42 protein-coding genes and 1 tRNA gene (2 of these 43 running past the window's edge) are annotated in these 57,671 nt (G+C 67.9%); 9 read left to right on the forward strand and 34 right to left on the reverse strand.

The window, feature by feature from the left end; translation table 11 throughout:
- A protein-coding gene (locus AM586_RS05685; RefSeq protein WP_047825981.1) for a heavy metal sensor histidine kinase crosses the window boundary here: on the reverse strand, positions 1-353 show its start. 1,033 nt of this gene lie to the left of the window's left edge; only the first 353 of its 1,386 coding nucleotides appear in the window; it begins with the start codon at positions 351-353; its stop codon lies off the left edge, out of view.
- Complete coding sequence (locus AM586_RS05690; protein ID WP_047825980.1) at positions 353-1,024, reverse strand: heavy metal response regulator transcription factor; 672 nt, start codon at positions 1,022-1,024, stop codon at positions 353-355. Before AM586_RS05690 ends, AM586_RS05685 begins: the two co-directional genes overlap by 1 nt.
- A 95-nt stretch (positions 1,025-1,119) precedes the next feature.
- Between AM586_RS05690 and uraH the strand changes: the two genes are divergently transcribed.
- Positions 1,120-1,533 (forward strand): hydroxyisourate hydrolase, encoded by a 414-nt coding sequence (uraH, locus tag AM586_RS05695; protein WP_047825979.1) that lies wholly within the window; start codon positions 1,120-1,122, stop codon positions 1,531-1,533.
- Here uraH and AM586_RS05700 read toward each other — a convergent pair.
- The 6 genes from AM586_RS05700 to ccoN are packed head-to-tail and all read right to left on the reverse strand — an operon-like array spanning position 1,518 to position 6,614.
- On the reverse strand, positions 1,518-2,036 hold the full coding sequence (locus AM586_RS05700; protein ID WP_047825978.1) for a FixH family protein: 519 nt from the start codon (positions 2,034-2,036) through the stop codon (positions 1,518-1,520). The genes uraH and AM586_RS05700 overlap by 16 nt on opposite strands.
- 17 nt (positions 2,037-2,053) lie before the next feature.
- Positions 2,054-3,412: a cytochrome c oxidase accessory protein CcoG gene (gene ccoG, locus AM586_RS05705; RefSeq protein WP_060566959.1), complete on the reverse strand. Its 1,359-nt coding sequence runs from the start codon at positions 3,410-3,412 to the stop codon at positions 2,054-2,056.
- Positions 3,409-4,332: a cytochrome-c oxidase, cbb3-type subunit III gene (gene ccoP, locus AM586_RS05710; RefSeq protein ID WP_052233707.1), complete on the reverse strand. Its 924-nt coding sequence runs from the start codon at positions 4,330-4,332 to the stop codon at positions 3,409-3,411. Before ccoP ends, ccoG begins: the two co-directional genes overlap by 4 nt.
- The gene (locus tag AM586_RS05715; protein ID WP_052233706.1) at positions 4,325-4,513 is read right to left on the reverse strand and encodes a CcoQ/FixQ family Cbb3-type cytochrome c oxidase assembly chaperone; all 189 of its coding nucleotides are present in this window, start codon (positions 4,511-4,513) and stop codon (positions 4,325-4,327) included. Before AM586_RS05715 ends, ccoP begins: the two co-directional genes overlap by 8 nt.
- Positions 4,514-4,526: 13 nt before the next feature.
- Positions 4,527-5,141, reverse strand: a complete 615-nt coding sequence (ccoO, locus tag AM586_RS05720) for a cytochrome-c oxidase, cbb3-type subunit II (protein WP_052233705.1) — start codon at positions 5,139-5,141, stop codon at positions 4,527-4,529.
- An 18-nt stretch (positions 5,142-5,159) separates the two neighbouring features.
- Positions 5,160-6,614, reverse strand: coding sequence for a cytochrome-c oxidase, cbb3-type subunit I (gene ccoN, locus AM586_RS05725; RefSeq protein WP_060566961.1), 1,455 nt, complete (start codon positions 6,612-6,614; stop codon positions 5,160-5,162).
- 271 nt (positions 6,615-6,885) lie between these two features.
- Between ccoN and AM586_RS05730 the strand changes: the two genes are divergently transcribed.
- Positions 6,886-7,284, forward strand: coding sequence for a TraR/DksA family transcriptional regulator (locus AM586_RS05730; RefSeq protein ID WP_052233703.1), 399 nt, complete (start codon positions 6,886-6,888; stop codon positions 7,282-7,284).
- A 174-nt stretch (positions 7,285-7,458) separates the two neighbouring features.
- Here AM586_RS05730 and ccoS read toward each other — a convergent pair whose 3' ends face one another.
- From ccoS to AM586_RS05755, 5 genes are all read right to left on the reverse strand, one after another.
- Positions 7,459-7,599, reverse strand: a complete 141-nt coding sequence (gene ccoS / locus AM586_RS05735; protein WP_052233702.1) for a cbb3-type cytochrome oxidase assembly protein CcoS — start codon at positions 7,597-7,599, stop codon at positions 7,459-7,461.
- Positions 7,599-10,031, reverse strand: coding sequence for a heavy metal translocating P-type ATPase (locus tag AM586_RS05740; RefSeq protein WP_052233701.1), 2,433 nt, complete (start codon positions 10,029-10,031; stop codon positions 7,599-7,601). The genes ccoS and AM586_RS05740 overlap by 1 nt, the downstream gene beginning before the upstream one ends.
- Positions 10,028-10,792, reverse strand: coding sequence for a sulfite exporter TauE/SafE family protein (locus tag AM586_RS05745; protein WP_052233700.1), 765 nt, complete (start codon positions 10,790-10,792; stop codon positions 10,028-10,030). Before AM586_RS05745 ends, AM586_RS05740 begins: the two co-directional genes overlap by 4 nt.
- Positions 10,793-10,799: 7 nt before the next feature.
- Positions 10,800-12,221: an oxygen-independent coproporphyrinogen III oxidase gene (hemN, locus tag AM586_RS05750; protein ID WP_052233699.1), complete on the reverse strand. Its 1,422-nt coding sequence runs from the start codon at positions 12,219-12,221 to the stop codon at positions 10,800-10,802.
- 279 nt (positions 12,222-12,500) lie between these two features.
- Positions 12,501-14,042, reverse strand: a complete 1,542-nt coding sequence (locus AM586_RS05755; protein WP_052233698.1) for a PAS domain-containing methyl-accepting chemotaxis protein — start codon at positions 14,040-14,042, stop codon at positions 12,501-12,503.
- A gap of 213 nt (positions 14,043-14,255) precedes the next feature.
- Here AM586_RS05755 and AM586_RS05760 point away from each other — a divergent pair, with 213 nt between their 5' ends.
- Genes AM586_RS05760 through AM586_RS05770 form a run of 3 tightly spaced genes read left to right on the forward strand, consistent with a single transcriptional unit; the run spans position 14,256 to position 20,249 of the window.
- Complete coding sequence (locus AM586_RS05760) at positions 14,256-18,281, forward strand: Pls/PosA family non-ribosomal peptide synthetase (RefSeq protein ID WP_052233697.1); 4,026 nt, start codon at positions 14,256-14,258, stop codon at positions 18,279-18,281.
- A gap of 2 nt (positions 18,282-18,283) precedes the next feature.
- Complete coding sequence (locus AM586_RS05765; protein WP_052233696.1) at positions 18,284-18,940, forward strand: 4'-phosphopantetheinyl transferase superfamily protein; 657 nt, start codon at positions 18,284-18,286, stop codon at positions 18,938-18,940.
- Positions 18,941-18,980: 40 nt separating this feature from the next.
- Complete coding sequence (locus AM586_RS05770) at positions 18,981-20,249, forward strand: metal-dependent hydrolase (protein ID WP_052233695.1); 1,269 nt, start codon at positions 18,981-18,983, stop codon at positions 20,247-20,249.
- A 12-nt stretch (positions 20,250-20,261) separates the two neighbouring features.
- On the opposite strand, the gene AM586_RS05775 is transcribed toward AM586_RS05770, so the two are convergent.
- The 13 genes from AM586_RS05775 to AM586_RS05835 form a co-directional block, all read right to left on the reverse strand.
- Entirely contained in the window at positions 20,262-21,281 is a 1,020-nt protein-coding gene (locus AM586_RS05775) for a LacI family DNA-binding transcriptional regulator (protein WP_052233694.1), read from the reverse strand.
- A gap of 70 nt (positions 21,282-21,351) precedes the next feature.
- On the reverse strand, positions 21,352-22,806 hold the full coding sequence (locus tag AM586_RS05780) for a glycoside hydrolase family 30 beta sandwich domain-containing protein (protein ID WP_197416424.1): 1,455 nt from the start codon (positions 22,804-22,806) through the stop codon (positions 21,352-21,354).
- Between the two features lie 16 nt (positions 22,807-22,822).
- Positions 22,823-25,552, reverse strand: coding sequence for a TonB-dependent receptor (locus AM586_RS05785; protein ID WP_082439674.1), 2,730 nt, complete (start codon positions 25,550-25,552; stop codon positions 22,823-22,825).
- Positions 25,553-25,789: 237 nt separating this feature from the next.
- Positions 25,790-27,235 (reverse strand): glycoside hydrolase family 30 beta sandwich domain-containing protein, encoded by a 1,446-nt coding sequence (locus AM586_RS05790; protein WP_109370436.1) that lies wholly within the window; start codon positions 27,233-27,235, stop codon positions 25,790-25,792.
- A 120-nt stretch (positions 27,236-27,355) separates the two neighbouring features.
- Positions 27,356-28,669 (reverse strand): M20/M25/M40 family metallo-hydrolase, encoded by a 1,314-nt coding sequence (locus AM586_RS05795; protein WP_082439675.1) that lies wholly within the window; start codon positions 28,667-28,669, stop codon positions 27,356-27,358.
- 113 nt (positions 28,670-28,782) lie between these two features.
- A tRNA-Cys gene (locus AM586_RS05800) sits at positions 28,783-28,853 on the reverse strand.
- A gap of 44 nt (positions 28,854-28,897) precedes the next feature.
- Positions 28,898-29,152, reverse strand: a complete 255-nt coding sequence (locus AM586_RS05805) for a hypothetical protein (protein WP_052233693.1) — start codon at positions 29,150-29,152, stop codon at positions 28,898-28,900.
- Between the two features lie 101 nt (positions 29,153-29,253).
- Entirely contained in the window at positions 29,254-31,749 is a 2,496-nt protein-coding gene (locus AM586_RS05810; protein ID WP_082439676.1) for a PAS domain S-box protein, read from the reverse strand.
- A 144-nt stretch (positions 31,750-31,893) separates the two neighbouring features.
- Positions 31,894-33,792, reverse strand: a complete 1,899-nt coding sequence (locus AM586_RS05815) for a CocE/NonD family hydrolase (protein WP_197416423.1) — start codon at positions 33,790-33,792, stop codon at positions 31,894-31,896.
- A complete protein-coding gene (locus AM586_RS05820) occupies positions 33,789-39,965 on the reverse strand; it encodes an AAA family ATPase (RefSeq protein ID WP_082439677.1) in 6,177 nt (2,058 codons plus the stop codon). Before AM586_RS05820 ends, AM586_RS05815 begins: the two co-directional genes overlap by 4 nt.
- 36 nt (positions 39,966-40,001) lie before the next feature.
- The gene (locus AM586_RS05825) at positions 40,002-41,444 is read right to left on the reverse strand and encodes an efflux transporter outer membrane subunit (RefSeq protein ID WP_229411136.1); all 1,443 of its coding nucleotides are present in this window, start codon (positions 41,442-41,444) and stop codon (positions 40,002-40,004) included.
- Between the two features lie 10 nt (positions 41,445-41,454).
- Complete coding sequence (locus AM586_RS05830; protein ID WP_082439678.1) at positions 41,455-42,693, reverse strand: efflux RND transporter periplasmic adaptor subunit; 1,239 nt, start codon at positions 42,691-42,693, stop codon at positions 41,455-41,457.
- Positions 42,694-42,789: 96 nt separating this feature from the next.
- On the reverse strand, positions 42,790-44,895 hold the full coding sequence (locus AM586_RS05835) for a bifunctional diguanylate cyclase/phosphodiesterase (protein ID WP_082439679.1): 2,106 nt from the start codon (positions 44,893-44,895) through the stop codon (positions 42,790-42,792).
- A gap of 171 nt (positions 44,896-45,066) precedes the next feature.
- On the opposite strand from AM586_RS05835, the gene sbcB reads away from it, so the two are divergent.
- Positions 45,067-46,665 (forward strand): exodeoxyribonuclease I, encoded by a 1,599-nt coding sequence (sbcB, locus tag AM586_RS05840; protein ID WP_082439680.1) that lies wholly within the window; start codon positions 45,067-45,069, stop codon positions 46,663-46,665.
- Here the strand turns inward: sbcB and AM586_RS05845 are convergent.
- Positions 46,646-47,716, reverse strand: coding sequence for a hypothetical protein (locus tag AM586_RS05845; RefSeq protein WP_052233686.1), 1,071 nt, complete (start codon positions 47,714-47,716; stop codon positions 46,646-46,648). The genes sbcB and AM586_RS05845 overlap by 20 nt on opposite strands.
- 331 nt (positions 47,717-48,047) lie before the next feature.
- Between AM586_RS05845 and AM586_RS05850 the strand changes: the two genes are divergently transcribed.
- Positions 48,048-49,298, forward strand: coding sequence for a DUF2254 domain-containing protein (locus AM586_RS05850; protein WP_052233685.1), 1,251 nt, complete (start codon positions 48,048-48,050; stop codon positions 49,296-49,298).
- Positions 49,299-49,353: 55 nt separating this feature from the next.
- Here the strand turns inward: AM586_RS05850 and AM586_RS05855 are convergent, their stop codons facing one another.
- Genes AM586_RS05855 through AM586_RS05875 form a run of 5 tightly spaced genes read right to left on the reverse strand, consistent with a single transcriptional unit; the run spans position 49,354 to position 54,267 of the window.
- Positions 49,354-50,073, reverse strand: coding sequence for an isoprenylcysteine carboxylmethyltransferase family protein (locus tag AM586_RS05855; RefSeq protein ID WP_052233684.1), 720 nt, complete (start codon positions 50,071-50,073; stop codon positions 49,354-49,356).
- Positions 50,074-50,103: 30 nt separating this feature from the next.
- Positions 50,104-50,814 (reverse strand): methyltransferase domain-containing protein, encoded by a 711-nt coding sequence (locus AM586_RS05860; protein WP_052233683.1) that lies wholly within the window; start codon positions 50,812-50,814, stop codon positions 50,104-50,106.
- Positions 50,815-50,859: 45 nt separating this feature from the next.
- The gene (locus AM586_RS05865) at positions 50,860-52,389 is read right to left on the reverse strand and encodes an MFS transporter (protein WP_052233682.1); all 1,530 of its coding nucleotides are present in this window, start codon (positions 52,387-52,389) and stop codon (positions 50,860-50,862) included.
- A gap of 7 nt (positions 52,390-52,396) precedes the next feature.
- Complete coding sequence (locus tag AM586_RS05870) at positions 52,397-53,599, reverse strand: efflux RND transporter periplasmic adaptor subunit (protein WP_052233681.1); 1,203 nt, start codon at positions 53,597-53,599, stop codon at positions 52,397-52,399.
- Positions 53,600-53,622: 23 nt separating this feature from the next.
- A complete protein-coding gene (locus AM586_RS05875; RefSeq protein WP_052233680.1) occupies positions 53,623-54,267 on the reverse strand; it encodes a trimeric intracellular cation channel family protein in 645 nt (214 codons plus the stop codon).
- A gap of 141 nt (positions 54,268-54,408) precedes the next feature.
- On the opposite strand from AM586_RS05875, the gene AM586_RS05880 reads away from it, so the two are divergent.
- Complete coding sequence (locus AM586_RS05880) at positions 54,409-55,308, forward strand: LysR family transcriptional regulator (RefSeq protein ID WP_052233679.1); 900 nt, start codon at positions 54,409-54,411, stop codon at positions 55,306-55,308.
- An 18-nt stretch (positions 55,309-55,326) separates the two neighbouring features.
- Positions 55,327-55,725 (forward strand): hypothetical protein, encoded by a 399-nt coding sequence (locus AM586_RS05885; protein ID WP_052233678.1) that lies wholly within the window; start codon positions 55,327-55,329, stop codon positions 55,723-55,725.
- Between the two features lie 70 nt (positions 55,726-55,795).
- Here AM586_RS05885 and AM586_RS05890 read toward each other — a convergent pair whose 3' ends face one another.
- Both AM586_RS05890 and AM586_RS05895 read right to left on the reverse strand, forming a co-directional pair.
- Positions 55,796-56,506 (reverse strand): GntR family transcriptional regulator, encoded by a 711-nt coding sequence (locus AM586_RS05890; RefSeq protein ID WP_052233677.1) that lies wholly within the window; start codon positions 56,504-56,506, stop codon positions 55,796-55,798.
- A protein-coding gene (locus tag AM586_RS05895; RefSeq protein ID WP_052233676.1) for a sigma-54-dependent Fis family transcriptional regulator crosses the window boundary here: on the reverse strand, positions 56,493-57,671 show its 3' portion. It continues 522 nt past the right edge of the window; only the last 1,179 of its 1,701 coding nucleotides appear in the window; its start codon lies beyond the right edge, outside the window; its stop codon occupies positions 56,493-56,495. The genes AM586_RS05890 and AM586_RS05895 overlap by 14 nt, the downstream gene beginning before the upstream one ends.

Below are 57,671 nucleotides of genomic sequence, written 5' to 3' on the forward strand. Positions count from 1 at the left end.
GTGCGCAGGGCGATCCTGCCGTCGCCGTGCGGCAGGCGCGGCGCCGGCACCCCAACCGGGTCGATCGCGATCCGTACCTGGCCGGCGTCGTCGACGATCCACAGCAGGCTGTCCCGGTTGCCCATCATGTTCTCGTACAGGCGCGGGCGGCGGCGCAGCGCCTCGAGATCGGCGCTGTCCTCGAGCAGGACGCGCATGCGGTCGACCCGTCCCGCCAGCGCCTGGTCGTCGCGCCATGCGATCTCGCGCTCCAGCGATGCGTACAGGAAGGCGCCGATCGCGCCCAGCAGCAGGGCGCTGCTGAGCGCGAACATCAGGGCCAGGCGCTGGCTGAGCGCCCGCGGCCACCCCATCAGGCCTGCGCCTCGAGCACGTAGCCTACCCCGCGCACGGCGTGGATCAGCTTGCGCGGATACGGATCGTCGATCTTGGCGCGCAGGCGGCGCACGGCGACATCGACGACGTTGGTATCGCTGTCGAAGTTCATCTGCCAGACCTGGGATGCGATATAGGTGCGCGACAGCACCTCGCCCTGGCGGCTGAGCAGCAGGTGCAGCAGCGCGAATTCCTTGTTGGTCAGGTCCACGCGTTCGCCCTGGCGGATCGCGCGGCGGCGCAGCAGGTCGAGCTCGAGGTCGGCCGCCTGCAGGCGCTCGGCCTCGCGCCCGGTCCGGCGCCGCAGCAGCGTCCTGACCCGCGCCAGGAATTCGGCATACGAGAAGGGCTTGACCAGGTAGTCGTCGGCGCCGAGTTCCAGGCCCTTGACGCGGTCCTCGACGGCGTCGCGCGCGGTCAGGAACATCACCGGGGTGGCCGAATCGCGGCGGATCAGCCGGAGCAGCTCCCAGCCGTCGACGCCGGGCAGCATCACGTCCAGCACCACCAGCTCATAAGGGTTGCTTTCGATGAGGCGCCGCCCCTGGTCGCCGGTGACCGCCACCTGCACCAGGTAGCCGGCCTCCTGCAGTCCTTTGCGCAGGTAGCCGGCGGTCTTCTCTTCGTCTTCCACAATCAGGATCGTCATGGCCGCTAGCTTACCGCGCCGAAGGACTTTTCCGCTTACAAATCTGTAATCCAACTGTCATCCGGGCGACGGCGGCGGCCGGCTAGCATGGCGGCATGAAAACATTGATCCAACTGCTGGCCGCCGCCGCGCTGGCCGGCGCCGCCCCCGCCCCGCATGCCGCAACACCGAATCCGCTGAGCGTGCACGTCCTGAACCTGCAGGACGGCCTGCCCTCGCCCGGCGTCGAAGTGGTGCTCGAAAAACAGGAAGACGGCCGCTGGACGCTGCTGAACAGCGCCGTCACCAACGAACAGGGCCGCATCCCCGCCCTTTTCCCGGATGGCCGCGCCTGGTCGGCCGGCACCTACAAGGTCACCTTCAGGACCGGCAAGTGGTTCGCCGAGCGCAAGGCCGACAGCTTCTTCCCCGAGATCCCGGTCATCTTCAAGGCCGACGGCAGGCAGCCGCATTACCATATCCCGCTGCTGCTCAGTCCTTACGGATTTTCGACCTACCGCGGCAACTGATCGGCTTCGATCGCCAGTTCCCCTTGCCGCGGCCAGCTCCAGCCCTTCGCCAGGCGCCAGTCGCGCCGGTCGCCTTCGGCAAGCAGCTGCCAGTGGGTGTGCTCCAGCACCGGCAACGGAATCGAGAAGGCGCCGTCCGCATCCGGCCGCACCAGCAGCGCCAGGTCCCGTTCGGGCAGGGTCGGGTGCGCGAGGCGGATCGTGAACGGGCCGGCGAAGGGCTTGCCGGCGCTCTCGATCCGGCCGCTCAGCCGGCCGCCTTCGTAGCGCAGCTGCAGGGCCAGGCGCATGGCGCTGGCGACGCGGTCGCGGCGCAGGTCCTGGTTGATCGCCTTGCCCTGCTTGTAGTAGTCGTCGACCACCATGGCGTCCGGGTGGCCGAGCGCCAGCCAGGTGACGAAGCCGCCGCCGACCAGCACCGTGGCCGGGCCCAGCATCAGGAGCCAGGGCCAGCGGTGGGTGTACCAGGGCGCCGCCGGCGCCGTGTTCGAAGTGAGGTGCATGTTGCTTGCTCCTTGGCTTATTTCGGGACGATGAACACGGCCTTCTCGCTCACGCGCAGCGAGGGCTCGTCGAGGGCGCTCACGGTGAAGCGGATCGGGTGCGAACCGCCCGGCGCCTGGCCCGGTTTGACGCGCACCCGCACCGGCACCGCGCGCGAGGACGCGCCCGCCAGTTCGACCGTGTCCTCGTCGGCGATGGCGCTGGTGGGGATGCCGGCTACCTCGATGCGGTAGATGTGGGCCCGCTCGGCCGTATTCATCACCTGCAGGCGGTAGACGTTCTCGATCATGCCGTCCTCGACCTCGCGCCCCATGGCGCCGCGGTCGCGGATCACGTCGAGCTTGAGCGGGGTGCGCAGGGCCAGCGAGGTGGACAGCGCGCCGGCGATGGCCAGGAACACCAGGCCGTAGCCGATCACGCGCGGGCGCAGGATGCGCCGCTTGATCTGCGCCGCGTTCCAGCGCCCGGCCAGGGCGTTCTCGGTGGCGTAGCGGATCAGGCCGCGCGGCTTGTCCACCTTGTCCATCACGCTGTCGCAGGCGTCGATGCAGGCGGCGCAGCCGATGCACTCGTACTGCAGGCCCTTGCGGATATCGATGCCGGTCGGGCAGACCTGCACGCACATGCTGCAGTCGATGCAGTCGCGCTCGCCGCGCGCCGCGTCGTAGCTGACGATCAGTGTGTCGCGGTCGAACATCGCGCTCTGGAAGCGCGCGTAGGGGCACATGTACTTGCAGACCTGCTCGCGCATCCAGCCGGCGTTCCCATACGTCGCGAAACCGTAGAACAGCACCCAGAACAGCTCCCAGGGCCCGAGCGCGAAGCCCAGCGCCTCGTGGGCCAACTGGCGCACCGGCGTGAAGTAGCCGACGAAGCTGAAGCCGGTCCACAGCGCGACCAGTCCCCAGGCCAGGTGCTTGGCGCCGCGCTTGCCGAACTTTGCCGGCGTCCATGGCTGGCGGTCGAGGCGGATGCGCGCGCTGCGGTTGCCTTCGATGCGGCGTTCGATCCACAGGAAGATCTCGGTGTAGACCGTCTGCGGGCAGGCATAGCCGCACCAGACGCGGCCGGCCACCGTCGTCACCAGGAACAGGCCGTAGGCGCAGACGATGAGCAATGCCGCCAGGTAGATGAAGTCCTGCGGCCACAGGGTCAGGCCGAACAGGTGGAACTGGCGCGCGCCCAGGTCGAACAGCACCGCCTGGCGTCCGTGCACCTGAAGCCAGGGCAGTCCGTAGAACAGCACCTGGGTCAGCCAGACGCAGGCCCAGCGCATCGAGGCGTAGCGGCCCTTCACCTCGCGCGGGTGGATCTCCTCGCGCGCGGCGTACATCTTGATGACCGCTTCCTTGACCTCGGGTTGGGGCGCATTCATTTCAGCTCGTCCTCGTGCGACAGGCTCCAGACATAGGCCGCCAGCACCTGCACCTTGCCCTCGCCCAGGAACTCGCCCCAGGCCGGCATGGTGTTGTTGCGGCCCTTGCGGATGGTTTCCATCACGGTCTCGGCACTGCCGCCGTACAGCCAGACCTTGTCGGTCAGGTTCGGCGCGCCCAGCGCCGGGTTGCCGTGCGCGTCGGCGCCATGGCAGGCGGCGCAGGCGCCGAACTTCGGCTTGCCGAAGGCGACCTTGACGGGGTCGGCGGTCAGGCCCGACAGGCTGCGCACGTAGTGGGCGACGTTCTCGATGTCCTTGTCGGAACCGAGGGCCGCGCCCATCGGCGGCATCTGGCCATTGCGGCCCTTCATGATGGTTTCCTTGATCGTCGAGGGTTCGCCGCCGTACAGCCAGTCGCTGTCGGTCAGGTTCGGGTAGCCCTTGTTGCCGCGCGCATCCGAGCCGTGGCACTGCGCGCAGTAGTTCAGGAACAGGCGCTCGCCGATCGCGTGCGCCTGCGGGTCGCGCGCGACCACCTTGATATCCTGCGTCAGGTATTTGTCGAACAGCGGACCGTAGTCGGCGTTCGCCTGCTTCACCTCCGCCTTGTAGGCGCCGGCCGACTGCCACCCCAGCTTGCCGGCATAGCTGCCCAGGCCCGGGTACAGCACCAGGTAGGCGATCGCGAACACGATGGTCAGGTAGAACAAACCCATCCACCAGCGCGGCATCGGAGTGTTCAGTTCGGTCAGGTCCTCGTCCCAGACGTGGCCGGTGGTCTTTTCGGGCTGGCCGTCCACGCCGATCCTGACCTTGTGCATCGACTGCGACCACAGCAGGATCGCGCAGCCGGCGATGCCCAGCACCGTGATCAGGACGATGTACCAGTTCCAGAAACCGCTGGTGAAGTCAGACATGATCTTCTCCCGGGCCGTTGTCCGCATCCGCGGCGTCGTCGGCGAAGGGCAGCCCGGCCGCCGGTGCGAAGTCCTGCTCCTTGCGCAGCACATAGGTCCAGGCCAGGATGCCGGCGAAGGTGGCGAAGCTGATCACGGTCATGATGCGGCTGGCGTGATCGAAAAGGTATTGGAGTTCCATATCGGTTCCTTGCTCAGTTCCGTGTCTTGATCTGGGTGCCCAGCCCCTGGAGGTAGGCGACCAGCGCGTCCTGCTCGGTCCTGTTGTCGAGTTCCGCGGGGCCGTCCTTCACCTCCTGGTCGGAGTACGGCACGCCCAGGCGCTGCATCGCGCGCATCTTCGGCACGATCGATTGGGGGTCGAGTTTGGTTTTCGCCAGCCAGGGGTAGCCCGGCATGTTGGATTCGGGGACCACGTCGCGCGGGTTGTCCAGGTGGGTGCGGTGCCACTCGTCCGAGTAGCGGCCGCCCACCCGCGCCAGGTCCGGGCCGGTGCGCTTCGAGCCCCACTGGAACGGATGGTCGTAGACGAATTCGCCGGCCACCGAGTAGTGGCCATAGCGTTCGGTCTCGGCGCGGAAGGGACGGATCATCTGCGAATGGCAGTTGTAGCAGCCCTCGCGGATGTAGATGTCGCGCCCGGCCAGGCGCAGCGGCGAATAGGGTTTCAGGCCGGCGACCGGTTCGGTGGTCGACTTCTGGAAGAACAGCGGCACGATCTCGACCAGGCCGCCGAAGGAGATCACGACCAGCACCAGGCCGATCAGCAGCCAGGGGTTCTTCTCGATCCACTCGTGGGTGAATTTCATGATGGTTTCCTGTTTTCTTTATGCGTGTTCGGGGTTGGCCGAGGCGGCCGGCGCGTGCGGCTGCAGCGCGGGGATGCGCGCGTCCACGTTGACGGTGCCGCGCATCGTCAGCCAGGTGTTGTACGCCATGGTCAGCATGCCGGTCAGGTACATCAGGCCGCCGCCGAAGCGGATCACGTAGTAGGGATAGGTGGCCTTGACGCCTTCGACGAAGGTATAGGTCAGGGTGCCGTCCGGGTTCACGGCGCGCCACATCAGGCCCTGCATCACGCCGGCGATCCACATCGCGGCGATGTACAGCACGATGCCGATGGTGCCGAGCCAGAAGTGGGCCTCGATCAGCGCCACGCTGGCCATCTGCTTCTTGCCGGCCAGGCGCGGGATCAGGTAGTACAGCGAGCCCATGGTGATGAATCCGACCCAGCCCAGCGCGCCGCCATGGACGTGGGCGATGCCCCAGTCGGTGTAGTGGGACAGCGAGTTGATGGTCTTGATCGACATCATCGGGCCCTCGAAGGTGGCCATGCCGTAGAAGGACAGCGAGACGATCATGAACTTCAGGATCGGGTCCGAGCGCAGCTTGTGCCAGGCGCCCGACAGGGTCATCATCCCGTTGATCATGCCGCCCCAGGACGGCGCCAGCAGGATCAGCGAGAACACCATGCCCAGCGACTGGGTCCAGTCGGGCAGCGCGGTGTAGTGCAGGTGGTGCGGTCCGGCCCACATGTAGGTGAAGATCAGGGCCCAGAAGTGCACGATCGACAGGCGATACGAATACACCGGGCGCTCGGCCTGCTTGGGGATGAAGTAGTAGACCATGCCCAGGTAGCCGGCGGTGAGGATGAAGCCGACCGCGTTATGGCCGTACCACCACTGGATCATCGCATCCTGGACGCCGGCGTACATCGAGTAGGATTTCCACAGCGAGGCCGGCATCGACATGCCGTTGACGATGTGCAGGACCGCGACCGCGATGATGTAGCCGCCGAAGAACCAGTTGGCGACATAGATGTGCTGCACGCGGCGCTTGACGATGGTGCCGAAGAACACGACCGCATAGGCCACCCAGACGATGGCGATCAGGACCGCGATCGGCCATTCCAGCTCGGCGTATTCCTTGCCGCGCGTGAAGCCCATCGGCAGCGTGATCGCGGCCGCGACCAGCACCGCCTGCCAGCCCCAGAAGGTAAAGGCGGCGAGCCGGTCCGAGAACAGGCGGACCTGGCAGGTGCGCTGCACCACGTAGTAGGAGGTGGCGAACAGGCCGCAGATGCCGAAGGCGAAGATGACCGCATTCGTGTGCAGCGGCCGCAGCCGGCCATAGGTCAACCACGGGATGTCGAAGTTCAGCGCCGGCCAGGCCAGCTGGGCCGCGATCCACACACCGGCCGCCATGCCGATCACGCCCCAGATCACGGTCGCGATGGCAAACTGGCGCACGATTTTGTAGTTGTAGTTTAGACTGGTGCCCAAGATGCACTCCCTAGAAGAAAAGAAAGGACGACATCAGGAGCGTAAGTTTCTGAACGCGGAAAATCCTTGATGTGAATCAAAATGTTCAGAACGGGTTGAGGTAGGAAACAAAAGCGTCCAGCAAAAGCCTCAGGGCAAGGCGCATCGTCGAAGACAGTACGCTTAGTACGGCGAGACGAATGCAACGCCGCCATTGGGCTTTTGCTAGACGCGCGTGTTGCTGAAAGCGGACGAACGACGACCGACGAATCAACGATTGATAGGACTTCCCATGCCGCCCATCTCATCCGAACTGCACGAACAAATCGGCTCCCGCCTGCGCAAGGACCGCGAGGACATGCTCGCCACCGTCCGCGCACGCACCGCCGGCGATACCGACGACCGCCCGGCGATTTCGCCGATGGCCCACATGGGCTCGAACGACGACGCCCCGGCCGGCGAAATGCTGAGCCACAACGAAGAACACCTGGCCGAACACGAAGCCAATCTCCTGCACGAGATCGACGCCGCCATCGGCCGGCTCGAATCGGGCGGCTATGGCATCTGCGTGTCCTGCGGCCGCGACATCCCGGAAGCGCGCCTTCTGGCGACGCCGACGGTGCAGACCTGCGTCGCCTGCCAGGAGCTGATCGAGAAGGAACAGCGGACGGGTCGCGGGCCGACGATGTAACGGAGGAGGTCTCGCATCGCTCCAGGGGTCAGAGTCCGGCGCTCCAGGGGTCAGAGTCCGGTGTTGGTTTCAAAGGGACTCTGACCCCGGTGTTCCGCCGCACAGCATGGTCTCGCATCGCCACTAAGCACCGGGGTCAGAGTCCTTTTAAAAAGCAAAACCGGACTCTGACCCCTAGTCGTCATCACTCAGTATCCTCAACGCCGGCCCATCCAGGTCCTCGAACTGCCCGCTCTCCGCGGCGCCGAAGAAGATCCAGACCGCGAACGCCACCAGGATCAGGCTCAGCGGAATCAAGAGATACAAGGCTTCCATCACCCTTCCCTTCTCAGTCTCAAGGCGTTCAGCACCACCAGCGCCGAGCTGCCCGCCATGCCCAGGCCGGACAGCCAGGGGTTCAGCAGGCCGCCGACCGCCAGCGGGATCGCCACCAGGTTGTAGAGCATCGCCCAGCCCAGGTTCTGGCGGATGATGCGCATGCAGGCGTTTGCCGTGCGCAGCGCCTCGCCCAGCGGGGCCAGGCTGCCCTGCTCCATGCCTTCGCCGCAGCCCGCCAGCACGCAGTCGGCATGCAGCTGCGCGAGCTGGGCGCCGTGGCCCATCGCGAAGGAGACGTCGGCGCCGCCCAGCACGGCGGCGTCGTTGATGCCGTCGCCGACCATCGCCACCACCGCGCCTCCCGCCTGCAGGGCGCGCACCGCATCCAGCTTGTCCTGCGGGAGCTGGCGGCCGCGCGCGTCGCGGATGCCGAGTTCCGCGGCCACCGCACGCACCGCTTCCTCGTCGTCGCCGGACAGCAGCAGCACGGTCTTCCCCATCTGCTGCAGCGTTCGCACCAGGGCAGACGCTTCGGGTCGCAGGGCGTCGGCCAGGTCGAAGCGCGCCAGCCAGCGTCCGCGGCTGCCCAGCCAGACCGCGGTGGCGCCCTTGCCCGGCGGGGCCGCCGGCGCCGCCGCGCCGCCGGCCAGTCCGGCGACGAAGGCGGCGCTGCCCAGGCGGTAGCGCCGGCCGCCCACCTCGCCCTCGACGCCCTGCCCGACCAGGTTCTCTATCCTGTACGCCGCCGGCGCCGGCGCCCCGGTGGCGGCGAGCGCTTCGCGCAGGGCCTGCGCCAGCGGATGCGCGCTGTTCGCTTCCAGCGCCGCCGCGATGCGCAGGCAATCCACGCCATCCGCCGCGCACAGCGGGATCGTGGCGCGCAGCACCGGCCGGCCGCGACTCAGGGTGCCGGTCTTGTCGAACACGACGTGGGTGGCGCGCGCCAGGGTCTCCAGCACGTGCGGCTTCACGGCCAGCACGCCGTGGCGCAGCAGGCGCTCCGTGGCGGCGGCCAGTGCGGTCGGCGTCGCCAGCGACAGCGCGCAGGGGCAGGACACGACCAGCACCGCAATCGCCGCCGGCCAGGCGCGCGCCGGATCGACCGCCTGCCAGAACGCGAACACCGCCACCGTCAAGGCCAGCAGCGCCAGCACGAACCAGGCGCCGACGCGGTCGGCCCAGAGCGCCAACGCGGGTTTGTCCTGGCCGGCGCGCTCGCTCAGGCGCACCAGCATCGCCAGGGTACTGTCGGCGGCGCTGCTGCCGATGCGCACCGTTACCGCCTGCGTCACGTTGACGGCGCCACCGGGCAGCGCATCGCCGGGCCCCATGGCGCGGGTGCGGCTCTCGCCGGTGAGCAGGGCCAGGTCGACCTCGGTGTCGCCCTCGACGATCGCGCCGTCCGCCGCCACCGTCTGTCCCGGCGGCACCAGGATCACGTCGCCGGGCCGCAGCGCAGTCGCTGCGACGGTCTCCAGGTCGCGCGTGGCCGGCCAGTCCGGCAGCCGCAGGGCGGTGGCCGGGGCCGCGCGCCGCAGGCGCTCCATCGCGCGCGCCGCCTTGCGGCGGGCATCGAGTTCGAGCCAGCGGCTGCCCAGCAGCAGGAACACGAACATGGTGATCGAATCGAACCAGACCTCGCCTTGTCCCCGCACCAGGGAGAGCGCACTGCCGGCGAAGGCCGCGAGGATGCCCAGCGCCACCGGCACGTCCATGCCGGGCAGGCCGCGCCGCAGATCCTGCCAGGCGCCCCGCAGAAACGGCCAGGCGCAGTAGCTGACCGCCGGCAGGGTCAGGAAGAAGGAGGCCCAGCCCATCAGGGCCTTCATGTCGGCATCCATGGTCCCATCGGTGGCCATGTAGACCGGGAAGGCGTACATCATCACCTGCATCATCGAGAGCCCGGCCACGAACAGGCGCCGCAGCAGCGCCTTGCGGGCGCGCTCGAGCTGGGCGGCATGGCGGGTGGCGTCGTAGGGATAGGCGGTGTAGCCGATGGCGCGCAGGGCCTTGAGGATGTCGCTGGGGCGGCACGCGTTCACGTCCCAGCGCACCTGCAGGCGCTCGGTGGCGACGTTCAGCACGGCCGACCGCACCCCCGGCAGCGCCGCCACGCGCCGCTCGATCAGCCAGACGCAGGCGGCGCAGCGCAAGCCTTCGACGGTGAACACGGCGTCGCCATCCAGCCCCGCTTCGTCGTACAGAAGAAGCGCCGGGTCATCGCCGGCCTCGTCGATGCGCGCCGCGAATCCGGTGCGGCTGGCGTAATAGCCGTCCAGGCCGGCGGTGGCGATGGCCTCGGCCGCCGCCATGCAGCCGGGGCAGCACAGGATGCGCTCCTCGCCGTTGACAAGGGCGCGCCAGCGCGCGCCCTCGACGGCCGGCTGGCCGCAGTGGTAGCAGGCGGCGAAGTCCGCCACCGCATTCATGCCGCCGCTCCCGGCGTCACGCAGATGGTCTCGAGCCAGCTGTGCGGCAGTCCGCCGGCCGCACGCACCAGGCCGAGCAGGCCGAAACCCAGCACCAGCGCGCCGCAGGCCAGGCGCACGCCGCGCACGCGCAGGCCGGCGCGCAGGCGCGCGCCCAGCAGCCCGAGGCCGAGCAGCATCGGCAGCGTGCCGAGCCCGAAGGCCAGCATCGTCAGCGCGCCGCCCGCGGCGGAGCCCGACAGCATCGCCGTCACCAGCACGCTGTACACCATCCCGCACGGCAGCCAGCCCCACAGGGCGCCGGCGGCCAGCATGCGTCCCGGCCCGAAGCGGACGCCCTGCCCGGGCTGCAGGCGGCGCAGCATGGGCTGGACCCGGCGCCACAGCAGCTGGCCGCCCTGCTCCAGCCGCGCCAGGCCGCGCCAGGCATCCATCAGGTAGAGGCCGAGCATGGCCAGCATCAGGTTGGCCATCCAGTAGCCGCCCGCCTGCAGGGCCGGCAGCCGCGCCAGCGAGACGGCGCCCGCACCGATCCCGCCCGCCAGCGCCCCGGCCAGCATATAGCTGCCGATGCGCCCGAGGTTATACGCCAGCGTGTTCGCCAGCGCCGGACGCACGGCAGCCCCCACCGTCACCATCACGGGCACCGGACGCCCCGGCGCCAGCGACAGCGCGCCGACGATCCCGCCGCACATGCCGGCGCAGTGCACGCTGCCGAGCAGGCCGACCACGAACACGGGAAGCAGGCCGATGCCGGTCATGCCCGCCTCACACCGTCTTCGAATAGCGCGGGCCGGCGCTGGGCTTGGCGAGATAGCGGTCGAACACCATGCACACATTGCGGATCAGCAGGCGCCCCTTCGCGCTGACGCCGATCCAGTCGCCGTCCATGCTCACCAGGCCATCCTCTTCCATCGCCCGCAGCTGCGCCAGTTCGGCCGCGAAGTACTGGCGGAACACGACCGGAAACGCCTGCTCGATGGCGGAGACCGACAGCTCGAACTGGCACATCAGCTTCTGGATGATGGTGCGGCGCAGGACGTCGTCCATGCCCAGGCGCGCCCCGCGCGACACCGGCAGTTCGTTGCGGTCGAGCGCGTCGTAGTAGGCGTCCAGGGTCTTGACGTTCTGGCTGTAGGTGGCGCCGACCGCGCCGATCGCCGACACGCCGCAGGACACCAGGTCGGTGTCCGCATGGGTCGAATAGCCCTGGAAGTTGCGGTGCAGGCGGCCCTGGCGCTGGGCGACGGCGAGATCGTCGTCCGGCCTGGCGAAATGGTCCATGCCGATGTAGACGTAGCCGGCGCCGGTGAGGCGTTCGATGCACAGCTGGAGCATCTGCAGCTTGGTTTCGCTGTCGGGCATGTCGGCCTCGAGGATGCGGCGCTGCGGCTTGAACAGGTGCGGCAGGTGGGCATAGTGGTAGACGGCGATGCGGTCCGGGCTGGCCGCCACCACCTTGTCCAGCGTCTCGGCCATGGTCGCCGGGGTCTGCTTCGGCAGGCCGTAGATCAGGTCGATGCTGACCGAGCGGAAGCCCGCCTCGCGCGCGGCGGCGATGACGGCGCGCGTCTCTTCCTCGGGCTGGATGCGGTTGACGGCCTTCTGCACCTCGGCATCGAAGTCCTGCACGCCAAGGCTGATGCGGTTGAAGCCCTGGGCGCGCAGGCTGTGCACACGCTCGACGGACACGGTGCGCGGATCCACCTCGATCGAATACTCGCCGGCCTCGTCGGGCGCGAAAAAGAAGCAGCGCCGCAGGTGCGCCATCAGCTCGCCCATCTGTGCATCCGACAGGTAGGTCGGAGTGCCGCCGCCGAAGTGCAGCTGCGCGACCTCGTTCATGCCGATGAACAGGCCGGCCTGTATGCCGATTTCGCGCTTCAGGTAGGCCAGGTAGGTCGCGGCCTTCTCGCGGTTCTTCGTGACGATCTTGTTGCAGGCGCAGTAGTAGCAGACCGTGTCGCAGAAAGGAATGTGCAGGTACAGCGACAGCGGGCGCAGATTGCCGCGGGTGCGGCGGTCGGCCACCGCGTGCAGGTAGTCGCGGTAGCCGAAGGCGTCCGAGAAGCGGTCGGCGGTCGGGTAGGAGGTGTAGCGCGGGCCGGACTTGCTCAGGCGGGAGATCAGATCGGCGTCGAAGTCGACCGTCGGTTGAAAGGCCATCGGGATGGCCTGGGCTGCTTGCATGATGAAGACTCCTTGACTCTATGCAAGGAGTCTATTGATCCGGGTCAGTAAAATCCTTGATTTGCATCAAAAATGGCCGAAGGGGTCATCGCTGGGGTCATTGCTGGGGTCATCGCTGGGGTCATCGCTGGGGTCAGAGTCCGGTGTTGCTTTTCAAAGGACTCTGACCCCGAAGTTCGCGGCGCTTGCAGGGCTGAGAATTGGCGTTGCCACTGACCACCGGGGTCAGAGTCCCTCGAAAATCAACACCGGACTCTGACCCCTCTATCTGCCCCCCTCCTAGACTTTGAAAACCGACAGCGCCTGCGACAGATGGCTGGCCTGTTCCGCCACGTTGCTCGATGCCGCCGCCGCCTCCTCGACCAGGGCCGCGTTCTGGCGCGTGATGCCGTCCAGCGCGCGCATGGCGGCGTCGGCCTGGGCGATGCCCTCGTGCTGCTCGCGCGAGGCGTCGGTGATGCCGTGCATGATGCGCGCGGCTTCCTGCACCGAGGCCACCACTTCGCGCATGGTCTGGCCGGCGGCGCCGACCAGCGCCGTGCCCTGCCCGACCTGCTCGACCGAATCCTCGATCAGGCCCTTGATCTCCTTGGCGGCGGAGGCCGAGCGCTGGGCCAGCGAGCGCACCTCGCCCGCCACCACCGCGAAGCCGCGGCCCTGCTCGCCCGCCCGCGCCGCTTCCACCGCCGCGTTCAGCGCCAGGATATTCGTCTGGAAGGCGATGCCGTCGATCAGGCCGATGATGTCGACGATGCGGGTGGCCGAACCGCTGATCTGGCCCATCGTCGCGCCGACCTGCTGGACGGCGATGCCGCCGCGGTCGGCCACGCTGGAGGCGGCGCCGACCAGGCCGTCGGCGCGCACTGCGCTGTCGGTGTTGTGGCCGGCCGCCGTCGCGACCTGGGCCAGGCTGGCCGCGGTCTGCTCCAGGCTCGCGGCCTGGGATTCGGTGCGGCGCGCCAGGTCCTGGTTGCCGGCGGCGATGCCGCGCGTGGCCGCCTCGATCGAGGCGACGTTGGCGCGCACGTCGCCGACGATGGCGGTCAGGTTGACGTTCAGCTGGCGCAGCGCCAGCAGCAGGCGGCCGACCTCGTCGTCGCGGCCCGGCGGCGGCAGGCGCGACAGGTCGCCGCCGGCCAGCGCATATACCGCGTCCTCGGCCTGCCGCAGCGGACCGACGATGGAGCGCTGCAGCTCCGCCCAGGCCAGCAGCGTCAGGCCGGCGCCGGCGCCCGCCGCCACGCGCCACCACGCGCCGTCCACGGCCGCGCACAGCCCCGCCAGCAGGGCCGATTGGGCGCCCAGCATCAGGCCCAGGCGGCGGCCCAGCGGCAGCTTGCGCAGCGCCAGCAGGGGCGCGCGCCAGCCGGTCCGGACGGCGGCGCCGCGGCGGATCGCGAGCCCGGCGGCCTTTCCTTCGCGGATACGCCGGTACAGGTCTTCGGCCTCGCGCACCTGTTCGCGCGCAGGCTTGGTGCGCACCGACATGTAGCCGATCGTGGCGCCGTTCTCCTTGATCGGCACCACGTTCGCGACCACCCAGTAGAAGTCGCCGTTCTTGCGGCGGTTCTTGACCATGCCGGTCCACGGCAGGCCGGCCTTGAGGGTCTGCCAGAGGTCGGCGAAGGCCTCGGCCGGCATGTCCGGATGGCGCACGACGTTGTGGGCCTTGCCGATCAGCTCGTCGAGGGCGAAGCCGCTGACTTCGACGAAGGTCGGGTTGACGTAGGTGATGCGTCCCTTGGTATCGGTTTTGGAAACGATGGACTGGCCATCCTGGAAGATGTATTCGATGCCGGTGACGAGCAGATTGGTACGCACTGCGGAACCCCTTAGATTTCTACAAAGCAACATTTGTTAATGGATTGTATGAATTCGGGGTGGCAATAGTCCTTGATGCAGATCAAAAATCGAGGTGATTCGATTACGGAAGAGAAAAAAATCGGACGTACCGCTGCGTTCCCTCAAAATGATGTACGCTGCGCCCATGTGCTCGCTCTTGTATGCCCGTTTGTTTGCCCTCATCTGCCGTCGATGAATGACATTTCCTCTTTGACACGGCATCCCGATGTCCTTTACGGTCCGCACCAGCCGGAGCTGCTGCGCGACGAAATCCTGGCCGACCTGCTGGAAGCGAGCGCCCGCCGCACGCCCGACCGGACAGCCCTGGTCGCCGGCCAGCGCCGGCTCAGCTACCGCGAACTGGACGAACTGGCCAGCCTGGCCTGCTCGCGCCTGATCGAGGCCGGCATCGGGCCCGGCGACATCGTCGGCCTGTGGATGCCGCGCGGGATCGAACTGCTGCTGATGCAGGCCGCCATCGCCAAGGCCGGCGCGGCCTGGCTGCCGGTCGACGAAGACACGCCGGTCGAACGCCTGCTGGTCTGCATGGAAGATGCCGGTTCGCCGGCCCTGGTCAGCAGCGAACGCATGGGCGAGCGCCTGGCTTCGGTCGACCGCCCGATCCTGCGCGCGGAAAGCCTGCTGGCGCCGGCGCCGTCCGGCTACGACCTGAAGCGCCGCGGCAAAGTGCCGGGCAGCGCGCCCGCCTACGTCATCTACACCTCGGGGTCGACCGGCAAGCCGAAGGGCATCCTGATCGACCAGCGCAGCATCTGCCACTTCCTGCGCAGCGAGAACGAGGTGCTGGGCGTGCGGGCCGACGACACCGTCTACCAGGGCTTCTCGGTCGCCTTCGACATGTCCTTCGAGGAGATCTGGATCTCCTACCTGGTGGGCGCCACGCTCTGGCTGGGGCCCAAGGAAACGGCCGGCGATCCGGAAGCCCTGCCGCGCCTGCTGCAGGAAAACGGGGTCACGGTGCTGCACGCGGTGCCGACCCTGCTGGCCCTGTTTGCCGAAGACGTGCCCGGCCTGCGCATCATCAACCTGGGCGGCGAGATGTGCCCGGAAACCGTGGTCGAGCGCTTCTCCAAGCCCGGCCGCCAGATGTTCAACACCTATGGCCCGACCGAAGCGACGGTCTCGGCCAGCCTGGCGCGCCTGGAGCCCGGCAAGCTGATCACGATCGGTCGTCCGCTGCCGAACTACGGTTTATTGGTGATCTCCACCGAGACCGAAAAAGGCCTGCAGATCCTGCCGCGCGGCGACACGGGAGAGCTGTGCATCATCGGTCCGGGCCTGTCGAGCGGCTACCTCGGCCGCCCCGACCTGAGCGCCGAAAAATTCCAGCCCAACCCCTGGGCCGCCGGCGTCGAAGACGCGCGCCTGTACCGTACCGGCGACCTGGCGCGCATCGAGCCGGACGGCCAGGTGGTCTGCCTGGGCCGCACCGACGACCAGGTCAAGATCCGCGGCTTTCGCGTCGAACTGGGCGAGATCGAAGCCGTGCTGGCGCAGCAGGACGGCATCGGCACCACCGCGGTCCTGCTGCGCAAGGACGACGGCATCGATCGCCTGGTGGCCTACCTGGTGCCGGCCCTCGGGGCCAGCGCCGAGCAGCTGGCCGCGTCGACGCTTCGCAAAGCCCTGGCCGGGCGCCTGCCTCCCTATATGGTGCCGAGCCGCTTCGAGGTGCTGGGCGTGATGCCGCGCCTGACCTCGGGCAAGATCGACCGCAAGGCCCTGAAGGCGATGGCGCTGAGCGCCCCGCTGCCCAGCGAGGCCTTGGACTCCGACATCGCCGAGACCCCGGCCGAGGAAGCCCTGTTCGCCGCCCTGGCCCAGCTGTTCCCGGGCCAGCCGGTCCGCCGCGAACTCGACTTTTTCAGCGACCTCGGTGGCCACTCCTTCTTCGCCGCGCGCCTGGCCACGGCCCTGCGCGCCGACCCGCGCTTCGCTCACATGACGGTGCGCGACATCTACCAGCACCGCCAGATCGGCGCGATCGCCTCCAGCCTCGACCAGGCGGCCGGCACCGCCCACGTCGAGCAGGACTGGACGCCGCCGCCGGCCGCGCGGCGCTGGCTGTGCGGCCTGGGCCAGCTGGCCGCGGTGCCGGTGCTGGTCACCCTGCGCATGGCGCAATGGCTGGCGCCCTTCTTCACCTACCACTTCATGACCGGCGACCCGGGCGACTCGATCCCGCGCGCGGTCGCGGCCTCGATCGGCGTGTTCCTGCTCGCCACCGTGATGGAATTCGCGTTCGCGGCCGCCGGCAAGTGGCTGGTCGCGGGGCGGCTCCGGCCCGGCAGCTATCCGCTGTGGGGCATCACCTATTACCGCTGGTGGCTGGCCGACCGCCTGGTCGAGGCGGCGCCGACCTACCTGCTGGCCGGCTCGTCGCTGTACGGCTGGTGGCTGCGCCTGCTCGGCGCCAGGGTCGGCAAGGACGTCGTCATCGGCTCGATGACGCTGCGTACGCCGGACCTCTTCAGCCTCGGCGACAATGTCAGCATCGGCAACGGCGTCAACTTCGAGAACGCGCGTGTCGAGCGCGGCCGCCTGATCCTCGGCCACATCGCCCTCGACGACGACGCCTGCGTCTCTTCCTACGCGATCCTGGAGGGGAATACCCGGGTCGGCCGGCGCGGCCACCTGGAAGGCCAGTCGGCGCTGGCGGATGGCGCCGAGGTGCCCGACGGCCGCGTGTGGGCCGGCTCGCCCGCGCGCGACACCGGCGCCTTCGATCCCTCGACCCTGCCGCCGCGGCCCAGGGCGTCGCGCGCGCGCCTGGCCGGCGAAGCCCTGTTCTTCGTGTTCGGCATCCTGCTGGTGGCGACGCTGTTCTTCATGCCGGTCTTCCCGAGCTTCGTGCTGATCGACTGGTTCGACGAACGCGGCACCCTGGCCTGGATGCAGGCCAACACCATCCACGGCCAGTTGATCCGCTACTTCGTGCTGGCGCTGCCGGCCAGCGCGGTGCTGATCTTCCTGACGATGCTGGTGTCGGCGGCGATCCGCTGGGGCTTCCTGCCGCGCATGCAGCCGGGGCGCTCGGCGGTGCACTCCAACACCTATTGCAAGAAGTGGCTGGTCAGCCACATCCAGGAATCCAGCCTGAACGTCCTGCACGGCATCTACGCGACCGTGTTCGCGCCTTTCTGGTACCGCCTGCTGGGCGCCAAGGTCGGCCGCGACGCCGAGATCTCGACCGCGCTGGGCGTGGTGCCCGACATGCTGACCCTGGGCGACGAGACCTTCATCGCCGACGCCGTGATGCTGGGCGACGAGCAGATCGACGGCGGCTGGATGACGATGGAGCCGACCGTGGTGTCGAACCGCTCCTTCGTCGGCAACGGCAGCTACATCCCGGACGGTACGGTGCTGCCGGAAGGCGTGCTGGTGGGCGTGCACACGCATGCGCCGGCCAACGAGCGCATGACCGGCGGCGACACCTGGCTCGGCTCGCCGCCGATCCACCTGCCGGCGCGCGAACAGGCCAGCGGCTATCCGGAACACCTGACCTACCGCCCGTCGCTGGCGCGGCGCCTGGGCCGCACCCTGGTCGAAGCCTTCCGCATCGTCGCCCCGCACGCAGTCGTGATCGCGGTCGGCTACACCGTGGTGCTGGACCTGATGCCGCTCGCCGGCGCCGGCCGCTGGGGCGAAGTGATCTGGGACCTGGCCCTGGTCGGCCTGGCCTACGGCATCGGGAACTACCTGTTCGTGCTGGCCTTCAAATGGCTGCTGCTGGGCCGTTACAAGAAGCGTGCTGAACCGATGTGGACGCCCTTCGTCTGGCTGTCCGAAGGCGTGACCAATATGTACGAGGGCATCGCCGTGCCCAACTTCATGCGCTACCTGCGCGGCACGCCCTGGCTGCCGCTGGCCTTCAACCTGCTCGGCTGCCGCATCGGCAAGGGCGTGTACATGGATACCACCGACATCACCGAATTCGACTGCGTGCACATCGGCGACCACAGCGAGCTGAACGCCCTGTCCTGCCCGCAGACGCACCTGTTCGAGGACCGCGTGATGAAGATCGACCGCGTCGACATCGGCAGCAAGGTGTACGTGGGCCCGCGCAGCGCGGTGCTGTACAGCGCGAAGGTCGGCGACAACGCCCGCATCGGGCCGCTGACGCTGGTGATGAAGGGCGAGCACATCCCCGGCGCAAGCGCCTGGAGCGGCCTGCCGGCGGCGCCGCGGAGGGACTGAGCATGACGGCCGCCTCTTCCCCGCTCGACGCCGTGCCGGTCCGCTGGTGGCCGGCGGCCGGCGGCGCTGGAGACGGGGTGCCGGGCGGCGCCGGCTCTCGTCGGTTAGTTGCAAATTTCGATGCCGGCGACGACGCCGTCGTGCTCGGCGTCCAGGGCCAGGCCGAGCGCGAGCTGGCGCGCGGGGCGATCCGCGACGCCATCGCCGCCGAACTGGCCTCGCTGAGCGGCCTGGCGCCCGCGCAGGTCGCCCTGTACACCCCTGCCGGCCAGGTGCCGTGGGCCGAACTCGGCTACCCTGCCGGTCCGCGGCGCGCCTGGCTCGCCATCAGCCATGACGGCGTACTGTCGGTCGCCGCGATCTCCCTGCGCGGCCCGGTCGGCATCGACGTCTCCTGCATCGTCGACATTCCCGACTGGGAAGCGGTGGCGCGCGACTACCTCGGTCCGGACGTGACGGCGAGGCTGGCCGCGCTGGCGCCCGACGCGCGTCCGGCCGCCTTCGCGCGCGCCTGGAGCGAGCGCGAGGCGCGCCTGAAATACCTGGGCCGTGAACTGGTGGAATGGAGCCTCGAGGGCGACCGCGAACTGTCCGCCTGCCGCTGCCTGCCGCTGGCCCTGCCCGAGGGCTATGCCGGCGTGCTCGCCCTGCCGCCCTGACACGCCTCCGTCCGACTTGCAATCCGGGTAAGATTGCAGGATGGATAATCTTACCCACTCCGTCGTCGGGCTCGGGCTTGGCGCCCTGATCGACCGCAGCCTGGCCGCCGAGCCGAACCCCAACGATGGCCGCCTGCGCTCGCGCATGCTGCTGCTCATCGGCTGCCTGGCCAGCAATTTTCCGGACCTCGACCTGGTCCTCACGCCCCTGCTGCGGCCGCCGCTCGGTTATCTGCTGCACCACCGCGGCCACACGCACACCCTGCTGGCCGCGGTCGGCGAAGCCCTGCTCCTGCTGGTCCTGGTCTGGCTGCTGTGGCCGGCCGCGCGGCGCCTGTTGTGCGACAGCGCGGTGGCGCGGCGCGGCGCCGTCCTCGCCGCCGGCGTGGGCCTGCTGCTGCATATCGGCATGGACAGCCTGAACGTCTACGGCGTCCACCCCTTCTGGCCGCTCGACCCCGACTGGTATTACGGCGACCTGGTCTTCATCGTCGAGCCGGTGTTCTGGATCGGCTTCGGCGTGCCGCTGGCGGCCCTGGTGCGCAGCCGTCCGCTGCGCTGGCTGTGGCTGGCCGTGATCGCCGGGGTGCCGCTCGGCGCGACCCTGCTCGGTTTCCTGCACTGGGGTTCGCTGGCCGGACTACTGGTGCTGGGGCTGCTGCTGGCCTGGCTCCAGCGCAGCATGGATACACTGCGCGGCGCGCAGCACGGTGAATCCCGTTCCGCGCGCGGACGCAACGCGCTGGCGGCCGGCCTGGCCGCTTCGCTGGCCCTGGTCGGCGTGCAGGCCCTGGCCCTGCAGCAGGCCCGCACCGTCGTCAAGGCCGAGCTGGCCCGCATCGATGCGGGCGAACGCCTGCTCGACACGGCGCTGTCGGCCTATCCCGCGAATCCCCTGTGCTGGTCCTTCGTGACCGTGGCCCGCAGCGGCGAGGCCGGCACGGGCAGCGTCCACCTGCGGCGCGGCCTGCTGAGCCTGGCGCCCGCCATCCTGCCGGTCTCGCACTGCCCTGCCCGCATTGCCGGCCCGGCGCTCGAAGATGCGCCGCCGCAGATCGCCTGGCAGCTCGAAGACCGCCAGCCGCTGGCCACGCTGCGCCGGCTCGCCGCCGACTGCCATGTGAACGCCTGGCTGCGCTTCGCGCGCGCGCCCTCGCTGGCCGACGGCGTCGCTACCGACCTGCGCTGGGGCGAGCCGGGCAGCCTCAACTTTTCGAGCATGGCGCTGGACCGGCTGGGCGGGCAGCCCTGCCCGCATCCGGTGCCGGGCTGGGGCTATCCGCGCGCCGATCTGTTATTCGGCCGCTGAGCGACCCGACGTTCAAAAGCGGCTCGACGGCGGCCTTGCCAGCGAAGCCCGCAGGCTGACGCTGACCGGAAACGTGCGCGTCAGCGGACGCCTGTGGCCGTAGCAGAGGTTCAGGAGCGCGGCCACGCCGCTGCGGGTCATCTCGCGCCAGGGTATGTGAACCGAGGTCAGGCGCGGCGCCGAGTAGGCCGCGCTCGGCACGTCGTCGTAGCCGATCACGGACACGTCCTGCGGCACGCGCAGGCCAGCCTCATGAAAGCAGGCCAGCGCGCCCAGCGCCATCTCGTCGTTGGCGCAGAACACGGCGGAAAACGGCTGCTTCGACGCCAGCAGCTCTTGCGCAGCCGACCAGCCGCCGCCCGACGAAAAGTCGCGCTCCGCCATCCACAGCTTGCCGGTGTCGATACCGGCCGCCGCCAGCTCGTGCATGAAGCCCTCGATACGTTCGACGTTGTCGGCCACATCGGCGGGCCCGGAGACGATGGCGATCTCGCGGTGCTGGTGATCGAGCAGCGCGCGCGCCGCCAGGCGGCCGCCGAGGCGGTGGTCGACCGTGAAGCATTGTTCGGGGATGCTGCCGAAACTGTGGTTCAGCAGCACCAGGCGCTCGCGCTGCGGGCCCAGCGCCGCCAGGTCTTCTTCGAGCAGGGGGCTGGTCAGGACGATCACGCCGTCGCAGCCGCGCTCCAGCAGGAAGCCGACGCCGTCGATGGCCTGCCGGCGCGCCTCCTGCCGCGCGACGCCGAAGGCCACCATCATGTGCAGGCCGGCTCCGCGCAGCTCGCTGTCGACGATCTGCAGCATGGCGGTGTAGAAGGTGCCGGACATCAGCGGGATATACACCCCGATCATGCGGCTGCTGCCGTACAGGAGCGAGCGCGCAGCGTGCGAGGGCTGGTAGCCCAGCGCGGCCACGGCCTGGCGCACCCGTTCCAGCTTGGCCTGCGATACCGAACCCTGGCCACGCACCACGCGCGACGCGGTGCTCAGTCCCACGCCGGCGAGGCGAGCCACATCCTTGATAGTCGACACTGACGGTTTCCTCCCGGGCCCAAGCATACTGCAAGCCGGGCCCGGGTGCAGCAGCTTTTCAGGCGCCCTGTCAACGAACGGCGGTCTGGATCGCGTGGGCCGGGATGTCGACCGCGACGTCGAGACCGTCGACGACCAGGCGGTAGCGCTGCGCCTTGTCGCTCGGGTTCATGACGACCACCGCCAGGCTGCCGTCGGCGTTGCGGAAGGCGGTCGCGTCCAGCGTGCTGCGGCTGGTGGCGACGCTGACGCGGCGCGCCTTCGGCCTGATCCAGCGGCTGAAGTGAGCCATGTAGGCGTAGGCCGGCGTGTACACCAGCTGGCCGTCGTCGCTCGCGTGCAGCAGCGCGAAGCAGTAGTTGCCGACGTGGTTGGGACCGCCGCGGCTGTCGAGCAGCATGTTCCAGTCGACCCAGCCCGCCGAGCCGGCGTTCAGGTCGGCCAGGATCTCGCTGCCGTAACGCTCGCCGTTGGCCCAGGACTGCAGCTGCGCCGGGTCGAAGTGTTCGATCGACGATTCGGTCAGCAGCAGGGGCACGTCGGGATAGGCTTCACGCACGGCGGCCACGTTGCGGTGCATCGGCAAGCCCTTGGTCCAGGTTTCGTACCAGTGGTAGCCGACGCCCCAGACATACGGGCGCGCCTTCGGATCCGACAGGATGTGGCTGGCGCGCTGCGGCAGCAGGTCACGGTTGTGGTCCCAGACGATGACCTTCTTGTCGCCCAGGCCGGCGGCCTTCAGGGCCGGGCCGAGGTGGTCGCCGAGGAAGCGGGTCTCGTCTTCGGCAGTGTAGATCATCGATTCCCAGGTTTGCGTGGCCATCGGCTCGTTCTGGATCGACAGGCCCCACAACGGAATGCCGGCCTTCTCGTACGCCTTCACGAACCTGACGATGTACTGGGCCCAGGTGTCGCGGTACTCGGGCAGCAGCGAACCGCCCTTCAGCATGCTGCCGTTGGTCTTCATCCAGCCCGGCGCGCTCCACGGCGAAGCGAACACGCGCATGCCGGTGCCATATCTGGCGCCGGCCGCCAGCGCCTGGCGCAGCAGCGGCACGCGGTACTGCATGTCGTGCTCGATGCTGAACGACGCCAGCGAGCGGTCGCCCTCCTTCACGTAGGTGTAGCTGGCGCTGCTGAAGTCCGAGCTGTGGATGGTGGTGCGCAGCACGCTGTAGCCCAGTCCCTGTTTCGGATCGAAGTAGGCGCTCAGGAAGGCCTGCTGCTGGGCCGGGGTCAGCTTCGCATAGGTCTCGGCGGCGGCGTCGGTGATGGCGCCGCCGAAGCCGAACACTTCCTGGAAGCGGTGGCGGGTATCCACGAACACCGCGGTCTCCGTCTCCAGCGGCTGGCCGGCGGGGCGCGCGGCGCCCAGCGTCTGCGGGGCGAAGCGTTCGCCCGCTCCCTGGGCCGTGGTATAGACCTGCCAGTGCGGCGCGGCCGGCGCGGCCAGCGCCGCGCTGCCGCCCGCCGCGCTCATCAGGGCGGTGCACAGCAGGCGCACCGCTTGTCGTCTCTTCATCATCTTTCTTCCTTCGCTGTTACAGCTTGTAGTTCAGACCGAACAGGATCTGGCGTCCATAGGTCGTGTAGCGCTCGGGCGCGTAGGCGCCGCTGGAGAACGGGCTGCCCTGCATGGTCTGGTAGGGCGTGTTCTTCAGGTTGTTCGCCTGGACCAGCAGGCCAAGGTTCTTGAAGGGGCCTTCCTGGAACTCGTAGCCGATCTGGACGTCGATCTGGCGTTCGGCGCGGATCTCGCTGAAGGCGCGCTGGGCGAACAGGCCGGTGACCTCGCCGCGGAAGGCCGAGCGGTAACGTTCGCTGATGCGGGCCGAGAAGCCGTTCTTCTCGTAGAACGCGGTCAGGTTGGCCACCACGCCGGACAGGCCGGGCAGTTTTTCCGTGGTGCCCGGGCCGTTCGGGTGGATCGAGCTCTCGGTGCCGGAGGCGCTGGCCTGGATGCCGAAGCCGTCGAGGCGGTTCCACAGCATGTTCAGCTGCATCGACGCGGTCAGCTCGACGCCGCGCACGAAGCCGCCCTGGCCGTTGGCCGGCTGGTTGATGGTGCCGACGCTTTGCAGCGGGACCACCGCGCTCGAATTCGGGAAGCCGGTGTAGTCGAACTCGCGCTGCTGGTTGTAGATGTAGCTCTTCAGGTCCTTGAAGAAGTAGGCCGCCGACACATAGCTGCCCTTGCTGATGTAGTGCTCCAGCGAGAGGTCGTAGGAGTTGGCGCGCCACGGTTCCAGCTTGACGTTGCCGCCGCTGCCGTTCCACATGCGGGTGGTGGCGTCGACGCCGGCCGCGACACCGGCGCGCATGTCCGACATGCGCGGGCGCGCCACGGTCTTGGCGGCGCCGAAGCGCAGGTAGGTATCGCCCAGGTAGTTGCCGAGGTCGAAGTTCAGGTTCAGGCTGGGCAGGACGTCATGGTAGGAGGCGCCGCCGTGGATGTCGGTGACCACGCCGTCGTTGACCGCCTTGCCGTCGGCCTGCTGGTTCACGTGCACGTACTGGACGCCGGCGTTGCCGCGCACCGGTACCTTGCCGAGCTCGGCGTCGATGCCGAAGCGAAGGTAGCCGATCGACTGCTTCTCGCTGACCGACCAGTCCTGCTGCGCGACGTCGGTGTCGATCGGCATCTTGTCGTAGTAACGGTTGATGGCCGCGATCGGGTCGAAGCTCAGCACGCCCGGAATGCCGGCCCAGGCCAGCGAGGTGGTCGGCTGGATGATGTCCGAACCGACGGTGGTCATCGCGCGGTCGTTCTTCAGGGCGTACAGCTGCGAGATGTCCTCGTGCGACTTCTCGCGCTTCGAGTAGCTCAGGCCCGCCTGGAAGTCGCGCAGGAAGCCGAAGGTCGAGTCCAGTTCGCGCTTCACGCTGAACTTGGCAGCGCCCAGGGTATCTTCGACACGCGGGTGGTGCATGGTGGCGTCGTGGCCCCAGCCGCCGACGTCGGTCAGCTTGATGATGGCCGGATTCGTGAAGTCGACGCTCGGGGTGAATTGCGGCAGGCCGGCGCCGACCGGGATCTGGAACTGGAAATTATTGTCGGTGACGCCCGAATTGGCCGGGCCCAGGCCGGCGTAGGTTTCCGACGTGGTTTCCTTGCGCTTGGCCGAGGAATAGGACAGGTCGCCGTCGGCCGACCAGCGGTTGGCCAGCTTCACCCTGGTGTTCCAGCCGGCCGCGAACAGCGTGTCCTTGCGGGTGTTGTAGTCGTTGCGAACGATCGGCTCGAGATTGACCAGCGCGCCGCCGGTGAGCAGGCGGGTGCCGTTGATGGTCTCGATCTGCGGGTTGTTGTAGGTGACGGCGCTCCACTGGTGCGAGTTCCACATCATGCCGCGCATGATTTCCTTCTGGTCGAACTGCGAGTAGTACAGGTCGAGGGTCGAGCGCACATCGCGGTTCGGCTTGAAGTCGATGACCGCCATCAGGCCGTCGCGCACCTGCTTGCGCGAGGTCGCCGTCACTTCCGCGCCCTTCAGGCCGACCACGTCCTCGTTCCCCGGCGGCAGGTTGTTCTGGTCGCCCCACCACCAGGACTTGTATTCCTTTTGCTGGCCCGGCGAATCCAGGTGGGCGTAGCCGATCGCGACACCCAGGGTGTTGTCCAGGAACTGGTCGAGGTAGGACACCGAGACCCGGCTGCCATTGTCCGACCAGCCGGAGTTCAGCTTGCCGTTGCCGTTATGCTCGCCGCGCACGTTGAACGCGATGGTACGGCCGCGGCGGTCCAGCGGGCGCACCGCCAGCAGGTCGATGGTGCCGGACAGGCCGGCCGCCGTCATCGCCGCATCCGGCGTCTTGTAGACGGTGACGCCGCCCAGCAGCTCGGAAGGATACTGGTCGAACTCGGCGCTGCGGTCGTTGCTGGTGCTGGCCTGCTCGCGGCCGTTCAGCAGGGTCACCCCGAAGTCGGGCGCCAGGCCGCGCAGCGAGATCACCTGGGCGCGGCCGGCCACGCGCTGGGCAGTCAGGCCCGGCAGGCGCGCGATCGATTCGGCGATCGAGACGTCCGGCAGCTTGCCGATGTCTTCCGCAGTAATCGCCTCGACGATGTTGTCCGAGTCCTTCTTGATCGCGATCGAGCTCTCGATACTGCCGCGGATGCCGGTGACGACCACCTGCGAAGCCGGGGCGCCGTCCTGCACGCGCTCCTGCGCCGCGGCGCCGGCGCCCCACAGCAAGGCCATGCAGGCGGCCGCGATCGGGGTGATGGAAAGGGGGTGGCGGGCATGCCGGCCGGTGCTTGGGTTAGCCATGTTCAGGTCTCCGGTGTCGTTATAGGGGAAGTGTGGAAACGTTGCCAAATTCATGCATTAAAAATGGAAACGCTGCCAGATCAAGAGCAAGGCGTTTCCTTCGGTGCACTTTTGTTCGTCGCATCAGCTTTCGGAAACCATTTGGAAACGTTGCCAAACGTCCGTACGTATTATCTGCTTGCGTGAAATTTAATGTCAATAGAGAACTAGCGTGTGCGCAACACTTGCAAACGCAAATTATTTCCAGGTGAAGCTGGCGACACTCGACGCCGGCAGCGTATAGCGGAAGGATTCCTTGCCCACCTTGACCACGAAGCTGCGCGCCTCGTCCTCGCCATTCGCGACCAGCAGCGCGATCGCGCCGTCCGGGTTGCGGAAGGCGACGTTGGCGAGCTTGCCGGCGGCTTCGCTGGATTTGATGCGCCGCGCGCCCGGCAGCACGAAGCGGCTGGCGTGGGCCAGCGCGTAATACTCGACGTTGCGGGTCACGGCGCCGCTCGCCGCATCGATGGTGACGACGCCGCGGCAGTCGCCGCAGCCGCCAAGATGCGGGCCGTCCTTCTCGTCCAGCGCCAGGTTCCAGAACAGCACTCCCCTCGCCCAGCCGCGCGTGGTGTCGATCAGCAGCGTCTTCGTGAAGTACTGCAGGTTGTTCGCCCAGTCCGGCGACCAGCGTCCGCCCGAACACTCGGTGAACCAGGTGTCCTTGGACGGGAATTTGTCGTGCAGGGTGGCCTGCACGCCGGACTGGCCGGCGTAGCAGTGCCAGGCGACGCCGCTGACGTATTTCGCGGCCCGCGGGTCCGCCAGCACGGTGGCCGGGGAATCCGGCTGGTCCCAGTTGTGGTCCCAGTCGAAGATGGCGGTGCCGGGATTCGCGCGCGCCAGCAACGGGCCCAGATGCTCGCCGATGAAGGCCGCGCGCGCGGCGGGATCGACCCGCATGCCAGGATAGTCGCCGGGTTCGAAGTGCGGTTCGTTCTGCACGGTCAGCGCAGTGACCGGCACGCCCTCGCGCTGCATCGCGTCGACATAGCGCTGCAGGTAGCGCGCGAAAGCGTCGAACGCCTCGGGCTTCAGGGAGCCCTTGACCAGGCTGTCGGTGGACTTCATCCAGCCCGGCGCGCTCCACGGCGAGGCCATCACCTTCAGCTGCGGGTTGATCGCCAGTGCCGCCTTCACCGTCGGCAGCACGGTGCCACGCTGTGCGTCGATCGAGAAGCGCTGCAGTTGCGGGTCGGTCTCGCCGGGCGCCATGTCGTCGAAGCTGTAATGGCTGCGCGAGAAGTCCGAGGCGCCGATCGTCAGGCGGGTGAAGGACAGGCCGATGCCCTTGCCGTCCGCCCTGCCGAACAGCTCGCGCAGCAGCGCGTCACGCTGCTGCGCCGTCATGCGCTGCTGGATCAGGTAAGCCGAGGCATCGGTGATGGCGGCGCCGAAGCCGGCCATCGCCTGGTAGCGGACGGCGGGATCGATGTCGATCACGGGCGTCCCGGCGGCCATCTTCACCATCGCGCCGTCGAAGCGGGCGCCGGCTTCGTGCGACAGCAGTTTCGCCTGGTCGCCGGTGGTGATCCAGGCCTGGACGGCGGCGTGCGGGGCCGCCATGACGGCGCAGGGGAAGCAGGCGGCCAGCAGCGCCAGCATGGCGCCGCGACGGCGCAATCGGTGGGACATCGACATCGGGTGGGTCTCCTTTGTTATGACCCGGCGGTGGCCGGGACGGAAATTGGAAACGTTGCCAATTTCCTGTGGCCACTATAGCAGCAGGAATTTACCGATGTCAAAGCAATCGCGGAGGGATTACCTGGCGTCCAGCTCCACCCCGGTCGCCGCCAGGATGATCGACAGGCAGGTCGTCATCGCCTTCACCATCGGGCCCTTCTCGACATCGATCCACTCGTCGAGCGAGTGCATGCGGCCGAACTTGTCCGGTCCCATGCGCCCGATCGTGAGGGCCGGGATGCCCAGGCTCATCGGCATGTTCGAATCGGTGGAGCTGCTCTTGGTCGCGAACTTGTAGCCGCCGGCTTCGATCGCGGCCTTGGCGCTCTGTACGAAGGGCGTGTCCACCTCGACCCGGCCGGCCGGGCGGTCGCCGGTCAGCTTGGCGTCGACCGTGATCTTGCCTTCCTTGGTCGAGCGGGCGAAGTTTTCGCCGTCGGCCGCTTCCTGGACGATCTTCAGCAGGCGGTCTTCCACGCGCTTGAGTTCCGTCACGGATTCGGAGCGCATGTCGACGTCCATCCAGCCGGACACGGGAATCGAGTTGACCGAGGTGCCGCCGCCGATCAGGCCGATGCTGTAGGTCGTCTTCGGCGAGGCCGGCACCTGGATGCGCGAGAACTCGGTCGCCGCCTGGCCCAGCGCGAACATGGGATTCACCAGGCCGAAGGCGCCGAAGCTGTGGCCGCCCGGACCGTTGAAGCTGACGTGGTAGCGCTTGGAGCCGACGCCGGCATTGGTGACGGTGGCCACGTCGGCCGACTCGACCGAGAAGAAGCTCTTGATATGGTCCTTGTACTGCCCTTTGGTGAACAGGTAGCGCACGCCGCGCAGGTTGCCCGGGCCCTCTTCGCCGACGGTGCCGACGAACAGGATGTCGTCGCGGGTCTGGATGTGGGCGGCGTTCATCGCGCGGACGAAGCCCAGCAGCACGGACAGGCTCATGGTGTCGTCGCCGATGCCCGGCGCGCGCAGCTTGTTGCCTTCGCGTTTCACCTTGACGTCGGTCCCGGCGGGGAACACGGTGTCCATGTGGGCCGAGACCACGACGAACTTGCCGTCGCCATGGGCGCCCTTGCGCACGCCGAGCACGTTGCCCTCCTCGTCCATTTTGACGTCGGCCAGGCCGGCCTCGCGGAACATCTTTTCGTAGACCCTGGCGCGCGCCGCTTCCTTCAGCGGCGGCGACGGGATTTCGGCCAGCTTGATGCCATCCTCGACGATGCGCCCGTGTTCCTTGTCGAGGGTCGCCGCGGCGGCCTTGAAGGCCGGGCTGGACACGATGCGCTCGACCTCGGCGGCGGGGTTGGAAGCCTGGGCGATGGCGCCGGGAGCGCCGAAGGCGGCACCGAGCGCGAAGGCCAGTGCGGAAAGACGTGCTGCGGACTGCATGGGAGTCTCCGAATCCTTGCTGGGGTTGCAAAAATGAAACTATGCAATCCTAGCATACGTGCATGATTCGGCAGGAAAGGAAACGGGCCCGAGCGGGCCCGTTGAAGAATTTCAGGCGAGGACAGGAATCGAACCTGTCTACGCGGCTTTGCAAGCCGCTGCATAACCTCTTTGCTACCTCGCCGAAGACCATCGTAGCGCGACCGGCGAAGCGGGCCATGCGCTAGCTCAAGCGATAAAAGGCCAGGCAAGAATCCGTTTGATGTGCAGCACCGGGCGCGCGACCAGGTAGGCGATCGCGAAGCCCAGGGGCAGCAGGCAGAGGGCATTGCCCAGCACGGCGAGCCAGACGCCGGCGACGCTGGCGAAGGCAACCAGGACCATCAGCAGGAGCTCGATGCTGAGGAAGAAAGGCGCCGCTGCGCGCCATGCCTGCAGGATGGCCGCGCCGGCTTCTTTGATGCTCTTGATACCTTGATCCATGGAATGTTCGCTAATAAAAGGAAGGCCAGAAATGCAAAATCGCCGGCGAGCGGCGATTGTTGGCGAAGCATTGTTGCTTTGAGTCTCGTATTTTAGCACGCCTAGCCGGCCGGGCTTGCGCCCAGCTCGGCCGCCACCAGGCGATCCATGTCGGCCGCCGACAGCGGTGGACTGAGCAGATAGCCCTGGCCATGGTTGACGCCGAGGCTCCTGACCACCGCCAGCTGCTCGGCCGTTTCGATGCCGTCGGCGCAGACCGTGATCCTGGCGTCGCGCGCGACCCCGACCAGCGCCGACAGGATCGCCGACTCGTTCTCGTCGTGCGACAGGCGGCGGACCAGTTCCTGGCCCGGCTTGACTATATCCAGCGGAAATTTTTGCAGGGATGACAGGGCCGCCAGCTCGGCGCCGAAATCGTCCAGGCCCAGCCGCACGCCGCGCTTGTGCATGTCGCCCAGCATGTTGGCGGAAAACTTTGGGTCCAGCAGCACGCTTTCACGCATCTCCAGGCGCAGCAGCGAGGGCGGCAGGCCGGTGTCTTCCAGTATCTTGTTCAGCAAGGTCAGGAAGCGCGGGTGCCGCACCTGCTTCGAGGACACGTTCAGCGTCAGCGGCACCACCAGTCCCGCGCGTACCCAGCCAGCCTGGGCCGTACAAGCGGTGCGCAGCGCCCATTCGCCGACCGGCAGCATCAGGTTGGCATTTTCCACTTCCTGGATGAAGCTGGCGGCGGTCAACAGCCCGCGGTCCGGGTGATGCCAGCGGATCAGCGCATCGATGCCGACGATGCGGCCGCTGTCGAGGTCGTATTGCGGCTGGTAGTGCAGGCAGAGTTCTTCCTCGCGCAAGGCGCGCTGCAGCTCGCGTTCGAAGCGCTTCGCTTCCTGGGCCGCCGTGCCGAGCGATTCGCGGTACATCTGGTAGTTCAGCCGCCCCTGGTTCTTGGCTTCATACAGGGCCAGGTCCGCCAGCTTCACCAGCTGGCCCGGCTCATGCGCATCGCTCGGATACAGGGCGATGCCGATGCTGGTGCCGCTGTAGACTTCGTGGCCATCCAGCAGGTAGGGAAGACTCATCTCGACCACGATCTTTTCGGCCAGCACTTCGGCCGCCGCGGCGTCGGCCAGGTGGGTCTGGACCACCACGAACTCGTCGCCGCCAAGGCGCGCGGCGAGGTCGGTTTCGCGGATCAGCGAGCCAAGGCGCCGCGCCACCTCCTTCAACAGCAGGTCGCCGGCGTGGTGGCCGAGGGTATCGTTGATCGACTTGAAGCGGTCCAGGTCGAGCACGTGCACCGCCACCAGGTGCTGGTCGCGCTGCGCGTACTTGAGCGCATCCTTGAGCCGCTCGTTGAAATGGGCGCGGTTGGCCAGGCCGGTCAGGGTGTCGTGGCTGGCCAGGTGGTAGGAGTACTCGACGGCGCCGCGCAAGGCTTCCTCGGCCTTCTTGCGCGCCGTGACGTCCTCGACGATCGCCAGCAGGTGCGGGCCGTCGCCGCTGCCGCGCAGCGAGACCGTGACGTTCACCCACAACTGCGAGCGGTCCTTGCGCAGGTAGCGCTGCTCCGCCACCGCCACCGCCTGCTGGCCGGTCAACAGCTTGTGGAAATTCTGGATCGCCACTTCCTGGTCGGCGGGATGGGTGATGTCCTGGTTCGACAAGGTTTCCAGCTCGGCCATGGAATAGCCGAGCATCGCCAGCAGGGTGGTATTCGCGGCGACGAAGCGGCCGTCGGCGGCGCATTCGGCGATCCCGAGCGGCGCATGCTCGAAAGTGCTGCGGAACCGCTCCTCGCTCTGGCGCAGCGCTTCCTCCGCGTGCTTGGCGTCGGTAATGTCGAGGAACAGGATGATGCCGTACAGCGGCTGGCCGGCATCGTCGCGCAGCATCTTCGCGGTCAGGCGGATCCAGCGCGTGCTGCCGTCCTTGCGCAACAGGCGCCGGTCGCGCTGGATTTCGATGGCGCCCGCCAGCAGCTGCTCGGTGAAGTGGCGGCTGCGCTCGCGCTCGCCGGGCGGCGCCAGTTCGAGATTGCTGCGGCCGATCAGTTCCTCCGGCGGATAGCCGGCGATTTCCACGAAGGCCCGGTTGACATAGATCCAGTTGCCGTCCAGGTCGATGTGGCCGATGCCGATCGGCGCATTCTCGTACAGCAGCCGGAAGCGCTGTTCGCTCTCGCGCAGCTGCGCTTCGGCATGCTTGCGGTCGCTGATGTCGTGCACGATCATGCTGGCCATCTGCTGGCCGCCGTCGTCCTGGAACAGCTTCGAGGCGAGGCGCGCGTCGAAGTGCGCACCGCCGCGCCGCACGAAGCACAGCTCGGCCGTCATCTCGCCGTTGGCCGCGCGCCGCGCGAGTGCCGGCGCCAGGTCCGGGTCCTTCGCGTCGAGCAGCTGGAAAACATTTCTAGTCAGCAATTCCTGCGCCGTATAGCCGAACAGCTGGCAGGCGGCCGTGTTGACGGACAGGATGCGTCCATCCAGGGCCGTCAGGAGCATGGCGTCGGTGCAATGCTCGAACACCGCGCGATAGCGGGCTTCGCTTGCCGTACCGCCGGGCATCCCGGCGTGATCGGAGGGGGTCTTTTCGTCTGGCATGGCGAGGCTGGTTCGAACATGCGAGCGCGCACTGGCGCGAAGTCAGGATGCCACATCGTGCCATGACTAACTTGACAACACAAGGTTCACACTGCCATTGAACCGAAATTCAGCGCCAGGCCGGCCGCCGGCCAGCCCGGACCCTCAGCGCAGCACCGGCAGCTCGATATAGCTCGCCGCTTCCGGCGCGTGGTACACGGCATTGTCCGCGACCACGCCCTCCTTCTCGCTCTCGTTCGGACCGCCCGTGTTCAGGTTGCGGACGAATTTAGGGAAGTTCGACGAAGTCACCTCGACGCGGATGCGGTGGCCCACGCCGAACTGGATCGCGGTGGCGATCGGCGTCGGGCGGATGGTCACGACCTCGCCCGGGTTCAGGGGCGCGGGCTGGTCGTAGCCATTGCGGTAGCGGGCGCGGAAGATCGTGTCGCCGACGATCCAGGCGGTGCCGTCGGGCGCGACGTCGACCAGTTTCAGCGCGAAGTCCGTGTCTTTGGCGCTCGAGGAGACCTTCAGCACCGCATCCACGAAGCCGGCCACGTCGACCGCCCTGGCGAGCGGCTCGCTGCTGTAGACCAGCACGTCGCCGCGCGCCTCGACCTGGCGCTGGTCGAAGGCGCCCGGCACCACCACGCCGCCGTTGCAGCAATCGCCGCCGCCGATCGTCTGCACCGGATTCATCGGGTCGTAGCGGTAGCGGTCCGGCGCTTCGCCGGCCGGCGGCGCATCCGCCAGCAGGCGGCCATCGCCGTTCAGGGTGTTCGCATTGCCTTTCGAGCGCAGGTAGAGCCGCATCGGCCGGGCGTTCTCCGGCGGCCACTGGGCCGCGCTCTGCCAGCGGTTCGCGCCCATCATGTAGTAGCGCACGTGCGGCGTGGCGGCCGGAAAGGCCTTGGGCGCGCCCTTCAGCCAGCGGTCGAACCAGCCGTAGACCGCGCCGTCGACGTCGAAGCTGGTGTCGCCCATGGCGCGCTCGCCGACCGTGGTATCGGGCCCGAGACGCGCGTACTGGCAGTGCGGCACCGGCGCCACCACCGCATACTGGTTCGCGCTCGCCTCCTTGTCGGTGCCGGCCGCGCGCGCCACGTTGAACAGTTCCAGGTTCGGGCCGATCGAGACGTCGTACCAGCTGTTGAACCAGAGCGCCGGCACGCCCCAGCCCATGCCTTCGTGATACAGGCCGCCCTGGCGCCAGCCCGGGTCGGCCGGGGTGCGCTTGATGAACTCTTCGAAGGTGGACGGCGGCTCGCCGAGCGAGCTCAGCATCTGGTCGACCGGCAGGTGCCTGATCTGCCGGTTCCAGTCGACCTTGGGCTTGCTCGCATCCAGGTCGTTGTAGGCCTCGATGCGGGCGCGCAGCTTTTCGTCGGTCAGCGCGGCGGACGGCAGTTCGGCGCGCAGCGGATTCTCGACGCCATACAGCCAGACGAAGAACAGGTTGCGCGGCACCCCGCCGGTGTACCAGTTGCCCTGCTCCTGGAAGCGTCCGACCTTGCCGATGCCGGCCCCGGCGGACATCGGCACCATGGCCGCATGCGCCGGGTGGTTCATGCCCGCCAGGGCCAGCTGCCATTCGGCCGAGGACGAGCAGCCGAGCGTGCCGACCTTGCCGTTCGACCAGGGCTGCTGCGCGATCCAGCTCAGGGTGTCGTAGCCGTCGGTCTGCGGGTGGCCGAGAATCTCCCATCTGCCCTGCGAAAAATAGCGTCCGCGTTCGTTCTGCACGATGAACACATAGCCGCGCTTGACCGATTCGAGCACGTAGCGCAGGGTCCCGCCGCGCAGCTTGTGTTCGTTGTACGGCGTCTTCCAGAGGATGGTCGGGAGCGGGCCTTTCGCATTCTTCGGCGTGTAGACATCGGTCGACAGCGCGACCCCATCGCGCATCGGCACCATCACGCCCAGCCGCGCCACCGCGGTACGGGCCAGCTCCTTGTCGAGCGCTTCCTGGCTGTACTTCGAATAGTCCTGCGCCAGGACCAGGGTCGAGGCATCGGATGCGATCAGGCTAATGGCAAGGCAACTGGCGATGATGCGTTTCACGTCGGCTCCTTCGATGGGATGGGTTGGAATCTGAGCAGCATTTCGAGCGACTCGGGCGTCACGGGCTTGACCAGGTGATCGTCGAAGCCGGACGCCAGGGCCCGCTCACGGTCTTCCTGTTGTCCATAGCCGGTGACGGCGACCAGGCGCAAGGCCGAGGTTTCCTGCTGCGAACGCAGGCGGCGCGCGACTTCGTAGCCGTCCATGATGGGCAGGCCGATGTCGAGGAACAGCATATCGGGCTGCATGCGCGCCGCCGCCTCGAGCGCCGCGGCGGCGCTGTAGACGGTGCTGACGCTGTGGCCGTCGAGCTCCAGCAGCATCGCCAGCGAATCCGCGGCATCGGCATTGTCGTCGACGATGAGGATGCGGCGCGGCGCCGGGCCGCGGTCCGCGGATGCGTCGTCCGGCGGCGCCTGCGGCCGCGCAACCCGCGGCAGGCGGATCGTGAACGTCGATCCCTGGCCGACGCCCCTGCTGGCCGCCCGCACCGACCCCCGGTGCATCTCGATCAGGCGCTTCACCACCGACAGGCCGATCCCGAGTCCGCCCTGCGAGCGATCGAGCGTACGCTCGCTCTGCACGAACAGGTCGAACAGGGAAGGCAGGATGTCGGCGGGGATGCCCGCGCCGTTGTCCCTTACCCTGATGCCGACTTCCTCGTCCGAATCGAAGATCTCGAGGTCGATCTCTCCGCCCCTGTCCGTGTACTTGGCGGCGTTGTGGACGACGTTCGAGATGGCCTGCACCAGCCGCGTCCTGTCGCCGTGGACATAGAGGGCGTGGGCCGGCTTCGTCACCAGCAGGCGATGCGCTTTCTCCTGGACGAAGCTCTGCACCGTCTCCACGGCCTGCTGCACCAGTTCGCCGATCTCGACCGGCGCCTCTTCGAGCGTGATGCGCCCGCGCGAAATGCGGGAGAGGTCCAGCAGATCGTCGACCAGGCGGGTCAATTGCCGGGTCTGCCGCTTGAGCAGCGCGGACAGCGCGTCCGCCCGGGCGCCGCCGGCGCCGGTGCGCGCCATGAGTTCGCTCGCATTGCTGATCGAGGCAAGCGGATTGCGCAGTTCATGCGCAAGCATCGCCAGGAAGTCGTCTTTCTGGCGGTCGGCTTCGCGCAGCGCCGCCTCGGCGCGGGCGCGCTCGGACGCGATCAGGGTCCGCGCGGCGACCTCCCGGATCAGGTCCACCTCGTCGCCGGTCCACGGATGCGGCCGGGTGTCGTGCGCGCCGATACCGGTCACGATGCCGCCGCCGTTCGTTGCAGGCACCTCGACGACTGCCGCAATGCCGAGGGCGCGCGCAGTAGCGCGCTGGTGCGCGCTCAGTCCGGGGACGGCCTGGAGGTCCGCGATCGCGACCGTCTCCCCGCGCGCCAGGCCGCCGGACACGGCGTCGCCAAAGACCGGCAGCGCGCAGGCGCCGGCAAATGCGGGCAAGGCCGGGTCCTGCGCATACGCGTGTTCGATGCGCTGCACGGTCTGGCCGTCGACATCGCGCTCCACCGTGAAATGGAAGGCGCGCGCCAGGCCGGCATGCTCGGCCAGAAGCCGCACGGCGGTCTGGCGGATCGCGTCGACGTCGGTGAGCGGACGCAGCGCATCGGTCAGCCTGAGCAGCAGCGCCTGGCGGGCTTCGGCGGCTTTCAGGCCCATTTCCGCCTTGTCGCGCGCCGCAATCTCGTCGGTCAGTTGCCGCGTCCGGCCGGCCACGCGCTCTTCCAGCTCGCCGGTCAGCTGCTGCATCCTCTTCAGGAGGCTGCTGTTTTCGAGCGAGATGACCGCCTGCGCCGCCAGCACCTTCCCGACTTCCACCAGCTCGGCCGCGAATGCGCCCGCCATGGCATTGTTTTCAAGGTAGATCAGCCCCACCAGCGAGGATTGCTTCAACAGGGGCACACACAAGACCGAGCGCACCTGCCGCCGCCGCACCACCGGATCGCGTGCGAACAGGCCGGCGGCGCCGGCATCGAGCAGCAGCAGGAATTCATTGGTCCGCTGCACGTAGCGGAGGATCGCCGACGGCACGTCGGCGCAGTCTTCCAGCGGCAGCTCGGCGAGCGACATCGGCGCGTCGCCGTCCGCCCCGATCTGCGCATGAATCTTCAGTGCGCCGTCGGCGGCAAGCGCCAGCACGCCGCGCTGGGCGCCTGCCACCTCGATCAGGACCCGCAGGATCTGCTCGAACAGGCGCTCGGGCGTGGTCTCGATCGAGATGGCCTGCGAGGCCTTGATCAGCGCCATCTGGTCGATCGAATTCGGCGCGCGCGGCGCCAGCGCGTCAAGCCGGACCGCCTGCGGGAATTCCGCTTCGATCGCACGGACCTTTGCCGTCGCGCCCCAGAGGCGATAACGATCGAGCGCCAGCTGGACATGCACGGCCGCAAACGCGGGCTCCTGCTCGCCGAGCAGGAAGCGCGCGCGCAGCTCATGGGCCAATGCCTCGTCCTGGACGAAGCGCTGGCCCTCTGCCCCGGCAATGGCGGTCCGGTAGAGCGCGGACGCGTCGGCAGTCCTTCCTTCGAGCCGGGCAATCTCCGCTCCCAGCAGGGATGCCTGGTGCGAGAAGTTCGCCGGGCAGTGGCGGGCCCAGTTGACCAGCTGGCCGTGCAGGTCGCGCAGGCGGGCAATGACCGGCGCGCGCTCCGCAGCCGGGCCAGCCGGCGCCGTGGCCGCAATCGCGAGCGCCGTGTAGAAGACATGCCCGGCCGACGTGATCATGCCGACGATGCCGGCGGCGATCCGCTTCTCGGCCTCCGCCGAGCACATGAGGGCCTGCGCATGGTCGCCCATCAGGTAGGCAAGCTGGAGCCGGGTCGACCAATAGTGGCCGGTCGCGGTCGCATGATGCGCCGCATCCGCCAGGAAGCGCGCCTCGTCGAACTCCCCGTCCTCGAAGCTGCCTGGGCTCGGGGTCGCGCCCGTCAGCGCACGCGCGATTTGCCGGTAGGGGATGGCGATCTCGACGCTGGCCCGGTTCTTCTGCGTGCTCGCGAAATCGAGGGCGACCTCGGCCTCCTCCAGCAGCTCGCTCAATGGCAGGCCGGCGGGCAGCGCGTTGATGAGGACGGAGTTGAGATTGAAGGCCGCGAAGGCGAGCTCGCCGGATTCGACGCCGGCCCGGAAGCCTTCCTTCAGCAGCGGCAGCCCATCGCGCAGCGGCGCTTTCCAGTGGTGGATCAGCACACCGTAGACCTCGACCGTCCGGCACTCCTCGGCGCGGTTGCCGAAGCGCTGCGCCAGCGCCAGCGCCAGATTGCCGAAGGCGTAGCCGACGTCGTACTGGCCGGTCAGCGCATTGTGCGTGCCGCCGTACAGCACGAAGGCGAACGCGGAGTAAAGCGACGGGCCGTGCATCAGCGTCAGGTTCACGGCGCGGCTGAGGATGAAGGGCATGACCGGCGTGCCGCTGAAATAGGCGGGCGCGCCGAGCAGGGACAGCAGGCGCATGCTCGCGCGGATGTCGGCATCCTCCACGTCGGGCTCGGCGATCACGTCCTCGACGTTCCGCCCGCCCAGGTTCTCCATGACTGCGGCGACTTCGGCCCGGACCGCTTCCTCCAGGCCGTCCAGGGGCCACGCCTGGCCGAAGACGGACAGCCCTTCCCGTCCCCAGTGCAGGGCGCGCTCCCAGTCGCTGGCGACGGTGGCCGCCAGCACCCGCAGGCCGTAGAGCTCTGCCTTGGCCAGCCGGGAGGGCGCGTGCTCCAGGGAGGTCTCGACCACCTCCTCCGCCGTGACGTGTTCGCCCGCGAGATAGGCGCTTTCGGCCAGCTCGCGATGCACCGTGAAGGCGGCGTCCGGGCGCTCGGCCCAGGCCTGTGCGCCCAGCAGACGCCTGGCGACCGACAGGTACTCGAAGGCGGCGCGATAGGCGGCCGACTCCTTGGCCTTCCTGCCTGCCGCCAGATTGAGTCCGGCCAGGGCCTCGCGCTCGGCGGCGTCGACGACGCGCGATTCCCCGAGGTTGAACTGGTCGACGATCTCGAACAGCTTGTCCTCGAGGTGGGCGCCGGACCGGTCCAGCAGGCGGCGGCCGATGGAATGGTGCAGGGCTTGCCTCTCCTCGTCATCGAGCAGGCCATACGCCGCCTGCTGGACGCGGTCGTGCGCGAACTGCAAGGCGTCAGGCGCCTGCAGCAGCAGTCCGTCCGCGATCGCCGGCCACAGCTGCCCGGCCAGGACCGCGGGGGCCAGGTCGGTCAGTTCCGAGAGCGTCGCGAGGTCGAAGCGGTGCCCGATGCAGGCGCCGATTTCGAGCAGGCGCCTGGCTTGCGGCGGCAACCGGTCGATCGCCAGCACCATCACCTCGAGCACATTGTCCGATATCGGCGCCGCCTCGATGTCGGCGTCGTTCCAGGACCAGCTCTGGGAATCCGCGTCGAAGCGGACCAGGCCCCGCGCATGCATCAGGTGCAGGAGGCGGCGGACGAAGAAGGGATTGCCGGCCGATTTGCGGATGAGGAGCTCGGCCAGGCGACCCAGCCGCGCGGCGTCGTCGCCGAAGGTGCCGGCGGCGAGCTGCGCGACGGCGTTCGCGCGCAGCGGCTCCAGGTGGATCGTGTGGCTGTCGCATCCCGCCTCGCGCAGCGCGGCGAGGGCAAGCGTCAGGGCGTGGGACGGGCCGACCTCCGCGTCGCGGTAGGCGCCGACGATCAGCATGTGGCGAGTGGCGGCGTCGCCGGCGCACTGCACGATGAGCTGCAGCGATGCCGCGTCGACCCATTGCAGGTCGTCCAGGAAAAGGACGAAGGGATGTCCGGGCCGGGCGAAGACCCGCAGGAAGCGCGCGATCAGCAGCCCGAAGCGATTCCGCGCTTCGACGGGGCCGACCTCGGGCACGTCCGGCTGCGGTCCCAGGATGCGCTCGAGCTCCGGCACGATGGCGAGCAGCAGCTGTCCGTTCGGCGCCACCGCCTGCTCGATGCGCTCGCGCCAGCCCTCGAGGGCCGTCTCGGACTCCGTCAGCAACTGCCGCACCAGGCTGCGCAGCGCTTCCGCCAGGCCCGAAAAGGGGATGCTGCGCTGCAGCTGATCGAATTTTCCCGCGGCGTAGTAGCCGTGGGCGTCGCCGACGGCGGGGACAAGGCGCTCCACCAGGGCCGACTTGCCGATGCCGGGGCCGCCGGTCACGAGCACCAGCTCGCGGCCACCCGCGGCCGCACGCGCGAGCGCGCCGCCCAGCGCCTCCAGCTCGTCCTCGCGGCCATACAGGCGGCCGGGGATCGTGAGCGCGCGCGGGATCTCGTGCACGGCGAGCGGAAAGGCCTGGATCGTCCCGCTCTGCAACCACTGCCGCCTTGCTTCGCGCAGATCCGCCGCCAGCGCCTGCGCGGTCTGGTAGCGGTCGGCCGGTTCCTTTTCGAGCAGCCGCAGCACGAGCTGCGACAGCATGGGCGGGACCTGTGGGTCGAGTTCGTGCGGCGGCCGGGCGCGGCGCGCAATCTGGGCATGGGCCAGGGCCACCGCGTCGTCTTCGGCAAACGGCGGCGCACCCGTCAGCATCGCGTAGAAAGTGGCGCCGAGGGAGTAGAGATCGGCCCGCCCGTCGACCGAGCGGCCGGTGCGGCCGGTCCGCTCCGGCGACATGTAGGCAAGCGTCCCTTCGAGCTCATTCGGACTCGGACTGTCCGGCGCCGGCAAGCTTCGGGCAAGCGCAAAATCGCACAGCGTCGCCAGCCCGGATGCCGGGTTCCAGACAATGTTCCCGGGGTGGATGTCGCAGTGGATGAGGCGCGCGTCATGCAGCCGCGAGACTCCGTCGGCCAACTGGACCGCAATATCCAGGAACAGCGCAAGGGAGAGCGGAGCCGACCGAAGGGTTCGTGCAAGATCGCTGCCGCCGAGGTCTTCCATCACGAGGCCGGTCCCGGCCCCCGTCTCGACCAGCCCGCGCACCCTGACGATACCGGGCAGCTGCAGATCGCGGAGCATCCGGGCTTCGTGTCTCAGGGAAGCGCCTGCGCCCGGGCCCGGCGCGGCGTCCACCTTGATCAGCAGGGCCGCATCGCCTCTTCCGTCACGGTACAGTGCGTGCCGCGGTCCTGCATGGATGAGTTCGAGTTTCGCCAGGTCATCGTAGCGGCCTGGCGCCGGGTCCAGGCGCTCACATTGCTCAACATCATCCATCGCGATCCTTTGTAAGGCGTCGGCTCGGCCGGCATGCCGTGGCATTACTGCAACAACCGGCTAGTATATAGTGGTTCGGAATCAGGCAGCCGAATCGGATGCCGCCGGCTTTGGCGCTGCGGCCTGGTGCCGATCGTCCTGCCACCCGCCGCCGAGCGCCTTGTACAGGGACACGGTCGCCTGCAGGCGCTTCAGCTTCAACATCCCCATATCGTTCTGCACGTCCGACAGGGCGCGCTGGGTATCGAGCACCGTCATCAAGTCCTCGGCGCCCGCCTTGTAGCGGATTTCCGCCAGCTCGTAGGCCTGGCGCGCCTGTTCGAGTTCCGTGGTCTTCAGGCGCCGCTGCTCGTCCAGGCTGCGGATCTGGCCCAGCGCGGTATCCACTTCCGACAGCGCGGAGATCACGGTCGCGCGGTACACCTGGACCAGTTCCTGTTTGCGGGCGATGGCGAGCTCGCGTTCCCGCTTCAGGCGGCCGCCATCGAAAATCGGCGCCATCAGCGAGGTACTGACATTGGCGACCAGGTTGGGGGCGTTCAGCAGCGACAGCAAGGCGCTGCTTTGCGCGCCCATCGCCCCGGTCAGGTTAATGCTGGGGAACAGGTTGGCCCGGGCGACGGCGACGTCGGCATTGGCGGCGGCCAGGCTGGCCTCGGCGCGGCGGATATCGGGCCGGCGCGACAGCAGCTCGGACGGCAGGCCCGGCGAGACCTCCGGCAGGGTGACCGTGTCCAGCCCCTGCGGGCCGACGGAGAATGCCTGCGGCGTCTTGCCGAGCAGGATGGCCAGCGCCGACTGCGCCTCGCGCTCCTGCTGCATCAGGCCCGGTATGTCCGACTTCTGCTGCGCCACGGCGGAGCGCTGGCGCGCCAGGTCGAGCGTCGAGGCGGCGCCCGCGCTCTTCTGTGCTTCCACCAGCCTCAGCACATGCTCGGCATTCGCGACATGCTCGCGCGCGACGGCAAGCCGGTCATGCAGCGACAGCACTTGCAGATAGGTCGAGACGATGCCGCTGGTGACCGTCAGGGCCACGGTCTGGCGGTCGAAGCGATTGGCTTCGAGCGACGCTTCCGCCGACGCCAAGCTCGCCTTGTTCTTGCCCCAGAAATCGACTTCGTAGGACACCTGCAGGGTACTGCCGGCGGAGGTGCTCGCGCTGCCGCTGCCGATCGGCATGGCGCGGTTGGCGTCGCTGTAGAAGTTCGCCGTGGGCAGCAGCGACACGCCGGCGATGCGGGCCCCGGCCTCGGCCTGCCTGACGCGCGCCAGTGCGCCGGCCAGCTCCAGGTTGCCGGACCGGCCTTCATCGACCAGGCGCGTCAGTTCGGGGCTGCCGAAGCGCTGCCACCAGTTCTTGTCGGGCGAGGCCTGGTGCGCCGGCGTTCCGGCCTCGGTCCAGGCGGCAGGCAGGTCGACCTTCGGCGGCGGCTCCGCGATCGGGGCATGGCTGGCGCATCCCGCCAGCGTCGCGCAAGCCAGACTGAACAGAAGAGAAGACAGTTTCAGAGCGCGCTGCATCATGGGTCCTGCCTCAAGCGCCTGCCGCCACGAGCGGCTTCGGCGCGGCATCGGACGGCGCCTTGGGCGCCGGTCCGAGCAGCACCTTGTCGCCCGCCGCCAGCCCGGACAGGACCTGCACCTGTTGCGCGGTGCGCAATCCGATTTTGATCTTGCGGGCGCTGACGTGCTGGTCGGCGTCGACCACATTGACCTTGACCAGGCCGTCCTCGTCCGGCGCGCCCAGGGCGCTTGCCGGCAGCAGCAGCGCGTCGCGCGCCTGCGCCACGACGAACTGCACCTGCGCACTCATGCCGCTCATCAGTTCGTGATCCGGATTCCTGACTTCGAACAGGACGATATAAAAGGCCTGCTTGCCCTGCTCGCCGCTGCCGTCGGCCGGGATGGGGATGACCTGGCGCAGCTTTCCCGACCAGCGTTTGCCGGGATAGCCGGGGGTCGTGAAGCTCGCCGCCATGCCCGGCCGCAAGCGCGTCACGTCGCTTTCCGCAACGCGCGCGGCCACCGTCATCTCCGACAGGTCGGCAATCCGCAGCAGCGGCGCCGCGGCTTGCGCGGCGCTCAGCATCTGCCCCGTGCGCGCGGCCAGCGACACCACGCTGCCGGACATCGGCGCCCTGACCAGCGTCTTCTGGCGCGCTTCCTCGTCGATTTTCAAGGTCGCTTCGAGTTCGTGGATCTGCGCCGTGATCGCGTCGACCCGCGCGCTTGCCGACGAGGCGTTCATCCGCGCCGATTCGAAGGCTTCCTCGCGGGTCGCGTTCTGCGCTTTCAACTGGGTCTGGCGCTTGAACTGGAGCTGGGCGAAATCGAGCTGTGCGCGCTGGTCGGCGAGATCCGCCTGCAGCCGGGCCATCTGGGCGCGGCTGCTTTCGGCCTTGGCGGGTTGCTGGGTCGGGGTGATCTCGACCAGGGGCTGGTCGGCCTTGACCGTATCGCCGATGGCGACCAGCACCTCTTTCACCTGCCCGCCGATCTGGGCATAGGTATCGGCCCATTTGTGGAGCTGGAGCTTGCCTGCGGCCTCGACCGTTTGCTGGAGGTCGCCGCGCAGCGCGGTGACGGTGTCGAGCTTGACCGGTGCGGCCGCGGGCGCGGGCGCAGGCGCCGACGGCCTGGTCGCTTGCGCCGATACGGGACCGGCGCCCAGCACCGCGCTCAGTGACAGCAGGGCTGCGGCCATGTTGCGGGAAGCGGCGCGGCGCGTGCAGCGGGCCAGGGAGGAGCTTCGGTCGTGTTGATCAGCAGCCATGAAACAAAATCACAAAAATGCCGAGTATACACACATACCGGCAAGCGGCTGACGGGTTTGTAAAACGGGCGCCACAATTTACGTCACATGCGCTTGCTAAGACGCGCCATACAGGTGCTCGAACTCGGCCATCGGCAGCGGGCGCCCCAGCAGGAAGCCCTGCATGGAGGAACAACCTCCCTGGATCAGGAAGCGGCGCTGCGCCTCGTGCTCCACGCCTTCGGCGACGATGTCGAGCCCAAGCTTGTTCGCAAGGGCGATGATGGCCTCGACGATCGGCGCCGAGTCCGGATCGACACCGACGTCGCGCACGAAGGAGCGGTCGATCTTCAGCGCTGCCAGGGGGAAATGCTTGAGATAGGCCAGCGAGGAATAACCGGTGCCGAAATCGTCCAGCGCAAAGCAGATGCCCTGCGCGCGCAGCTCAAGCATCTTGCGCGTAATCTCGTGCGGGTCTTCGGCAAACACGCTTTCGGTCAGCTCCAGGCACAGCCGCTGCGCAAAGGCGCCGGTGTCGTCGAGGATCCCGGTGACCGCCGCCGGAAACCCGGGGTCGCGCATCTGGTGCACGCTGACATTCACCGACAGCTTCAGCCGCCGCAGCGTGGCGTCGCGCTGCCAGCGCACCAGCGCACGACAGCTCTCCTCGAGTACGTGAAAGCCGAGCGGACGGATGAGACCCGACTCTTCGGCAAAGCCGATGAACTGGTCCGGTCCGAGCAAATCCTGGCCGTCGCGCTGCCAGCGAACCAGCACTTCGGCCCCGACCAGGTCCCCGCGGCGATCGAACTGCGGCTGGCAGAACAGGCGGAACTGGCCCAGGGAAAGGCCGTCGCGCATTGCCGACTCGAAGGCTGCGCGGCGGTCAGCCGCGTCCTGCATGCTGGGATCGAAGAAACGGGCATTGTTGCGTCCGTCCGCCTTGGCGCGATACATGGCAAGGTCGGCCTGCTTGAGCAGGGTGTCGATATTGATGCCATTCCCGTCGAACAAGGTGATGCCGATACTGGCCGAGCTCTTGAACACCGCCGAGCCGAGCTGGTATGGCTGGCTCAGCTCCGACAGGATCTTGGCCACCACCCGGTCGGCCTCGGCTGCCGCATCGTAGGGCGAGCTGCCCAGTCCTTCCAGCACGACGACGAACTCGTCGCCGCCGAGCCGGGCCAGCTGGTCGCTGTCGCGCACGGTAGCGCGCAAGCGATGCGCCACCTGGCGCAAGAGCATGTCGCCCATGTCGTGGCCGAGTGTATCGTTGAGCAACTTGAAGTTGTCCAGGTCGAGGTAGAGCAGCGCGCTGTAGTGGCGCGAGCGCCTGCCACGCGCCACGACGTGCCCGAGCTCTTCGATCAGGAAGCGGCGGTTGGGCAGGCCGGTCAGGTGATCGAAGTAAGCCAGTTCGTAGATGTGCCGTTCGGTGCGCTTCTGCTCCGTCAGATCGGTATTCACGCCGGAGATCCGCACGGCCTTGCCGGCATCGTCGCGCAGCACGTAACCCCTCGACAGTACCGGGACATAATGTCCGTCGCGATGGCGCAGCCGGAACTCGAGACTGTAGCCGTCGCGCGCGCTGGGCAGCAGGTCGCCAAGATACTCGGCGATCATCACCTCGTCGGCCGGATGCAACAGGCGGCGCCAGGCGCCGGAATCCTCGATGCCCTCGCCGCTGGCGTAGCCAAGCATATTCCACCAGCGCTCCGAGTAATACACCTCATTGGTGACCAGGTTCCAGTCCCAGGGAGCATCGGTCGACCCCTTGAGCACCAGCCGCAATCGTTCTTCGGACTTCTCCAGTGACTGCTGGGTATTCTTCAGCGCCGTGCAATCGGTAAAGCACACCACCACCTGCTGGACCCTGCCGGCTTCGTCGCACTCGGGGTAAGCATTGGTCAACACCCAGCGTGGCGGACCGGAACCGACGATGCCGGCGATCAGGCCGGACAGCTTTTGCCCTGTCCTCAGCACGACATTTGCAGGAAATTCCTCCGGCGGCATCGCCGAGCCGTCTTCGCGCAGCAAGGTCCAGGCGTCCGTGGTCGGGCTCATGCCTCGCAGCGGGGCTTCTCCAAGGCCGAGCAATTCATGGGCCTGGCGGTTGGCGGAGACGATCCGTCCGTCCGCATCATGGACGACCACGCCAGCCGGCAGGTGATCGTACAGGACGTGCGGATAGCGTAATACCTCGGCTGGGGAAGCGGGCAGCATGACACTCGACATTTGACGATTTTGAGTAACTGACTGTAGCACACTAGCGGCATCGCTTCGGATGGCGCAAGTCCAGCAGTGCGCACGACTCATGTGCGCCGCGCCGCCGCCGTTGCCGATATTCTTCGGACAAGATCATCGAGACGGCATGCCAAGCCCTGCAAGGCGCACATGAACAGTTTGCTGGCCTACGACTATGAGACCACCGGGACCGACCCGGTCCGCGACCGCCCCGTGCAGTTCGCATGCCTGCGCCTGGACATGGAGCTGAACGTCATCGGCCGGCCGACCGCCCTGTACTGCCAGCCTTCGCCCGATCACCTGCCCGACCCGCTGGCCTGCCTGCTGACCGGGATCACCCCCCAGCGCTGCCAGGAGATCGGACTGCCGGAGCTGCGCTTTGTCGAAGCGGTCCATCGCGAGCTCGCGGCGCCGGGGACGATCGCCTTTGGCTACAACTCCATCGCCTTCGACGACGAGTTCACGCGCTTCATGTTCTGGCGAAACCTCATCGACCCGTATGCCCGCGAATGGAAGGACGGCTGCGGCCGCTGGGACTTGCTCGGCCTGGTGCGCGCCACCTACGCGCTGCGCCCGGAAACGCTGGAGTGGCCAGGCGATGGACTGGGCGGCGTGTCGTTCGCGCTGCAGCGGATCAGCGCCGCGAACGGCCTGCCGCACGAAGCGGCGCACGACGCCTTGTCCGACGTGGTCGCCACGGTTGCGCTGGCGCGGCGCCTGCGCGAACGCCAGCCGCAGCTGTTTGCCCATTGCCTGTCGATGCTGGACAAGAACCTGGCGCTGCAGGAAATGGATGTGGCGTCGAAAAGCCCCTTCATCCACATCGGCAGCGGCAACGCGAAGGCGGCAGGCATCCGTATCATGATGCCGATTGCTTCCCACCCGACCAACCGCAACGAGCTCATCGCCTGGGACCTGTCGAAAGATCCGCGCCAGTTGCTGGACATCGATGCCGAAACCATGCGCCGACGGCTGTTCACCGAGCCGGAAGAGCGTCCCGGCGAATTCGATCCGATGCCGGTCTGCCGCATCGCCGCGAACAAATCACCGCCGGTCTTCCGGAACCTGCATGTCCTGTCGCGCGAACGGGCCGCCGAACTGGACATCGATGTCGACGCGGCGCTGGCCAACGTGCCCGTCCTGCGGGGTGTACTCGAGACCGTCGACCTCGCGCGGCTGCTGCAGGTCGTGTTTGCCCGCGATCCGGCCGGGTACGACGCGGAGCAGGCGCTCTACGCCGGCTTCATCGGCAATGTCGACAGGCGCCTGCTCGACCAGCTGCGGAGCATGGATCCGGCCACCTTCGCGACGTCCCAGCCGGGCTTCGTCGACCCCAGGCTCGACGAGCTGTTCCTGCGCTACAAGGCGCGCCATTATCCGGCCACCCTGTCGCAGCGCGAGGAGGACAAGTGGGAAGAGTACCGTTTCCGCAAGCTGATCGAAGGGGCTGCGGACAACCGCACGGTATCGACGGTGCGCGAGGCGGTAAGCCGCTGCCGGGAATCGCTGGCCGCCTCCAGCGCGCCGGCCGACCCGGACCAGTACCAGGTGCTCGACGATGTGCTGGCCTACACGAATGCCATGGCGGCCGTGATCGATCCTTTCGGGACCGTGCCGCCGGCGCCGGCGCCGGCAAGGCCGGACGCGCCCGTCGCCCCGCAGCCAGGGCCGGCGCCGGTCCAGCCCGACCTCTTCGGCGGCGCGAACGTGACGCCGGGCAAGCGCCGGGTCAGGGCGCGCCGTCCTTGAGCAGGCGTCCGACCACGTCCGCCGGGGCGATGCCTTCCTCGAAGTCGAAGCGCTGTCCGGCCGCACGGTATTCGCCGCCGGCTTTTTCCAGCAGGCGCCGGATATCGGCGAAGCGGCTCAGCGCCTGGATCGGCAGCTTCAGGCTCCGCCCTTCCGGCTGGAGCATGGCCAGTTGCTCGCGCAGTTCCTCGATGCTGCCCGGGGCCGGTGCGAACGGGGTCGGCGGCACCGCCGGCATGCCGGCTGTACCGGCTGGGCGGGCGCTGCGCAGCTGGGCGAGTTCGGGGTCGGCGGCGTAGACGGAGGCCAGCTTCGCGCCCAGTTGCCCGAGGTCGAAGCGGCCGGCGTAGCGCCCGCCGGCCAGGAGCTGGTAGCGGACCGTGAGGCGGCCATCCTCGCCGGCGTCCAGCAGGTAATGGTCGGCCAGGCGCAGGCCGGCCGAGGGGCGGTGGATGCCGATGCGGTCGATGACGCTTTTCAGCTCGTCGTTGGCCCGTACCCGCACCGCGAAGCTGCGCGCAAGCACGCGCGGATCCTGCGGATCGAAGCCCGCGGCCCCGAGTGCCTGTACGGCGATCCCCTGCCCGATGCGCAGTGTCAGCTCGTCGACGGCATGCGCCGGCAGGCCGGTCGCATAGCGCACCGCATCCGGTCCTGCCCTGAGCGGCAGGGCGATGGACGCGAACAGGTCGGCGATGCCGGTATCAAGCAGCACGGTGCGATAGCGCGGGTCCAGCGCTTCCAGGCTCACGCCATCCGGCATGCCATCCAGCAGGCAACGCTCGCGGAGGGCCTGGTACTCGGGATCGGCCTCCAGCGCCGGCGCCGGAAAATGCAGTTCCCGCTCGATGCGCCGGCCATCGACCTCGCGCACCCGCGCCGCGCGGAACTCGTCGCGGCTCGCATCGGCGGTCGGCCAACGCTTGTGGTAGGCGGCAAACACCTTGCAGACGCCGATGTAATAGGCCAGGTCATGCACCGCGCCCGGCCCGCCGAGCGGCAGTTCGAGCTGGGAAGCCGAGACCTGGGTCCGATGCGCTTTCGGTTTCATGGTAGTCGAACGATACCGGATAGTTCCGTGCTCGAACGTTAGCGCACCAACATACGGGCCGGATCGATGCGCACTGCGATTCCCAAGTGCAAAAGTGCGCGTTCATGGCGCGATGCCTTGTAAAGTCGACCATATTGAACAGGCGGATTTGCCACCAGCTATCCGGTGAACTGGTGGCTGCTGAAATCGGGCATCAAGGAAAAAATGTAAAGCTGCCGGTGATGCACGGGCATGCCACTTGTATTACAAAAGAAATCCGTCTTTGCATATACGCTACTGTACGCAAGCGAACGGACAGGAATCGGGCTCCGCCCCAGGCTGATGAACAATCATGCGAGAACGACTCCGATTCCTGCTCAGCCGGCTGCGCGAACGGCTCTGGATAAAGCCCTTGATCGCCTGCTTCCTGTCGGTTGCGGGCGTGCTGCTGGCCCATCTTGCGGACCGCATGGCGGTCGACGGGTCGGTGCCCGAGGTGACGCAATCCTCGGTCATCGAACTGCTGAAGATCATCGCGGCGAGCATGCTGGCCATCGCCACCTTCGCAGTCGCATCGATGGTGTCGGCCTATGCCTCGGCCGGACAGATCGCCACCGCTCGCGCGTTTCCGCTGATCGTCGCCGACGACGTGTCGCAGAACGCCCTGTCGACCTTCATCGGCGCGTTCATCTTCAGCGTTGTCGGCATCAGCGCCGCGATGAACGGCTATTACGGGCGGGCCGGACGATTCACCCTGTTCGTGCTGATGGTGGTGGTCCTCGTGATCGTGGTCCTGACCTTCGTGCGCTGGGTCGACCGGATCGCGCGCCTTGGCCGCATCGGCGCCATCGTCGGCAAGGTGGAACAGGCAACGGCATCGGCGCTGGCGCGGCGGCAGCGCCAGCCGTGGCTCGGCGGCGTGGCCGCCAGGCTCCCCGCCGCCGGCATCGCGGTGCATGGCAAGGAAATCGGCTATGTGCAGCACGTCGACATGGCGCGCCTGCAGCGCCTCGCGGCCGAACACGCCGCGCGCGTCAGCGTCGCGGTGCTGCCCGGCGCCTACGTGAGTCCGGCGCGGCCGCTGTGCTACCTGGAGCGCGAGGACAGCCGAGATGCCTTCGGCGCGAACGACGCGTTCGCAAAGGCGTTCACGATTGGCCACCAGCGCCAGTTCGACGACGACCCGCGGTTCGGCATGCTGGTGCTGGCGGAAATCGCCGGGCGCGCCCTATCGCCCGGCATCAACGACCCGGGCACCGCGATCGGCGTGCTGGGCTCGCTCCAGCGGCTGTTCGCCGGCCTCGCGCGCGAGGACGCGCCGGAACCGCCGACTTGCGAACGCGTGGCCGTTCCCACCCTGGCGCTGGACGACCTGTTCGACGATGCCCTGAATGCCATCGCCCGGGACGGTGCAGGCACCGTCGAGGTGGCGATGCGGCTGCAGCGTCATCTTGGCGAACTGGGCCGGGAGCACCCTGCGCTGCGCGCCAACGCGCGCCGCCATGCCGACCTGGCCCTGGCGCGCGCTGAACGGGCGCTGGATTTTCCTCACGATATCGAGCAGGTCCGCGAACGCCACGCCGGCTACTGGCGCCGGTGCTGACCGGCGGCGCTCCGGGAACCGGACGGGCGGCAGGCCGGGGCCGGTCCTGCCGCGTCTACGCCTGCACGACCCCGGTCTTCTTCAAGGATCGCACGAAGACATACGAGGCCAGCCAGGTGGCGAATCCGACTGCCAGCACCCCGCTCGACGGCTGGGACTCCTGCCCGAGAATCACATATTCGCTCCACAGCTTCAGCACCGCCAGGGACAGGACCAGCACGAACACCGTGTTGTATTCCTTGACCAGCACCCTCCTCCAGTTGAAGCGCATGTTCCCCATGGTGTCCCGCCAGCCTTGCAGCCGCGGCCACCATCGGTTGACTTGCCGGCAATAGCGCTCGTATTCCGTTCCGAACTTCCTGCCCAGGAAAGCCTCTTCGGCCGTGACGATGCAACTGTAGGCAAACAGTACCAATGGCAGCACGCCCAGGTAGAACGCGGAGGAATGGAAGATCAGTGCGAAGCCGACCGCCATCAGGATATTCCCGACGTAAAGCGGATTGCGGCTGTGCGCAAAGACGCCACCCTGCACGAGTTTGCTGGCATAGACCTGTCGGTTCTTCCCGCCGCGTTCGATGTAGTCGTAGCCGATGGTGACGATCCGCAGCAGTTGGCCGAGCATCGCGCACAGGACCCCCGCCACGTCGAACAGGATATTCCAGGCGGCGCTGCCGAAGGGGTAAGCAGGCCGTCCCAGATACAGGGCGGCGAGGAACAGGGAGGGGCCAAGCGCGTTCCGGTATTTGAACAGGAAGTCGCCGATATTCTTTTTCATGTGTAACACCAAGTGAGCGCGTGATCGGATTTACTTGACGGCCAGGAAGCCCTCGAAGCAGACGTATTTTTGTACCGTCATGATGTCGGCGAAACCGGCGCGCCGCAGCATGTCGATGTTGCCCTGGGTCGAGAACGGTTCCATGACGCCCTTGATGCTCCTGGATTTATTGATGATTTCCGCTTCGTTGAATCCCTTGTCCAGCTTGTACTCGATATACACCTGGTTCGCGTAGTCCTGGAAACGGCCGTCGGGCGCGCGTACTTTTTCGAACATGAAGAATGCGCCGCCCCAGTTCAGCGCCCGGTAGATCTTGTCGATGAGTTCCTGCCTGGCGCGCGGCGGCATGAACTGTATCGTGTAGTTGGAAATGATCATGTCGGACTGCTCGAGCTCGAGGTCCAGCACGTTCGCATGCACGAAGGAAATACGCTGGTCGAAGGCCGTCGCACTCCTCGCCTTCTCGACCATGTCATGCACGTTGTCGATGCCGACCAGCTTCAATTCCTTCTTGTGCAGGTGGTGCTGGGCAAGCCTGGCGAGCATCTGCCCCGTCGAGCAGCCAATGTCGTGGACGACACTGTCGGCCTTGAGGAAGAAGTCGCTGTAGTGGCAGACCAGCCGGTGTCCGCTTTCATACAAAGGAATGGAGCGCTGGATATGCGAGTCGAAATCCTCGCTGATATGTTCGAACGACCATCCGGCATTGTGCTGGTTGATATTCTTGTCGACAGCTGCCATTTTATGAGTCCTCATGAGTGTGAATGTGATGCGCCGGCCCGCCGCTTATTTCAGGACACGCTGCGCAAGCATGACGATCGCGCCGGCCACCCCGATCCAGCCGAGCATCCGGAAATAGTCGAGGCCCGCCAGCAGCGTCGCCTGCTGCGCCAGCGCCTGCGCCAGGCTGGCCGCGGCCATCGCCGTCGGCTGCGCGGCGCCGTGCCTGGCCAGCGACTCGGCCAGCGCCTGAACGGCCTGGGCATACGCCGGGTCGCCGGCGACGAAGCGGCCGTTGAGCGCTGCGTAATGCATCGCGCTGCGCCCCTGCAGTCCCGCCGTCGCCGCCGCGATGCCCAGGCTGGCCCCGAACTGCGCCAGCATGTTCTTCACCTGCTGGGCATGCGAGAACACCGTCTCGTGATGCTGGACTTCGCGGAAGGTATGCATGGCCGTCGTCGCCAGCACCAGCATCACGAATACGCCATAGCAGGCCAGCGCCGGCATGAAGTCGGTCCACAGATCGGCCTGCGGGCTCAGGCTGCCGACGCGCCAGCCGAACACGGCCAGCGCCAGGAAACCGGCCAGGTAATACTTCTTCGCCGCGGGACGCCGCGGCAGGATCGCCTGCATCAGCGCCCAGGTCAGCACCGTGGCCGCCAGGCCGGCGGCCTGCACCGGGCCGATGGCTTCCCAGGCAAAGCCCAGCCCGCGCTGCAGGATGGCCGGCAGCATGTAGTTGGTGGCGCCCATCAGCGTGTAGCACAGGGTGAACAGGCTGACCCCGCTCCAGTAGCGGGCATTGCGCAGCTCGCGCAGGTGCAGCAGCGGCCGCTCGCCCCGGTGCATGGCATGCACGAAGCAGCCCAGCGCCAGCGCGCCGAGCGAGCCCGCCGCGACGAGCATCGTCAGGTCGCTGTAAAAATCGTAGTACGAGCGCTGGAAGGCATACAGCATGAAGAAGCTGCCTGTCACCAGCGCCATCAGCAGCACCGGATGCGACTGGGTGCGCAGTTCGTGCGGCGGCACCCCGGCAGGCAGGCACACCAGGGCGAGCACGGCAATCAGGAGCGCGAGGACGACCAGGATCGCGAAAATCCACTGCCAGCCGCCGTTCGACACCGCCGCCGATGCCAGGAACGCGCCGCCGGCGCTGCCTGCCGCCAGCGCGGTGGCGAAGAAACGGATGCCGGTGAAACGCGCCGGGCTGGGCGGGAACAGGTTGACCAGCACCCTGGACGATGTCATGAAGGTGCCGCCGCCGAGCGCCATCACGAGGCGGCCGGCCGTGAACTGCCCGGTCGTTGCGCTCGACGCGCAGATGGCCGCCCCGCCGATGAAGACGAACAGGGAGCACAGCATGAAGCGCCGCCAGCCGAGGCGCTCGGCCAGCCAGCGCTGCTTGCTGATCACGGCGATCGCGACGCAGGCATACATGGCGCTGACCAGGCTGAATTCCTCGGGCCCGGCGCCGATCCCGCCCATGATCGGCGCTGCCGCGAAGGCGATCATGCCGCTCTGCAGGTACTCGGTCGCAGTGAGCAGGAAGATCGTCAGCAGGAGCAGGCGCGGATGCGGCGGCGGTGCGATGTGCATGGCGGTCCTACCTGGGGGCGCGCGTCCGGCCGCCCGCCGTGTTGGCGGCGATGATTTCCGCCACCAGCCTGTCCGCCGCCCCGCTCTCCCGCTCGAACACGCCGGTATGGTAGGACTGCGCTGCGGCCCGGCCGGCCGCCAGGCGCGGCCAGTCGCGCTTGTGCGTATCCACGCTGACCCGCATCGACAGGCCCAGCTGGAGCGGGTGGCGCGCCAGCTCGCGCGGGTCGAGCGCGATGCGAACCGGAACACGCTGGACGACCTTGATCCAGTTGCCGGTGGCATTCTGCGCCGGCATCAGCGAAAACGCATTCCCGGTGCCGGCCTCCTCCCCGACCACGGCGCCGTGGTAGACCACGTCCCTGCCATAGGCGTCCGCGGTGAGCGTGACCGGCTGGCCGCTGCGGATATGCCGGAGCTGGGACTCCTTGAAGTTTGCCGTGACCCAGACGGTATCCACCGGCACGATCGCCATCAGGACCGCGCCGGCGGCCACCCGCTGCCCGACCTGGACGTTGCGCTTCGCGACAATCCCCGACACCGGCGCCGGGACCGAAGTGCGCGCCATCGCGACGTGGGCTTCCTTCAGCTGGGCCGCGGCGCCCATCACGTCCGGATGGGTGGCGATCGAGGTGCTGTCGACGTGCGCATGGTTGGCCTCGAACTGCTGCTCGCTCGACGCCAGCGCAGCCTGCGCGCTGCGCACGGCCTCGCGCGCATGGGCGAGGTCTTCGCCGGAGATCGCGCCGGAGTCGGCGAGCAGCGCGCGACGGTCGAAGTCCGACTGCACCTTGCTCAGCTCGGCCCGCCGCAGGTCGGCATTGGCCTGCATCTGCGCCGCCGACGCATACTGCGCCCGCACCTGGCGCACCGTCTTCGCCAGCAGCGCCGCGCTGCGCTCGAACGCAAGCCGGGAGTCGACCGCGTTCAGCCTGACGAGTTCCTTGCCGGCCGCGACGCGGTCGGTATTGTCGGCGCCGATCGCGGTCACGGTGCCCGTGATCTGGGTCGTGACCTGCACCAGGTTACCCTCCACGTAGGCGTCTTCCGTCACCTCGCGGTACTGCAGGTGCGACGACCAATAGGCGCCGTAGCCCGCTGCGGCCAGCAGCAAGGCGCCGGCCAGGCCGGCCGCCAGCAGCCTGTTGCGGCGCGGCGCCGGTCCGGCTGCGTTGGGCGGCGTTGCCGTTTTCTTGTCTTGTCGAGTCATGCTTTTATCCGGTTCGCGATCGCTCAGGAACCCTCGCCGATGCCGTCGTCGAAGGAACTGAGGTCGGCCTCCAGCACCGGCAGCGCCAGCGCAAAGCGGATCGCGAGCAGGCGCAGGGCGAAGCCGACCCCGATCGCGACGGCGGTGGCCAGACCGGCGCCGACACCCGCATGCAGCAGGCCGACGTACAGCATGCCGGCGACCAGCGAGACCGTCGCGTACAGGTCGCGCCGCAGCACCAGCGGCACCTGGTTGCACAGGACGTCGCGCAACAGGCCGCCGAACACCCCCGTCGTCATGCCCATCAGGATCACGACGACCACGCTGGCGCCGGTGCCGGCCGCGATATCGCAGCCGATGACGGTGAATGCCACCAGCCCGAGCGCGTCCATCCACAGGAACGCGGTCTTGAGCCGGTGCAGCCGGCGCGCCAGCAGCGCGGCGGCGATCGCGGCGCCGACCGTGAAGGCGAGGTATTCCGGGTGCGCCACCCAGCCGAGCGGATAGTGGCCGAGGATCATGTCGCGGACGGTTCCCCCGCCGAGCGCAGTCACCGTGCCCACCACGCACAGGCCGAACAGGTCCATGCGCCGCCGCATGCCCATCAGGGCGCCCGACGCCGCTTCGGCGGCAATGGCAATCAGGTAGATCGTGTGGAGTAAGCTCATTCGGACAGGGGAGGATCGGTAGGCTTGCCTTGCCCCGGCGCGCGCCGTCGCGTGCCGGGGAGTAGCTCAGCCATGTTAAGATTCCACCGTTAATGTGTCCAATGCATTATTTTTGTTAATATCATTCTTTTTACGAATACATTGAACATCAAGCAACTGGAACACCTGCTGGCCGTCGCCCGGACGGGCTCCTTCAGCCGCGCCGCCGAACGCCTGTTCATCACCCAGTCGGCGCTGAGCCGCAGCATCCAGAGCCTCGAAGAAGACCTGGGTGCGCCGCTGTTCGACAGGATCGGCAAGCGCAATGAACTGACCCCGCTGGGGAAGGACGTGGTCGCGCGCGCCGGCCGGCTGGTGCGCGATGCCGACGAGCTGCGCCGCAGCGTGGAGCTGTTCAAGCAGGGAGACGGCGGCGCCATGCGCATCGGGATGGGCCCGGGGCCCGCCGCCGTCCTGATGACGCCGCTGCTATGCCATATGGCGGAGCAGCATCCGAAAGTCCAGGTCGGCATCACGCGCGGGTCGACCGAACTGCAATTGATGCAACTGCGCGCGAACCAGCTGGACGCACTGGTCGTCGACGCGCGCAGCATCGTCCCGGCGGCCGACCTGCTGGTCGAATCCCTGGGCGAATTGCGCACCTGTTTCGTGTGCCGTGCCGGCCATCCGCTGGCCGGACTGGCGAGCGTGACACTGGCGCAGGCGCTCGCCTACCCCATTGCGTCCGCGCCCTTGTCGGATGAGATCGCGCGCCTGCTGGTCGACCTCTACGGCCCCGGCGCCAATCCGGAACACATGACGACCCTGCAGTGCGAGGACGTGGCCAGCCTGATCACCGCGGTGGAGCGTTCGCAGGCGGTGTTCCTGGGCCTGGCCGCGGCGGCGCGCGAGGGTATCGAGGCCGGGAGGCTGGTCGAACTGCCGGTGCGGCCCAGGCTCGAAGCGAATGCGCGGTTTGCGCATGTCACGCTGGCCGGGCGCACCGAGGCGCCCGTGATGGCGGTATTCCGCCGGTTCGCTGCGCGGGTCCTGCATGATTGAATCAGACGAAGGCCATACATGAAACAGCAGAAGTTATGGGTGGAGCCCGTGGGCGACATCATCATTGCCCGCATCCGCGGGACGTGCACGGAAGACTTGCTGAAGGCGTGCCAGGAGCGGGTCATCGAGCTGACGAAGGATACGCGGCAGGTAAAGGTGCTGTACGACACGCTGGAAATGGACGTGCCGAGCGTCGAGGTCACCCTGGTCCAGCAGGGCCTGGAGTCGGATGCATGGCGGCGCTTCGGCCCGCTCCCTTTGCGCCGCGCGATCCTGGTGTCGAATACCCGTGTCGCCTACTTGTCGCGTATTGCGTTCGGCGAGCACGGCGAGGGAGCGTACCGCGTGTTTTATAAGGATATGGCCGGCGCGATGCGATGGCTGGACGAACCGGTGCAGGCGGCTGTCCAGTCCTGATTCCGGCGAGCCTGAGAGCCCTGACAAAACCTCCATGGCTGCGTTGCAGCGCCTCGCTCCGGAGGTTTTGTCAGGGGCTCCAAGGATGCCGCTCGCAGAAGGCCTTCACCGTGCTGAAATTCGCATCGATGTGCGCCTCCAATGCCCGCACGGCGCCGTCCACGTCCCGTTCCAGCGCCGATTTGAATATCGCCGCATGTTCGTCATGGACCCTGCCCGGCCTGGCGGAATGCGTGATCGTCAGGTAGCGATACCGTTCCGCCTGCCGGTACAACAGCCCGATCATGTAGCGTAGCCAGCGCGACGGGCAGGCGCCGATCAAGGCCTCATGGAACTCCCGGTTGCGTGCGTCCCACTCTGCCGCGCTGTCCTTTTTCACGCTGCCCCGGCTCCTCTCCATCTGGTCCAGGCTGTGATACGCAGCGACCACGCCGGCCTCCCATGCCGCATCGCCTTCCGCGATCGATTGCCTGAGCGCTTCGCACTCGAGCAGGATGCGCTGCCGTGTGATGTCGCCGAGGTCGTCCAGTGAAATCGGCGTGACGTAGAAGCCGCGCTGGCCTTCACTGACCACCAGCGCATCCGACAACAACAGGGACAAGGCCTCGCGCAGCGTTCCCGCGCCGATGCCATAGTCGCCCTTCAGGTGCTCGACGCGCAGCTTGGTGCCGGGCGCCAGCCTGCCTTCGATGATGTCGCGGCGCAGCCGCAGGTAGCTTGCTTCGACCAGGGTGCGCGGCTGCGCCGGGCATTCCGTGAACGCGTACTCAAACTTGCGCATGGTGCTCGCGGCTGTCGCAGGCGCCCGGCTCGCAGCGCTTCATGCGGTAGCTGAGCTGCGGCCGGGTCATCCCGAGCAGGCGCGCCGCCCCGGAGAGATTGCCTTTGCAGCGCGCGACCGCTTCGCGCAACACCATGTTTTCCACCTCCTCCAGCGATAGTCCGCTGGCCAGGATCTGCTCGCACAGCGCCGCTTCCTGCACCTGGCCGCAGTCTTCGAGCGCTCCGCTCCCGTCGATCCCGACCGGCTCATCCGCAAGCGGCACGAAATTCGGAAACAGGTCGTCGCATTCGATCGAGTCCCCCTGCGTCGCCAGAATCACGCCGCGCTCGATCATGTTCTCCAGTTCGCGCACGTTGCCCGGCCAGTTGTGCGCCAGCAGCGCCTGCATCGCGCGATCGGTAAGGCCCGAGACACGCTTCTGGTGCAGCGCGCAGAACTTCTCGACCATCGTCGTCACCATCGACGGAATGTCGCTGCGCCGCTCGCGCAGGGGCGGAATCTCGATCGGATAGACGTTCAGCCGGTAGTACAGGTCGGCCCGGAAGCGCCCGGCCTTGACTGCTTCCGGCAGGTCCACGTTGGTGGCCGCGACGATCCTGACATCGACCTTGCGCGGCCGGTCGTCGCCAAGACGCTCGATTTCCCCTTCCTGCAGCGCGCGCAGGAGCTTGGCCTGCGAGGCCAGCGGCAGTTCCCCCAGCTCGTCCAGGAACAGGGTGCCGCCGTCGGCGCGTTCGAACTTGCCCGCCCGCGAACTCGCAGCGCCGGTGTAGGCCCCCTTCTCCACCCCGAACAGCTCGGCCTCGATCAGGTCGTGCGGCAGCGCCGCGCAGTTGATGGCGACAAAGGGCTTGTCGGCGCGCCGGCTGCGCTGATGGATCGCGCGCGCGAAGCGCTCCTTGCCGACCCCGGTCTCGCCGGACAACAGCACCGTGACGCTGGTCTCCGCCGCTTTCTCGACCAGGCGAGAGGCCCGGCGGAAGGCGGGCGATTCGCCGATCATGTCTTCCCAGTTCCGGCAGGTCTTGAGGCTGCTGCGCAGCACCTCGACCTGGGACGACAGTTCCAGCAACTGGGAGACGATCGACTCGGGCTCGAAGTACCGCATGTACAGCTCGGCGTCGGGCCACTCCTCGACCGGCTTGCCGACGATGCGGCACTC

Origin of the sequence: Massilia sp. WG5, from assembly GCF_001412595.2 — a bacterium.
GTDB lineage: Bacteria > Pseudomonadota > Gammaproteobacteria > Burkholderiales > Burkholderiaceae_D > Telluria.

Excerpts from the sequence above, each read along its gene's own strand:
- AM586_RS05770 (WP_052233695.1), top strand. The coding sequence starts at position 18,981 with ATGGATAATCTTACCCACTCCGTCGTCGGGCTCGGGCTTGGCGCCCTG.
- ccoG (WP_060566959.1), bottom strand. The coding sequence starts at position 3,412 with ATGAATGCGCCCCAACCCGAGGTCAAGGAAGCGGTCATCAAGATGTAC.
- AM586_RS05785 (WP_082439674.1), bottom strand. The coding sequence starts at position 25,552 with ATGGCTAACCCAAGCACCGGCCGGCATGCCCGCCACCCCCTTTCCATC.
- AM586_RS05790 (WP_109370436.1), bottom strand. The coding sequence starts at position 27,235 with ATGTCGATGTCCCACCGATTGCGCCGTCGCGGCGCCATGCTGGCGCTG.
- AM586_RS05865 (WP_052233682.1), bottom strand. The coding sequence starts at position 52,389 with ATGCACATCGCACCGCCGCCGCATCCGCGCCTGCTCCTGCTGACGATC.
- sbcB (WP_082439680.1), top strand. The coding sequence starts at position 45,067 with ATGAACAGTTTGCTGGCCTACGACTATGAGACCACCGGGACCGACCCG.
- AM586_RS05820 (WP_082439677.1), bottom strand. The coding sequence starts at position 39,965 with ATGCCACGGCATGCCGGCCGAGCCGACGCCTTACAAAGGATCGCGATG.
- AM586_RS05810 (WP_082439676.1), bottom strand. The coding sequence starts at position 31,749 with ATGCCAGACGAAAAGACCCCCTCCGATCACGCCGGGATGCCCGGCGGT.
- AM586_RS05830 (WP_082439678.1), bottom strand. The coding sequence starts at position 42,693 with ATGGCTGCTGATCAACACGACCGAAGCTCCTCCCTGGCCCGCTGCACG.
- AM586_RS05860 (WP_052233683.1), bottom strand. The coding sequence starts at position 50,814 with ATGGCAGCTGTCGACAAGAATATCAACCAGCACAATGCCGGATGGTCG.
- AM586_RS05730 (WP_052233703.1), top strand. The coding sequence starts at position 6,886 with ATGCCGCCCATCTCATCCGAACTGCACGAACAAATCGGCTCCCGCCTG.
- AM586_RS05780 (WP_197416424.1), bottom strand. The coding sequence starts at position 22,806 with ATGATGAAGAGACGACAAGCGGTGCGCCTGCTGTGCACCGCCCTGATG.
- hemN (WP_052233699.1), bottom strand. The coding sequence starts at position 12,221 with ATGCAAGCAGCCCAGGCCATCCCGATGGCCTTTCAACCGACGGTCGAC.
- AM586_RS05845 (WP_052233686.1), bottom strand. The coding sequence starts at position 47,716 with ATGAAACCGAAAGCGCATCGGACCCAGGTCTCGGCTTCCCAGCTCGAA.
- AM586_RS05740 (WP_052233701.1), bottom strand. The coding sequence starts at position 10,031 with ATGAATGCGGTGGCGGACTTCGCCGCCTGCTACCACTGCGGCCAGCCG.
- AM586_RS05825 (WP_229411136.1), bottom strand. The coding sequence starts at position 41,444 with ATGATGCAGCGCGCTCTGAAACTGTCTTCTCTTCTGTTCAGTCTGGCT.
- ccoO (WP_052233705.1), bottom strand. The coding sequence starts at position 5,141 with ATGAAATTCACCCACGAGTGGATCGAGAAGAACCCCTGGCTGCTGATC.
- AM586_RS05765 (WP_052233696.1), top strand. The coding sequence starts at position 18,284 with ATGACGGCCGCCTCTTCCCCGCTCGACGCCGTGCCGGTCCGCTGGTGG.
- AM586_RS05885 (WP_052233678.1), top strand. The coding sequence starts at position 55,327 with ATGAAACAGCAGAAGTTATGGGTGGAGCCCGTGGGCGACATCATCATT.
- AM586_RS05835 (WP_082439679.1), bottom strand. The coding sequence starts at position 44,895 with ATGCTGCCCGCTTCCCCAGCCGAGGTATTACGCTATCCGCACGTCCTG.
- AM586_RS05690 (WP_047825980.1), bottom strand. The coding sequence starts at position 1,024 with ATGACGATCCTGATTGTGGAAGACGAAGAGAAGACCGCCGGCTACCTG.
- ccoP (WP_052233707.1), bottom strand. The coding sequence starts at position 4,332 with ATGTCTGACTTCACCAGCGGTTTCTGGAACTGGTACATCGTCCTGATC.
- AM586_RS05875 (WP_052233680.1), bottom strand. The coding sequence starts at position 54,267 with ATGAGCTTACTCCACACGATCTACCTGATTGCCATTGCCGCCGAAGCG.
- AM586_RS05890 (WP_052233677.1), bottom strand. The coding sequence starts at position 56,506 with ATGCGCAAGTTTGAGTACGCGTTCACGGAATGCCCGGCGCAGCCGCGC.
- AM586_RS05700 (WP_047825978.1), bottom strand. The coding sequence starts at position 2,036 with ATGCACCTCACTTCGAACACGGCGCCGGCGGCGCCCTGGTACACCCAC.
- AM586_RS05745 (WP_052233700.1), bottom strand. The coding sequence starts at position 10,792 with ATGACCGGCATCGGCCTGCTTCCCGTGTTCGTGGTCGGCCTGCTCGGC.
- AM586_RS05760 (WP_052233697.1), top strand. The coding sequence starts at position 14,256 with ATGAATGACATTTCCTCTTTGACACGGCATCCCGATGTCCTTTACGGT.
- AM586_RS05715 (WP_052233706.1), bottom strand. The coding sequence starts at position 4,513 with ATGGAACTCCAATACCTTTTCGATCACGCCAGCCGCATCATGACCGTG.
- AM586_RS05795 (WP_082439675.1), bottom strand. The coding sequence starts at position 28,669 with ATGCAGTCCGCAGCACGTCTTTCCGCACTGGCCTTCGCGCTCGGTGCC.
- uraH (WP_047825979.1), top strand. The coding sequence starts at position 1,120 with ATGAAAACATTGATCCAACTGCTGGCCGCCGCCGCGCTGGCCGGCGCC.
- AM586_RS05870 (WP_052233681.1), bottom strand. The coding sequence starts at position 53,599 with ATGACTCGACAAGACAAGAAAACGGCAACGCCGCCCAACGCAGCCGGA.
- AM586_RS05855 (WP_052233684.1), bottom strand. The coding sequence starts at position 50,073 with ATGAAAAAGAATATCGGCGACTTCCTGTTCAAATACCGGAACGCGCTT.
- AM586_RS05850 (WP_052233685.1), top strand. The coding sequence starts at position 48,048 with ATGCGAGAACGACTCCGATTCCTGCTCAGCCGGCTGCGCGAACGGCTC.
- ccoS (WP_052233702.1), bottom strand. The coding sequence starts at position 7,599 with ATGGAAGCCTTGTATCTCTTGATTCCGCTGAGCCTGATCCTGGTGGCG.
- AM586_RS05805 (WP_052233693.1), bottom strand. The coding sequence starts at position 29,152 with ATGGATCAAGGTATCAAGAGCATCAAAGAAGCCGGCGCGGCCATCCTG.